The organism is Saprospiraceae bacterium (assembly GCA_016715965.1).
In the GTDB taxonomy this organism is placed as follows: domain Bacteria; phylum Bacteroidota; class Bacteroidia; order Chitinophagales; family Saprospiraceae; genus Vicinibacter.
Map to the genome: position 1 here is coordinate 858,528 of JADJXG010000001.1, position 57,671 is coordinate 916,198.

Below are 57,671 nucleotides of genomic sequence, written 5' to 3' on the forward strand. Positions count from 1 at the left end.
TGCAACAGCCGGGCAGAAGCGGTAGTTTGGATGCGATGGATCCAATTCAACCCCATTTCCGGTAAATACACCACCGGTATTTCCGGTGATTCTGGTATCCAAATCAATGCAGATATCATCCACACAGAATGGACCCGCTGAATTCCAGGTTGGAATGACTTCGATGTTGGTTTGATTGACCACAAGGATTTCACAATGCTCATTGATACAGGAAGTGGGTACGATGTCTTCACAATCCTCATATTCCAAGGTCTCGGTCAAGCAAATGCTAAATGTACCCGCACCTTGAATGATCACCTCGGGTTCCGGAGAAGCAGGATCGCTGAAAGTCGGTACGGGGCCCGCTCCTGAAATCAGATTTGCCGTCCACAAATAAGTTATATTGGAAGTATTAATTCCAAAAGTGGCACCTGTATATAAGGTAGGCAAGCTAGCGGATCCAGCAATTCCATCCCAGCAAACTTGTTCTGCAAGATCAAAATCGGTCTGCGGCTCTTCCGTCACCATCAAGAAGACGGTGGTGGTCATTTCGGCGCAAGCTCCGGTAGCTCCAGGAAATGCTGCTGGAACAGTATAGGTCAGCTCATGACAGCCCGGAGAGGCTTCAAAAGTTTCATTCAAAATTCTGCAACCGTGGTTGGTGACTACATTCCAGATACCACCTCTGGTGGTGCCCGGTAGATAAAAATCCGCCAGATTAATGTCTGTGACATAAATACCACAGGCAGATGAAAGCCTTAAATCATAACAACCTTTTTCCAAATTGCCTACCAAAGTAGCGTTATTGGCAGGTCGCACTTCAATGAGTGTACAATGGGTTTGCAAGCAGGAAGGATCTCCTGTGGTCACACAAATAAGATGTGAGCCAGGTCCTGCCGCACCCGGATTAAAACTAGCCTGGGTGCTATCTGCACCAACGGTCAAACATCCACCACAAGAAGAAGTCCAGAAAATTTCCTGGGTACCGTCACTATTGAGAGGATTGCCATCCTGAACGGTTGGATCAGGATTTACCAAACTCAATACCACAGGTCCTCCGTCCACACATTGGGTAGAAGGTGTCGCAAAGAAAGGATCGCTTGATGCGCTCACTGTGATAATGGTTCTATCGGAATCAGAACAGCTTGCTCCGGTTCGCAAAGTATAAACGATTTCAAAATTTCCTTCTCCTGAAACAGTTGGGTCAAACATGGCAGTGCCATCCGTCATTCCCATCAGAGCCGTTGTGGCCGGATAAGAAACCCAAAATCCGGTTGAATCGCATAAAGGCAACCTGCCCACCATATTGCTGGTAATCGTAGCTTTATTGTCTCTCGAACAAAGTTGTGCCGGACCATTGATCTCTACATCTGGCTTTTCACAGATGGTGACAACCACATTGTTATTGATGTTATCCGGATTGCAATCATTTGGAATGGTATAGCTGACCAATAAGTTGCCGCAGCCCCCGGTATAGAAAAATCCATTCGGCAATAGAATTCCACCAAAAGGAGGAATACTTGCTCCATCCGTCATTCCGGTAAAGATTCCTCCGGGTGCAAAACCATTTGCAAGAAGTACACTGTAAGGGAAGAAGGTATTGGGAACAAGACAGACTTTAAAGTCATCCACTAGGTCATTTTGATTGTCAGGAACGTCGTCATTGATCAGTATGTCAATGCAATAATTTTCAAGGCAACGAGGATTGCCGACGGCTACACAAACTGTAAATAAGCCGGGACCCGGCCATCCGTCTCCATCTAAATCCGCTGGTTGGAAAAGACCTGTTACTCCATTGTCTGTAACACCGGATCCTGTCCATCGGATGTCTTCATCGACCATTGGAAAACCAGCTTCATCCAGAATGCTCTGCAGATTTAATACCACAGGCCAAGCTGTGGTCCCTTCGCAAAGTGGACCTACCGGAACGATTCCATTCGGACTCGCTCCGTCTTTGTAAATATTGACCACTTGGTTGTAAACAAAATCAGGACAGCCAAACAAGGATCCGGTAGGATCAACGATGGTCATACGGATGGTATAGCTACCTGCCATGACAGCATCGGGATATACCAACACGGGTCCCAGAGTACTGATGGTCCCGGTCACGGGGCTACCTCCAATCAGCAGGTTGCCCGAAGGACCCTGGGTTACATCAAAAGTAACTTCATAATCAAAACAACCATAAAAAACGCGGTTGGTGTCAGTGATCGCATAAGGACCTTCATCCTGGCAAAGGTCATCCGGAAGATCAAAGGACCCTCTGGGGCATTCATTGATGGTCACAGCAATATCATCGGAAGATACATTGCCCTGACAATCGGTGATGGTATATCTAAGGTTAAGAATCAAACATCCGCCATCATATTTGGCGACATGTGAAAATCCAACTCCTGTTGGAGGAAGAATATTGACGCCTGGTGTGACAGGTCCTCCCAGATTGGGCACCTGAGAAAGGATCTCCCATTCTCCACCCTGAGGAGCTGTCTGTAACAAAAATGACTCAAGATCAATCAAGGCATCCGGGCAGAAGCAAATGCCAAAATCATTGACCAAATAAGGAGGATTGACATCTTGTTCGACGAGGATTGTTCTGGTCAGTTCAACATGACAATTTGCATCCCCAACTGTATAGGTAACGCTGTAAACACCCGGGCCCGGAGGATTAAACATGGCCGGCGTGCCGCCGTTGCAGCGGTTATCCGGAGCAGCGGGTTCTACGTGGTCACCTGACCAGTATCCGCAATCTCTTGCGGTTCCTTCCAACAAAGCACATAAATCCAAAGGAACCTGTGACATACAGACAATACCCGGATTGGACCATGCTGCATCCAGAGGATTCACTTGAATCAGCACCTGGCAATTTCCTAAAATTCCGCTAACGTTGCCGGAACAATCTTCACCCCAGATCGGGATATTTTGGAAGCCCAAGGCACCACAGCCAAAGCTGGCTTCGTCGTTGTGCTCGATGGGATCCTGATCACAATTGTCATTGACAAAAGCGATGCCATTAAAAAAATCCTGCGGCACTGTCGCAGCAGTATAAATACATGTCAGTGGATCGATGTCAAGATTAAAGATGGGTGCCGGATCCGGACAAAGCGCAATAAAGTCGGGGGCGGTCACATCCAGAAGTACGATCAAATCATCGCAATCAAAGACCACCGGTCCTCCGATGGGATTGCCATTGCAATCGATGTAGGTAAATCGAATGTCCACAGCGCCTCCCGGAAACAAAGGATTACAAATGATGTCTCCTGCAGCTACCGGAAAAAATCCTCCCGGAATAACCGGAGTGCCGGGAGCGAAAAGTTCTGTTTCATGAATTCCGTCTCCATCCAGGTCAGCATACATTCCGATGTTGTCGGGATCCACCACCTGACAGTTGTCGAGGAAAATGGAAGAATTTCTTAAATCCGGGACATTGGCCGTACAACCAGCATCCACGTTTACATCGGTTTGAGGGGGACAAATTCCAGGTATTGGATCTGTCTGATCTGAAACTGTTATTTCAAAAGTGCAACAATTGCCTGGCAATGGACCAGCAGGTGCCGGATCCAATACGCCGTTCCCAAAACAATCCTGAGCACATATTCGAATGGTAATAACCCTTGGTCCGTCACATCCTCCTGTGATGGTGGGGAAAGTATTGTTGGGAAATGGTCCAGCAGCCGGATTGGTCACGCTGAGAACCCTTTGGGATAAAGTATATGGAGCCCCACATGCATCATCCGGTGTGGCAAGCGCCGTAAAATCTTCTACGGTATAAGCACAAACAGCATCGAAAGCCCTGGTGTCATTTGGAGGACAAGTGATGGTTGGTTCGGTGACATCTCTCAATTGTACCAATACAACATCCGTGTTGGATAGATTTCCGCAGGCATCCATGGTTTGGAAGGTCACCGGAGTCCCGGCGTTGGGTGAGGTTGGACAGGCCAAATCAGGAACAGGAAATCCAGCCGTAACAAACATGTTGGCTAACAGTGTTGCATCATCCGTACAATTGTCTGCGACCGTACCTCCACCCATCCATCCAACCAGATTGGCCAGACTGACGGTACAAAGGCTGTCCACATCCAGAATAACCGAACCCGGTAAAGCCAGAATCGGATTAAACTGATCCTCCACAAAAAAGGAGTCCACATTGGTGATGGTACAAAACTGCAAAGCAGGAGGAGGAGCTGGATTGGCTCTGACGTACAATGCAATCAAATTCACCTGAATATAGGAATCAGGGCAAAATCCGGAACTTGGCAGGGTAAAAGGTGTCAAGGCCGGTGGCACCTGAATGGGACGCAATAATCCTACCCTGGTCCAACCCAGACATGAAGCAGCCACCTGCCAATCGTGCTGAATGGTAACCGATGGGGTTAAAAAACCACACAGAATACCCAGATTGACATTGATTGGGTTGTTGTTTCCTTGCGTTACACAAGCATTCATTGCCGGATCGCAGGCTGGCTGTGCAAAGGCCGAGACATTCATAAAAAAGCTCATCAATGCAAGCATCAATGCTTTGCGCACGGGAGTTAAATTTTGTTTCATAAATAAACTTGAAAGGGATTGTACGAATGGGATCATAGATCTTAGGATTGTAAAGGGTTTTGAATAAGAAATACTTGGATGCGCTCGTGTGATGGGATCTTCTCAATTATTTTGACCGATTTGTTGTTGTAAATGACTGTATTGTTGTCAATTTTGAGGGGTTTTTCGATAAAATTAACACCCTCTAAAAATGGTAAGCCTTTGCTCACCATGGAGACATGACTGGCAAAAAATTCAAACTTGGTATCGTTGTATCCACTCGCTCTAACAGAATCCAAAGTCTGACGAGATATTTCATCGAGTGTTTGGTCCGGAAAAGCAAAGAATACAAAATCAAATTGGGGATGACTCTGCAAGAAAAAATTAAGCGCAGGATCGTTAAGCATGCGGTTGAATTCACTCATATCCTTTCTGGATTGAAGGGACTGTTGAGCAAAAGAAGCTACATTTTGACCATCGGGAATTCCCGGATTAACTTGTGTAAGTTGTTGATTATCAATTGACTTTTCTGCCGTCGCAGAAGGTTTATTGTTTGTTTTGCAGGAAGTTGTCAGAAGAAATAGAACGCACGAAATGCTGACCAGAGAACAAGTGTTTGTTCTTCCAATACAGGAGACTAGAGCTTTGGTTTCCAAAAGCACATAGTCAATTAAGTGAGGTATGTGTTTCAATGAGAACACAGGCTTAATTGATTTACAACAACAAAAAATCGAAGGAAACTTAACTCGGGCGTCTGCTTGGCTTCGTCAGTTCACACCGGGATTAATTACCTTCTGTTTTTACACAAGTTTTGAGGTATGGTCAGTACCGCAGCACAAAGTAAAGAAAAAACAATGGTTCAAGGTGTATTAAATTTTTGTGCAGGACAAATTTTTTTTCACATCTGTTTATTTATTTCTCATTAAACACATTACAAATAATGTAATTATTTAATGTATGCTATTTTAATTCAAAATGGGACCCTATTACCTCGGACAACGGTCGATGATATAGGCTCTTGAGCGGGCACTGAGCATAACAGTTTCTAAGACTTTTGCTTCCGTTGATCCAATGACGACCGTCGCACCAGCCTCTCCAAATTTGACACTGACCCCTCCCAATGAAGTGGCCCCGGCCCAGCTAAAATCGGTCGTCTTAACAATCAGCTGATTGAGCAATTTTAATTCCGCATCATCCGGCATATTGTCATTCAATTTGCCCGCGAGCTCTCCACCAATTGCTTTAAAAGCTACGTCTGTCGGAACAAAGTAGTTTACCTTAAGTCTTTTGTCTTCATACAACAATGGTATGATCGTCGACGACTGATTCATCAACTGGTTGAAATGGACAAGGTCGCTTCTGTTTTTGAGCCAACCCAACAATTGACTTCTCTCTTCCTCCACCTGACCTTTGGTCATTTTATGGTCCTCTGCCTGGGTAGATTCCTTATTGCCGGTAGCAGCAGATCCTCCAGATTTGTCTTGTTTGCATTGGATGAAAAACAAACTGAGCAACAATATTCCTAGGATGGGTTGAAATTTCATAACTTTTAATTTGGCACAAAATTAATGGAAACTTGAACGCTTAAGTTTAAAACTTAAACCTTCAAATGGCTTAGGTCTGATGGCGGTCTGATGGCTGTCTGATGGCTTAAGTTTGAAACTTAAGCCATCAGACAGCCATCAGACTTAAGCCATCAGACGGCCAAGTTATATTTCGATCCGATCGATGTCAATGCAGCCATCCTGCTGCCCCTTGTATTGAGCTGCACTGCTCCACGCATATTCTTCTGCATAAGCAACCATACCTGCCTTGACAGGATTGTGATGGATATAATTCAATTTCTGTTTTATCCATACTGGATTGAACAATTCAATTGGTCGGTTTCGCTGGTACCAAACCTGAAATCTTTTATTGTTGCTATTCGAAAATCCAAAAATTTCAAATATTTCCAGGATATCATCTCTTTGATGAAAACTGGTATCTTCAAGAATTAATTTCAAAATGGCTTTGGCACAAAACTTTTTAAAATCTCTGATCGTATCCGACAATTTAAAGGGAGGGATGGTGCGGCAAATGAGATGGATGTGATTGCTCATGATCACATAAGCATGAATCCTCAACCCCTTGTGTTGCTGACAATATTTCAAACTATCTGTGATAATTTTTTTGCATCGATGATCATCAAAAATTTTCACCCAACCCACCACAGTAATGGTTAAAAAATGCAATGCATTTTGCTTAGATATTTTATGCCCTCCCATCTGTTATTCACTCAGGAATAAAATTAGTGAAATAATTCCGAAACGGCTGAATGATCGCTACAAAGCTAGATCGCTCTGGCTTGATCGCTTAAGTTTAAAACTTAAGCGATCAAGCTGCGATCTAGCCAAAAAAAAAGCCCGGTGAAAATCACCGGGCCTTCAAATTATTTTAAAAAACTTATCCCAATTCTCTTATTTATTGGTCTTGATGATGCGCACAGTTTTGCTCCAATCTCCTTGTTTGACTTGCAACATGAACACACCCGCAGGATAATCTGATCCGAAGTGTGTGGACTCCGTCTTAGGATTGATGAATCTGCGCTCTATCATCTTACCATACATATCGAAGACCATCATATCGACCGGTTCGAATGATTTGGTAAAGATGAGCAGATCAAAGTGCTGACTGGTCGGATTCGGGAATACCCTCACCGATCTGCCGTCAGCCGAATTCTCCTCGAGCGTGATCACCTGATTGGATCCATCCGTTTCGTTTCCTCCTGTCCACAACTCTTCAGCAGGTTTGCCAAATGGTGGTGGTGTGCACTGGTCGTCGCATTTACCCATGGTAGCTCCAGGTGTACCCGGTACGTAATCCGGAACATCTGCAACATCCACTTCGATGGTATTGCCATTGTCGCAGACGTAAACTTTGCCCGGCATTCCAGGTACCCTCACGTCTTTGACACAGAAGGTAACAGAGCAGGTCGAAGAACAACCCTGGCTGTTGGTCACTGTCACCGTATAAGTGAAGTTACCAGCCACCGTAGGTGCAAAGGTCGGGCTTTGACAATTGGTGCAATTGATCAGGTGCGTCGTCGGGCTCCATGAATAAGTAAATCCGGTACCTCCGCTAGGCACAGCCGTCATCAACACGGTCTGTGGTCCATATCCGAGATACACATTGCTTGGAATACCACCTGTATTGGCTCCTGTAGCAGGAGTCAGGGTAATGCTACAAGTGATTGGTCCGCGAATGGTAACCACCGCCGTACAGGTAGAAGAATTGCCCGATCCATCGGTAGCAGTAAGAATCACGTTGTTGGTGATCGGATCACTGCAGGTGAAGGTCGTTTTATTAATGCTCAATCCAGGAGCACCGCAGTTGTCTGTAGAAGCATTGTTGACCTGTGCAGGAGTAATCGTTCTTGTGCCTGCAATGAGATCAATGGTGATGTTTTTACATTTCGCCACTGGTCTCGTAGTATCCATGACTGTCACCAACGCTGTATTTGATCCGACATTACCCGCTGCATCGGTTGCTGTCAGGGTAACAACGTTGACACCTTTGTTGCTGCAGTTGAACACTGTTTTGGACAAACTGTAACTCACAATACCGCAATTGTCAAAACTTCCATTGTTGACATGAGATACCAACAAGGCTGCCTGACCAACAGCATTCAAATAAAGCGTCTTAGGCTTGGTGATTACGGTTGGTTTGGTGGTATCATTCACCGTAACCGTAAAGTTACAGTATGATGGGTTGCCACAGGCATCTGTCGCGGTTACATACACGGTTGTGGTACCTACTACGAAATAAGATCCCGGTGCTTTGCTGTAATTGATGGTTGGCACACTGCATTCATCATCGGCAGTCGCTGCGAAGTTGACATTGTTACCGCACACACCCGTGTTGTTGGAAACAACAATGTTAGCAGGACAATCCAGATCCGGTGATTCTGTATCATCGACATAGATGGTTTGCTCACAAGTGGTCTCATTGCCACAAGCATCTTCGAGATACCAAGTTCTGGTCACTACGATGGGGCAAGTTCCGGTTGATTCGTCGATGTATTTTACAGAGACGATTTCACAATTATCGGATGCCTCACCAAAGTTTGGCATGTCCTCAAATTCGATCAGATCAGAATTTGCCAAAGTCTCACTGTAATCCGGTCCTGTCACATCATCCGTGTCGCAGCCTTCAATGTCTCTGGTCACAGGGCAAACTGAAATAACTGGCTCTTCAGTATCGTCCACGGTAATGATCTGTACGCAGGTCGTTTCGTTGTTGCAAGCGTCTTTCAAGGTCCAGGTTCTGGTGACCGTAATTGGACAGGTACCGCTTGCCTCATCGATATAGGTAACCGAGATAATTCCGCATTCATCACTGGCTTCTCCGTTGTTTGGAGCAGAAGAGAATTCTGCATAGCTTGAACTCGCCTCTGTCTCTGAATATGCAGGAGAAGTGATGTCGCCTGTACCACAGCCCTCAATCACGCGATCTTCTGCACAAACTTCGATTTCCGGATCAGTGGTATCATCTACTTCAAGGGTCTGAACACAAGTTTCGGTATTGCCACAAGCATCTTTCAAGGTCCAGGTTCTGGTAATAACTATTGGACATTCACCGGATGCAGCATCCTGATAACCCACTTCTACGATTCCACATTCATCGTCAGCCTCTCCGTTGTTTGGTGCAGCAGAGAATACGCTGTAATCAGAAAGTGCGTAGCTCATGGAGAATGGAGGATCGGTCACATCATCGGTGCCACAGCCTTCGATGATGCGGGTTTCCGGACATTCTGTGATGTCAGGAGCATCCGTATCGTCCACGTAGATGGTCTGGACACAAGTAGATTCATTACCACAGGCATCTCTGATAAACCAGGTTCTGGTCACCACAATGGGGCAGGATCCGGTAGATTCATCGATATAACCCACGGATTCGATTCCACAAGCATCTGAAGCATCGCCCTGGTTGGTCGCATTTTCGAATTCCTCTTCTGAAGATTCGTTTTCTACTTCGCTGTAGTCAGGACCGGTGATGGCGTCGGTATCGCAACCTTCGATGTTGCGTGTGACGGCACATTCGTCGATGGTCGGTGCCTGGGTATCATCCACTGTGATGGTTTGGTTGCACTGGTCGGTATTGCCGGCTGCGTCTCTCAGGTACCAGGTTCTGGTCACGATGGTCGGGCAGCTGCCATTGGCCACGTCGATGTATTCGACTGTGGTCACACCACAATTATCGATGGCATCTCCATCGTTTGGCGCTCCATTAAAGATGGCATAAGTGGTTGCGGCCAGGGTGGTGCTGAAGGCAGGTAAATCGATGGCGGTTGGGTCACATCCTTCGATCACCCTTGCCACAGGACAATTCAGAATGATAGGTGCTTCTGTATCTACCACCGTCACGGTAAAGCTGCACTCTGCGGTATTGCCGCTGGCATCCGTCACCAGATAGGTCTGGGTGGTTACACCTACAGGGAAATAAGTATATGGTGGCTGACCAGAAGTCCTTTCAGTCTCAGCTCCCGGACAGTTGTCAGTGCCTTCAGGCTCTGTAAAGCCGATTAACTTCGAACACAAGCCAGGATCATTGGACAAAGGTCCAATGTTGGAAGGACAGGTAATTTCAGGATCCTGAGCATCGGTCACCGTTACGGTGAAGCTGCAAGTGGTGATATTTCCGCTGGCGTCTTCCACTTCAAAAGTATTGGTGGTCACTCCCACTGGGAAGAAACTGCCACTTGGCAATCCGGATGTCTGGGTCGTTATTTCTCCCGGACAGTTGTCGGTGCCCACCGGAGTCGTATAAGTCACATCTGCTCCACATTCATCCAGATCATTGTCCACTGCGATGTCTGAAGGACAGCTGATCTCAGGATCTTGTGTATCGTTGACCGTCACGGTGAAGCTGCACTCTGCGGTATTGCCGCTGGCGTCTTCTACTTCAAATGTATTGGTGGTCACTCCCACAGGGAAGAAGCTTCCGCTTGCCAATCCTGCCGTCTGGGTCCAATCTTCACCCGGACAATTGTCATCCGTGGTTGGATCCGCATACGTCACCTCTGCTCCACACTCATCCGGATCGTTGCTGACCACGATGTTGGCAGGACAGTCGATGCTTGGATCTTCTGTATCGTTGACCGTCACGGTGAAACTGCAGCTCGAAATATTGCCTGATGCATCTTCTGCCTCAAACGTATTGGTGGTCACACCTACAGGGAATGCACTGCCACTCGGCATGCCGGCAGTTTGCGAAGTCATCACACCCGGACAGTTGTCGGTGCCATTTGGTGTGCCATAGTTGACCACTGCACTGCACAGGCCGGCATCATTGCTCACCACGATGTCATTCGGACAGCTGATCTGTGGATCTTCTGTATCGTTGACTGTCACGGTAAAGCTGCACTCTGCGGTATTGCCGCTGGCATCCGTCACCAGATAAGTCTGAGTGGTTACTCCGACTGCAAAGTAAGAATTCGGCGCCTGGCCAGAAGTCCTATCGGTCTCCGCTCCCGGACAGTTGTCGGTGCCTTCAGGCTCTGTAAAGCCTACCAAAGCAGCGCACAAGCCCGGATCGTTGTCCACTTCGATGTCATCAGGACAATCGATCTCAGGATCTTCCTCGTCAGTAATTGTTATGGTGAAGCTACATGTGCTTGTATTGCCATGAATATCGGTGGCTTCAAATGTGATTTCACTCACACCAACCGGGAATATAGAACCAGAAGGCAGCCCACCGGTCTGGTTGACTTCATCAATGCCACAATTGTCATCGGCCATCGGGTCATCGAAACCAATTTCTGCTCCACACTCTCCCGGATCAGTTTCATCCACGATGTCATCCGGACAATCGATGGTAGGATCTTCGTCATCCACCACGGTGATGGTAAAGCTACAAGTGGCCATCAGACCTTCTGCATCTGTCACTTTATAAACTACTACATGCACGCCAACCGGTAAAATTTCTCCGGACATTGGACCTGACTCATGGGTGGTGATGGCCCCGGGGCAATTGTCGGTGCCTATTGGAGCGTCATAGCCGATTTCGTTTTCACATTCTCCAGGTGCACTGTTGACGACTTCATCATCCGGACAGTCAATCTGAGGAGCTTCCGTATCGCTTACGGTCACGGTAAACTGACAAGTTGTGGTTAATCCACTTGCATCCGTGGCGGTGTAAGTTACGATGGTTGTTCCCACCGGAAAGAAACTGCCGTTGGCATTCGGAGGATCGACTTCCAAAGTCACTCCCGGACAATTGTCCGAAGCGGTTGGAGCAGTCCAGCTCACTTCGCGGCCGCATTGACCAGGATCGTTGGAGAGAGGACCTATATTGGAAGGACATCCTGTGATGATTGGGTCCTGATTGTCCACCACCTCAACGGTAAAGCTGCAGGAGTTGGTCAGGTTGTTGTTATCTGTGACGGTCCATGTGATGACATTGGCTCCTGCAGGAATGACGGCACCATCGAGTGAAGAGGTTTGGTTAAAATCATTTTCCACTCCAGCAATTCCACAATTGTCATCCAACATGCTGGGATCGTATATGGTGCCTGCAATGGTATATTCACAGGATCCGGGATTCGGATTTACAGAACCAGAACTTGGGCATGTGAGAGAAGGTGCATCGTCGTCGGTAACTACCACATCTTGTGTGCAGGTTTTTACATTACTCGCAGCATCTGTAAATGTCCAGGTGATCGTCGTAGTGCCCAATGGCCATGGATCATTCATCGATACCATGTCACTGCGCGTGCCCACTCCGTTGATGTTGCCATCACAATTGTCCATCGCTACCGGTACACTTACATCGGTATCGTTGTCGCAGTCTGGTGCTTCTGTGGTTAAATTTACGGTCGTCAGGGTCATGCAATCCAATACCGGTGCATCATCGTCAGTCACGCTTACATCTTGTGTGCAGGTTTTTACATTACTCGCTGCATCTGTAAATGTCCATGTGATGGTCGTAGTACCCAAGGGCCAAGGTGCATTCAGAGAGGCCATGTCACTGCGCGTACCCACTCCGTTGATGTTTCCATCACAATTGTCCACTGCAATTGGTACTGTAGCATCTGTATCGTTGGTACAATCGGGTGCTGTTGTATTTAAATGAATTGTAGTAAGTGTATTGCAATCCAATACAGGCGCATCGTCGTCGGTAACTACCACATCCTGTGTGCAGGTTTTTACATTACTCGCTGCATCTGTAAATGTCCATGTGATGGTTGTAGTACCCAAGGGCCAAGGTGCATTCATCGATACCATGTCACTGCGGGTGCCTGCACCATTGATGTTTCCATCACAATTGTCCACGGCAATTGGTACTGTAGCATCTGTATCGTTGGTACAATCGGGCGCTGTTGTATTTAAATGGATTGTAGTAAGTGTATTGCAATCCAATACAGGCGCATCGTTGTCGGTAACTACCACATCTTGTGTGCAGGTTTTTACATTACTCGCAGCATCCGTAAATGTCCATGTGATCGTCGTAGTGCCCAATGGCCATGGATCATTCAGGGATGCCATGTCGCTGCGGGTGCCTGCACCATTGATGTTTCCATCACAATTGTCCACGGCAATTGGTACTGTAGCATCTGTATCGTTGGTACAATCGGGTGCTGTTGTATTTAAATGAATTGTAGTAAGTGTATTGCAATCCAATACAGGCGCATCGTCGTCGGTAACTACCACATCTTGTGTGCAGCTTTTTCCATTACTCGCAGCATCTGTAAATGTCCATGTGATCGTCGTAGTGCCCAAGGGCCATGGATCATTCAGGGATGCCATGTCACTGCGTGTGCCCACTCCGTTGATGTTGCCATCACAATTGTCCATCGCTACCGGTACACTTACATCGGTATCGTTGTCGCAGTCTGGTGCTTCTGTGGTTAAATTTACGGTCGTCAGAGTCATGCAATCCAATACAGGCGCATCGTCGTCGGTAACTACCACATCTTGTGTGCAGCTTTTTCCATTACTCGCAGCATCTGTAAATGTCCATGTGATCGTCGTAGTGCCCAATGGCCATGGATCATTCATCGATACCATGTCACTGCGGGTGCCTGCACCATTGATGCTGCCATCGCAGTTGTCCACTGCAATTGGTACTGTAGCATCTGTATCGTTGGTACAATCGGGTGCTGTTGTATTTAAATGAATTGTAGTAAGTGTATTGCAATCCAATACAGGCGCATCGTCGTCGGTAACTACCACATCTTGTGTGCAGGTTTTTACATTACTCGCAGCATCTGTAAATGTCCAGGTGATCGTCGTAGTGCCCAATGGCCATGGATCATTCATCGATACCATGTCACTGCGCGTACCCACTCCGTTGATGTTTCCATCACAATTGTCCACTGCAATTGGTACTGTAGCATCTGTATCGTTGGTACAATCGGGTGCTGTTGTATTTAAATGAATTGTAGTAAGTGTATTGCAATCCAATACAGGCGCATCGTCGTCGGTAACTACCACATCAAAAACACAGGTCGCTGTGCCGCATGAATTGGTGGCGGTCACCGTGACGGTTGTGATACCCTTGTTGAAGCTTTCTCCCGATCCCGTGCCAGATCCGGAATCTGTGGTCGCTCCGGAAAATTCGTAATCCAGTGTAGGGGCGGGAGTTCCGGTCGCCTGAACGTTATAATTAACGGCCTCAGAACATAGTGAGGGGTCGGTATCCTCCATGACAGGAGCATTGGGACATTGAGTGAAGCTGGGTAGGCCACAACTTAGTTCGCCCTGTATGGCAAAATCATATAAGACAATCGTACAATTGTCGGTGGTGATCTCAACAGTGGCGTTATGAACACCCTGGGCTGATGGATCATAAGTGACATCGAAGGTCAGGGTACCTGAAGGACCAGGAATGGTGGCCGGGAGGCTGATATTATCTACTATAAAAAAGGATGCATTGGGACCCGTCACAAGGATGGATCCTACTTCCAGATTCAGATCAGCAGCACCCGTATTTCGTATGGTGAAGGTACGTGTGATGGGCATTCCCGAGACCTGTCCAAAATCCGTATGGTCAGTCGAGGAAGGCGTAATATCTCCATCTGCAATGGTGGTGTTGTTGCCCCGTACATCGATCACCGATGCCTGCACGGTGATGGCTATACTACAGGTTTTTGTGTTGGGAGGTGAAGCGGCATCCGTGGCAGTATAGGATAGGTTTACGATCTGGCCATTGCCACTTACCGCAAAGTTACCAGCAGGAATGCTTTGATCTTCCAAAATGCTTCCTGCATCGGTGCAATTGTCTGTTGGATTGAGTTGAGCAACATAATCCGGAATCGCAATCGTACAGGGCGATCCTGGGTGGACAGGGAGGGAAATGCTGGCCGGAGGACAACTCACCAACGGAGCGGCATTGTCGAGTACAGTGACGGTCGAAGTGCAGGTCTTGGTATTCCCGCTAGAATCCGTGACAGTCAGCAAGACAGTATTTTGTCCTATATCGCCACAATCAAAATTAGTCACATCCAGTTCCAGCATTTCGATGCCGCAATCGTCGCTGGAATTGTTGTTGACTTCCGCAGGGGTTAAAGTATATTCACCATTTTGGTCCAGAGAAACGCTGATGTTTTTACAGGCTGCCACCGGAAGGGTCTGGTCTGTAATGCTAACTGCGGCTGTGAAGGTATCAACGCAACCATTGGCATCCAGAACAAAGTATTTGTAGTCACCCGGACAAAGGCTCGTCAAAATCGGAGTTACCGGACTAACAACCCAGTCATCGGTGATGGCGATGCCCGTGTGTGTACACATACCCAGACGCAGGCTAGTTTCATTGGAATAGGTACTGTTATAGAGTAGGACATAATTTCCTCCAGTGAGTTTGCGCAAGTAGTATTCTGCCCCGGTTGCTTTTAATACAATCCGGACCTCATACCAGGTATTGATGGTATAACCGCCGGGAACGGAGGCTGTGACATTACTCCTGTTGTTATTATCTTCATATATAAATAGACTGGTGGCTTCAAATGAAAATGCATAAATCAAATCTGCCCGTGTATTGGTAGTTGAAGTGGTACCGTTGCCGTGCCAGCCTATGCTGGTCAGCCCACCGGCGGGATGGAAAAATTTAAAACTAAATTCCTTTCCGGCCGCTCGGGCAAAAGTGGCAGGGGTGTAGATCCTTTTATTCCAATTGCCGTTTCCGGTGACGCTGAGCTGGTTGTTTTGGACGTAGGCTCCTGTATTGTTATCCTTCGTAAACAAGGTTGGAGATAGGGTCGGTCCATAGAAGGCATGGGCAAACTCAGGACCTGTGTATGTAAAAGGTGCAACTCCACCGGATGGGTTTAAAATCACCTGACCATTGCAGGTATTCGGCGTGCAGGTATTGACATGGGTAATGTTGGCAGACAAGTCGAGTACGGGCGCAATGGTCAGTGCCACACCCGCGCTGTCTTTGCATCCATTGGATGCTGTTACCGTCACGTAGGCAGTAAAACTTCCTGCCGTATCGTAAGTGTTGCTTACCATTTGGCCGGATCCTATATTGCCATCTCCAAATGCCCAATTGTAGCTGAGGCCTGTACCAGTGCCGGATGCGGAAAAACCAACCGGAATGTTGATACACTTGCTGGTGGTGATGCTGTTGCCTGCATTGATATCGGCATGGCTGATGACCGTGGCCGAATTGAACGCCCTGCAATTGGCCGCGTCGATGACGGTCACTGCATAAGTTCCGGCGCTCAGACCACTGACAGCCTGAGTGGTCGCTCCATTTGACCAGCTGTATGTCAAGGGAGCCAAACCTCCCGGGGCATCCACGGAAACATCTCCATTCATTGCACCAAAACAGATGGTCTCTCCCTGGGTCGTTGAACCAAAATTATACGATGCAGGCTGATTCAGGGTAGCTATGGCGGTGCCTGTGCAGCCAGAGGCATCCGTCACCGTAACGCTGTAAGTTCCCTGAGACAGATTGGTTAAAGTGGCCAATGTGGATAAGGTATTCCACTTATATGAAAAAGGTCCTACACCCCCATTGACCACGGCAGTAGCGGAACCGTTGTTGGGTGTAGGACAGGTGGGGTTGGTTTTATTGATGGATACATCAAGCACATTGAAGGGTGGGAAATTCCATCCTGTATTACCTCCCAAATCAGCAGCCTGGTTGGCGTTGAAGGTAGCTCCACCTGTGGCTGAATTGTCTTTAATATCTACAAAATTGGAATTCACGGTGCCGGATGCCTGACTAAAACTGGCTGGAGATCCGGGTGTATCGGATTGAATGCTGAGATCTTTCTGGCAATTGCCGGAGGCGATGAGTTGCACGGTTGTCTGGGTTGAGCCCGATGACAGGGTGAGGATATTACCCGGGTCGGCTAAGAGCTTGTTAAATGAATTGGAGCCAGACAAATTACTAACCATGACGCTGTCTGTTTGAAACCGAAGATCATAGTATGGCAGATCTCCCCCGATAAATGTAACCGTGTCGCCATGACTTTTCAAGATGATCTCACTGGTGCCTGCTGAAAGAGTCAGGTTGCTTGGATCCTCCACATTCCAAACTCCTTCATTTAAGAGGATCTCCGAGCTGCCAAGCGTCAAAGTTCTGCTGGCATTTCCGATCAGGTTGAAACTTTTTCCAAGAATGTTTTTTCCATTGGTATTCAAATGACCGGATGCCAGGGTCAGGCTATCCGAATAATTGAAATTTGCTTCCAGCTTTAGGATGCTGTTGTTTTCTGCTTCAATATGCACATCTGTCAAAGTTTTTCCAAACAAATTGATTTGATGGATAAGTCCATCATCGGCCAGTAAATTCCATCTGCCAGTCCAGTTTTGGTTCATCGATGGAGACAGAAAGAGATTGCCATGAATATTCAGATTCTGTGCAGATCCTGCCAGGCTTGGGTTAAAGAGTACTGAAAGCCAGGTCATATTGTAGCAATTGCCTACGACATCCAGTGTGACCGTCTGTCCGGTCGTGGTAAAGGAATTGGCATCAAAGACCACATGGTCCGTTGCAGATGGCAACTGATTATAAAAAACATTTCCTCCTGATCTGGTCGCCCAGTGATTGGCATAATCTGACCAGTTGCCCGAGTCGCCCACCCAATAATAAGCCACACAGCTCTGACCAAAGGTGATCCCGTTATTGTTACCCAGGTCTTGACTGTTATGGCCTCCATTATAAGTAGCTCCTCCTGTCCCATTTATGTCCTCGATCCAAACGTAGTCAAAACAAAGTTGACCGGAAGCTTTGGATAACGTGGCTTGAGTTCCACCTGTCGTCGAATTGACGAGAATGGGCGTGCTACCGGTACCAAGAATCTGCACATCATCTATAAAAGTTTGCGTGCGATTGGCGCCAAAATTCAAACGGGTATTGCGACCGACTGAAGTAAAATTAACAAAGTTATTATTCTGATAGAAATAAACATAAGGGCCCTGGATGTTTTTGGATAAAATCAGAAAATTCCCAAAAGAATTGGTGCCATTGATTAAGATCTGAGGAGCTGAGGCTGTATTGGAATGATCCATGTTTATCGTAAATCCTGCCATAGTGTTGTTACCATCCAAAGTGATATTCTTCCGGTTTGTAACATTAAAGATCAAAGATCCATAAGTATTATTTCCAGATAGATTGATGGTATAATCACTTGTATTTTGGTGTAGAAAGATCAAATCCCCATAGACGATATTTCCGCCGGCAAAGCTTTGATTTTCCGGCTGGTTGGTTTGCATCAACAAGACTGCTCCACCCATATTTAGATTTAGATTGCTTGCTCCGATCAACCATTGCCTTCGTACTCTGACGGTATCTGTTCCCGAAAGATCCAATAATCTTGAATTAGAATAATTGGAGTTAAAATCCAGACCAAAATCAACCCGGTATCCATTGGAAAAAAACTTGCCTTGTACAAAGGTAGTGGTCACTCCGGTTGCCGCTTTATAGTCATTGAGCAGGGTCCAGATCGCATTGGCGTTTCCATTAAAGTTCATGGCTCCATTCAGTGTTTTTCCGGCAAAATCAAGGGTGTAATTTCCTGCGACCGGACTTAAAGTGGTGGAGGCTGTTCTGTTCCAGTTCATGCTGGTTGCAAAAGTGACCGAACCATTCAGGTTGAGGGTACCTGATTGGTTCCAGCCCATGGCACTGTTGATAAATAAATTTCCATTAACGGTGAGTGGATTTCCACCTGTAAAATTTGGGGTAAAAGCCACATTGTTCCAGATCATGTTGACCACGGTTGCTGATTGATTCAAGGTGACGGTCTGATTGATCGCAGTAAAGGAAGCATTGTCAAAGACCACATGGTCGGTGCTCTTTGGAATGATGCATCCGTTGCCGGGTCCTCCGCTTGTGAATGCCCATTTGTTGGGATCTGACCAGCTACCTGTACCTCCCACCCAATACATGGTGATTGGTTGAACGGTCTGGTAATTCCAACCAAACACAGAGCCGGAGATCGTTGCGTCCGTAGCGTTAAACGCAGCGCCACCAAGGACTGTGTGGTTTTGCAGAGTGATCCACTCTGTACTGATGGTTCCCGAGCTTTGAGAAATTCTGGAAGTTGTACTGTTGTTACCTCTGATCGTAGATCTCTTAAGACAGGAGCTACGCGGTATAAAATTGCTGGTGGTTTGGGTGGTGGAAGAAGCCAACAGCATATCGAAACCATTTGGAAGGTCAAGTGTGCTAAAAGTATTGTTGCTGCTCATCTCAACATATGCTAAACCAGAACCAAATGTCTCCAGGACAAAATTGCTGAAGGTATGTGGCCCATTTTGGATAGCAATCAGCACTTGATTGCTTCCAAAGTGATCGATGTCTACATGCCTGAATACGGAAGAATTGTTAAAATAGATTCTCCTCCAACCAGTTGATGCCAAAGTTTGGATCTTGACATCCCGGATGTTGTTGTTGCCTGAAAAGCTAATATCAAAAGTGGAACTTGAGTTGGAGCCTTGAAGAATGGTCACATCATAATAGCTCCGGTTGCCTCCTTCGAATGCCAAAGACTCTCCCAAATTTGAACTCAATAAAATGGTGGCGTTACCATGGGTAAAGCTTGTATTTGCATTGTTGGTTATTCGGAATGCCCTTCGCATTCTCAGTGTATCTGTACCTGACAGGTTGATGATTCTTTGATCTGTGCCACTATTTGCCAAAAATTCCAATCCTGCATTGATTTCGTATCCGTCTGAAATAAATTGTCCTTCTACCACATTCAATGTATAAGATGAACTGACGATCAGATCAGAACCCAGGGTCCATTTGGGGCCGGAAGCCGTGGTCCTGGCATCAAAGGAAATAGACTGCAGCATGGTCTTGCCGGCCGTGTTCAGGATGTTGTTGGTGGAGTCGGAGTAAAATTGGGTTTGGTTATTGTGGTTCCAGGTAGTGCTGTTGCTAAGAATGAAGTCTCCTCTGCTGATCAGGTTTCCACTTTGGTTCCAGGTCATCGTTCCTAACACTTGCAGATCGCCCTGGACCTCCAACTGAAAATTGCCATTTAGACCGGGGTTTAAAGTAACACCACTGGTCCATGTCATATTTCGACATAAAGTGGTCGTTACTAAATTGACAGACTGCCCTGTTGCATTAAATGAATTGATATCAAATACCACGTTGTCCAGTGTGGTCGGCAGACATCCTGCTGAAGGGCCTCCGCTACTCAACGACCATTTGGTAAGATCATTCCAATTTCCGGTTCCGCCCACCCAGTAATAGGTTATCGCTGGTGGAGGGACGATGGTCCACCCTAAGTTGTTGGTATTGGTATTTACGTTTGATGCTTCCCAGGTAGCACCACCCTGAGCTCTGATATCCCTGAAATTGATAAAATTCAGACTGTTGGTTCCATTTGCATCTGTTAAGATGGCTTGGGTTCCGGTTGATGTAGAGAATATATCGATGAGACGGGTACATAAACTAATTCCTGACAATGATTTCAAAGTCTGGGTTTGGCTGGCACCAAAATATACATCCATGCCATGATGTAGCTGAAGGGTGTCAATGGTGTTGAAATTGTAGAGATATAGTCTTGGTTGCACCGAGGGGGAGGTAAACTTCAAGCCCGACATCGTGTTGTTAGCATATACCCAGAAGTTTGGAGCGTAGCCGGTATTGGTATTTAAGTATTGAACGTACACATTTCTGGAAGTATAGTTATCTTGCCAATAGACATTTTGTTGACCTGATATCCTGAAATAGATATCGCGACAACCGGTTAATGAGTTGAACAGATAAATATAATAGCTAGAGCTGGCATGCTGTGCATCGATCACCACGTCGGAATAGATCTTTCCTCCTCCATTAAAATAAATTTCATTGCTCAAACCAGATGGCTGCCGGATCAGCAATACCGCTTGTGTCATGATGAGGTTGGCATTGGCTCCGTTTAGCATGTTCCAAAACCTTTGGACCCTTACGGTATCCGTGCCGGTAAAATTGAGGACTTTGGGAACATTCGAAGATGCTTCCAAGTAATCTCCAAAATTTACGGCATAACCATTGGAAATGAATCCTGCATCCTGGAAGTTTGTATAGTAGCTATTGGAAACTGTAAAATTGGATGCGAGGGTCCAGGAACCAGACGCTGAATTTCCAGGATTGTCAAATAAAACAGTATTGGAAAATGTCTTTCCCGCCATGTTAATTACATTACCGGAAGTGGTACCGCTAAAGGTAACTAAGTTGGCATGACTCCAATTCACTCCACTGCTAAGGATTATGGACTTGCGCAAGGTGAGTCCGCCATTCAGAATCCAGTCCATTGCGCCTGAAATCGTCAGATTTCCATTAAGGATCAAGTTGTTGCTGCCTGAAAAATTGGGACTTGCATTCACGCCGGAAGTCCAGGTCATGTTGCTGATTTCCGCATGGATATTTAAGGTTACGGTCTGATTACTGCCCGGGAAAGAATTGTTGTCAAAAACCACATGGTCCTGACGTGAAGGCAAACAATTTGCCGGAGTACCCCCACTGCTGAAAGACCACTTGGTCGAATCACTCCAGTTGCCTGTACCACCAATCCAATAATAACTTTGTACCGGTTGGGGATTCAGTGTCCAACCCGTATTATTGCCTTCATTTACCAAACCATCTGCATTCCATACCGCTCCGCCCTGGGCTCTGATATCCCGCATGTACAGCTGATCCACATTGTTGGTATCTGTCAGATCGCTTAAGGTGGCCTGGGTACCGGAGCTTGTCGAATATAGGGAGATCCTTCTCGAGCAAATGCCATCTGCAGTCAGTGATTTTAAAGTCTGTGTCTGGTTGGCACCAAAATAAGTCGTCATACCATGATGGAGTTGCAGGGTATCGATGGTGTTACTGTTGTAGAGGTACAGAACCGGCATCACCGATGGCGATATAAACTTAAGGCTGGTCATGCTGTGATTACCGCTTAAACTAAAGCTGGGAGCATAGCTTGTACTGCTGTTGAAATATTGTACTGAAACATGCCTGGAAGAAAAAGCATGTTGCCAGTTCACTAATTGTGGGCCTGAAATTCTAAGAAAAAGATCGCGAAAGATGGTCGAAGCATTGGAAAGCAAGATGGAATATGCCGTATTGGTATTCAAAGCATCAATGACCACATCGTGGTAGGTTTTTGCTCCTCCATAAAACTCCATCGAATTCGCAAAGCCAGAAGGTTGTCGCAGCAATAGCACTGCTTGGCCCATGGTCAGGCTTGTATTCACACTGTTGGGCAAATTCCAATACCTTTGCAACCTCACAGTATCCGTGCCTGTAAAATCAAGAACCTTGGGTGCATCCACGGAACCATTGAAATAATCGCCAAAATGAATTGAATATCCGTTGGAAATCAATCCAGCGTCATTGAAGTTTGTATAGTAAGTAGGGGATACTGTGAATGCCGAAGCCAGGGTCCAGGAACCAGCCGCAGAATTGCCCGGATTATCAAATACCACAACATACGGAAAAGTCTTGCCTGCCATGTCAATGGTATGGCCTGAACTCGTACCACTGAATGTCACGGTGTTGGTTTGGCTCCAATTGACTCCGCTGTTGAGGACGATGGATTCCCGCAAGGTAAGTGGTCCGCTCAATTGCCAATCCATTACTCCGGAGACCGCCAGATCTCCATTGATGATCAGTCCTTGACTTCCTACAAAATTGGGACTGGCATTCACTCCCGATGTCCAGCTCATGTTGATTACTTCTGCCGCCACATTCAAAGTGATGGTCTGATTGCTGCCCGGAAAAGAATTGTTGTCAAACACCACGTGATCCACGCGAACAGGCACGCAACCAGCCGCTGGTCCACCGCTGCTGAGAGACCACTTGGTGGGATCGTTCCAGTTACCTGTGCCTCCGATCCAGTAATAAGTCTGGGTAGGGGGCAGATTAACCGTGATCCCGGTTGTATTGATGGATTCTAAAGTATTATTGGCGGTCCAGCTTGCTCCGGAGAAATTGATGCGGTTGAAACGCATAAACTCCAGGGTATTACTCCCGCCATCTGTATCCACTATGTTAGCCGATACACTTGAATTACTGCTGTAAATGTAGATGAGTTTTTGACAATCTCCTACAGCCGTCAGTCCCTTCATTGATTGGTTGGTGGATTGTTGGATGCGCCAGTTGGAACCGGCAGGCAGGCTCACTTGACCAAAGCTGTTGTTGCTGCCGCAGTACAATTGTGGCAGAAGCCCATTGGTGGTGATGGTAAAATTGCCAAAAGTGTGAGAATTATAAATTTGGGATTCGGTTACTGAGGTAACAGTGGATTGATTATAATGTATGGAAAAATTGCCAAAAGTATTGTTGCTCCCTTCAATATACAAAAAGGAACGATTGTGAATTTCTATGGTGACATTGCCGTAAATCGTATTGTTGTCACGAATCCGGACAACATAGGCACTGATTGAATTATTCAGATTTTTAAGAACGACTCCTCCCAAAGTCTTTCCTCCCCCCTCTAAAATAAAATCAGTGGCGACATTGGACTGCATCAATAAAACAGAAGATCCGGCCGTAAACACTGTAGATCCGCTGGTATTGAGCCGATAGCTGTATCCTACCCGAACGGTATCCGTGCCCGTATAATCCAGGGTGCGCACCGTTCCGTTGTCGTCGGCATTAAATGCCAAACCATAATCGACCGACTTGCCATTGGATCGAAAAATACCTGTATAATGTTCTGTAGAATTGGTTACTTTAAGCGCATCCTGCAGGATCCATTCGCCTCCGGATCCATTGAAACGCAAGAATGTAAATGTTTTTCCGGCACTGGTGATGGTTTTTCCTGTGGTTGTTGCAGTGAATATGACATAAGAACTTTGATTGAACGTACAACTGCTGTTGAGTGTAAAATTACCCTTTACAGACAAGGTACCGGAATGTGTAAAACTGGTTGCTCCGTTTAGGATGGAAAAATCTCCATTGGATGTGAATGAATAATTGGTGGAAAAATTGATGACAATCGGACTTTGATCCACCAAAAAGCTGCCGACCGTACAATTACTAGTAAAAGTAAGGGTCCAACCTGAAGAGTTAAGGACGTTAAAACTACCATTGGTGAGGTTCAAAATCAAACTCGTATTTCCGGATGTTTTATTGTCAATACTGACATTTCCGTTGGTGCTGGAAATGGTCCCACAACTCAGGGTACCAGAAGTCCAATTGTTGAAACTCAGGTTGCCGGTCATGGATATGCTGCCGGTGCTGAAATTGCCTCCGGACCAGGCCGGGACGGTCATTCCTCCATTGCTCAAAGAAATGTTTCCTCCGGAAAAAGTTCCCGTTGTTTTGGAACTGGTAAACGAGATATTTCCATTTGCTATAAAAATACTGCTGTAAGAAAAACTTGCCATGGTGGCATTTGTAAAAGACAAACCACCCCTATTAGAAGCTGAGTTAAGCTGGATGGTTCCCATGGTAATACTACCGACCGTCCAATTTGAAATACTGATGTTTCCCGCACTACTGGTGATGCTTCCTGTATTCAAATTACCACTCGTCCAATTGTTAATGGTAAGGCTATCCGTCATGGTTATGGAAGTGGTGGTAAAATTGCCACCAGACCATTCCGGGATGGTTAACCCCCCATTGCCTAAATTAATCGTGCCTCCATTAAAATTGCCTGTTGTTTTAGAATTATTAAATTTAATGGTACCATTGGTAATGGATATACCGCTCGCTGAAAAACTTGCCATGGTGGCGTTTGTAAATGACAAACCTCCCTTATTCGTTGCAGAGCTAAGCTGGATGCTTCCCATGGTAATATTTCCGACCGTCCAATTTGAAATACTGATGTTTCCCGCACTACTGGTGATGCTCCCAGTACTCAGATTACCACTCGTCCAATTGTTAATGATAAGGCTATCCGTCATGGATATTGTGCCTGTCGCAAAATTGCCACCTGACCATCCTGGTATGGAGATGCCACCATTGCTCAGAGTGATCGATCCACCGGAGAATGTACCCGTTGTCTTTGAATTGGTAAAAACCATACTACCGGTGGTGATGTTGATCGCAGTGGTTGTAAAGGATGTAAGGGTTGCATCGGTAAAATTCATGGCTCCGCCACTGATCTGAAGGGTACCGGATCTGCTGAAAGACATCGTGCTCACATTCTTGATGTCAAACTTACCACTCACCGTCATGGTTCCACTGTTCTTGGTGAAAGCCATATTGGAGCCATCCACCAAAAAATCTCCACCGATGATGAGATTCCCATTCGCGTGATTAAAATTGAATGGTGTCCCGAGCGCTAAAAATTTTCCAGCAACATTCAGTGTATATCCTGCTCCTGTAAAGGTTGGATTATTTGCAACTCCATCCCATTTAAAATCCTTGCAATAAGCTTCCTGATTCAAGGTAACACTCTGTCCCGATGCAGAGAAAGAATTAATATCAAAAATGACATTGTCCAGAACACTGGGCACGATGGTATGTTTGGTCGAACCTCCTGATGTTGTTGCCCAATGGATAAGCTCGTTCCATTGGCCTGTACCACCCACCCAATAATAATCAGCAGAAAATACTGAATTTGTTTGTAGCAAGAAAAAGATCATCAAATTGAATCCAAAACTTTTACACTTCCTCCAATGGATGATAGAATAGATCCACCTTGCATATTCAGTTTTACCTGAGAAAAATAAATGTGTGCATCGAACAATACAATGAGTATTACTATTAGATGATTTTGAAGTAGCGTGCATAAAAAGGAATTGGTTATTTTCTGAAAACAAATTTGCCAGTATGATAATGAATGATCTTTTTCGATTCACTTCCCCCATTTGGATCCAACCCAGATCCTGAGTATTGAAGTATGGATGGAAATCTAAATTAAGTGAGTAATTCTGTCTTGGAAATATTTGAACAGTACCTTAACTTTTAAAATACCTGATAAGAATCAAAAGGATCTAAATTAAAATGGAAAATAAATCATTGTCATGGTTTATAATAAAAAAAATTATCTTTAACCACACTTATTATGGAGTCAAATAAATCTCCTTCCAATAAAGTAGGTATTGAGGGACAAAATAAATTATTCGCTTAGATACAGATGATGCACTGAGATTGAAATGTTCTGAATGGTAGATATTAAGTTCTGAATGGCTGATTTTTTCAAAGGATTCATTCACAGATAGAAATAAAGCGCAACCATAAATTGGTTTTGGGTCATTTTATGCATAAACTCCTAGAGCATGATTCAACAACATTCAAATAGATATTTTGACTTGTCCGGATCATACCACGATCGTAAAATCGATCCGTTACAAATAAATCTTTTTTTCGAAACAATCCATCGAAAAAATTTTTTCACTTTAAATTAAACCAAAGACATTACCTTCGAGACTTCATCGTAGGCAAATAAGATAAACTGCATCACAAAATCCAACCATGAAATTTGATTGCTTGAACCGCCAATTTAAACTCTTATGATCAAATCAGCTGTTCAAAGTAACCAATAAAATAAATTCCAATTAAGTGAATCCATCTATACTCAAATTCCATTTGAAATATCTGATCTGCATTTTTTGCATTGGATGGACCAACATTATCCAAACCAGGGATTGTCAAAATCCAGAATTTGACAGTTACTACAAAAAATTGAGGGGATACATTAAAAGTCATCAACCAATAGCAGCTATTTCTTATGCAGATTCTGTTTTACAAATTCTTGAAAAGAATGGTCTTAATAGTTGTCCCAAAACATACTGGATCATCTTTGAGCGCGCAGAAGCATTTGAACACAATAAAAAGTTTGAGGATGCCATCCTGATCTATCACGGCATCATGCGAAAATCAGAGAAGGAGAATTGGTGGGATCTACTCGCACAAGCCAATATATCCATAGCAAGATGCTATGAAACCATCAACAGACCCACAGAATGTTTACATCATCTCAGCCTTGCCAGAACATTGATTGCAAAGGAAAATCTGGATACCATTTATGCCCATTTCTGTGCACGGTACTCCTCATATCACCGGCTATATGACAACAAGGATTCTGCGATAATGTATGCCAATCTGTCCATTCAATTGGGACATCAATTCAAAGTAGCCCGGTCAGTTTATGACGGTCATTTGCTGATGGGAATTCTTTCGACGAAATTGGATTCCGCAATCTTTCATTTTAGTCAGGCAGTTAAGATTTTTGAAGAGAACGAAGATTATTATGGCGCAGCCTACCAGAGCCTGAATATTTCTCTGCGATTGTTAAAGGTAGGAAATCTTACTGAAGCTGACAAAGAACTCGAACACGCGTATTTAAATATCAATAAAACCGAAAAGGAAAACAGAAGTCATTTTCAATTATTGTCAAAATTCTATGATATCAAAAGAACCGTCTTTGAAAAACAAGGAAACATAGATTCCGCCTACTCTTACCTCCAGAAAGCACAACATTACAACCAGAAAGCAGAATGGTATGTCAATCAGGAAAACATCACCGCCAATGCCATTGAATTTGCCATCGAAAAAGAAAAAGAAAAAACGCGATACCTTGAGAAAATATCCAGTCTTATGAAATGGGGTCTTTCCATTATGGGCATGTTTTTGCTTGTTTTTATCATTTTGTTATTCAACAACCATAAAAACAAACTCGAAATCAAGAAACAAAGCGAATTGATCCAATCGCGCAATCAATTATTGGAACAATCTCTTCACAAACAATCCCTCCTTCTCTCAGAAGTTCATCACCGTGTCAAAAACAATCTTCAACTGGTGATCAGTTTATTGACATTGAAGGTAAACCAATCCAAATCAAGCGAGCTAAAACAGTTTTCAGAAGAAGTGTCTTCAAAAGTCAGAGGCATTTCTTTGATCCATGAACAACTATACAGCACAGGTGATTTTGAGCAAATTGATCTCAAAGAATATTTAAACAATCTGATCAAGCAATTCAGAGAATTCTACCCTTCAGAAAATACCTTTGGATATCAATTAGAAATGGATTCAGTTTATCTTAACCTCGAAACAGTGATGCCCATCGGAATAATATGCTCAGAATTGATTGGAAACTCCTTAAAATATGCCAGGATACCGGGTAAAAAATTGTGGATCAACATTGAGTTGAAGTTGATTGAAGATAAATTTGCCTTTAAATATGCAGACAATGGACCTGGCATACCAGATAACATTGTTCAAAAAGACAAAGCCAATATGGGATTGGTGCTTATCAAAAGTATGGTCAGGCAACTGCAGGCTGAAAGCAGTATATTTAATCAAGAGGGTGCTATTTTTAGAATGAACTTTGTAGAGAAAAAAATATCCAAAGTGTGAGAAAGCTAAGTATTATAATAGTGGAAGATGAAATATTAATTGCCGAACTGGTCAGCGAATATCTAAAGGAATTTGGACATGAAGTGTTGGGAATTGCAGTATCTTATGAAGAAGCGATGGAATTATTTAAGCTTTCAAAACCCGACATTATATTACTGGACATCAGACTTTACGGAGATAAATCAGGTATAGATTTTGCCAAATTTCTATCTGAACAGAAAAAACCTGTTCCCTTCATTTACTTGTCATCTCAATATGATCAAAGAACTGTCAAAATTGCATTGGAGACCAACCCATACGGTTATCTTACAAAACCCATTCGCAAAGAAACGCTATGGACTACCGTGGAAGCGGCTTACCAACTGTATTTGACAAAAAACCCTTCTCATTCCTTGCTCGAAATTTTTGATGGTAAAAATCACCATCATATAAATATTCATGAGATCTTATACATCGAGGCAGATCACATCTACATAAATATAATCATGGTAGAGGGAAAACAACTTTACATTCGGAAAACCCTTAAACAACTCATTGAAATTCTGGATGAAAAGATCATGATTCAATGTCACCGCAGTTTTCTGGTCAACAGAAATCATATTAAATCCTGGAATTCGGATAGTTTAAAATTAACGAATAACCGTGTCATTCCAATTAGTAGAAGTAAGAGAAATATTTTGGATCAGAAGAAATGAATTAAGATTTTGCATTCAATCGTTCCAGACTTAAACAGCTTGTTTAATTACTTATCCTTCAAAATGTTTTGCGGTCAGTTGGCGAATGAATCTTTTTGATAGTTAAATTATAATAAAGAGTTTTAAACCAATATGGCATTCAAAATAAATGGAAATTATACTTATCCCAATTTATGCATTGGCGATTAAAGACTATCAAAAATGGCTTCAAAATGAAAGTATTTCACTCCATGAGATACCTAAGCTTGGCAATTCTAAACATCCTCACCAAAAGCTTTAATTTTAATCACATTTTCACTATATTTACGAACTACAATGCAAAATTTGGATTAATCAAATATCTAGTATTTTAGATGTCTAATTCAGTAATCTTCTACATCTACATTTAATGTTAAACTTCCCAATCGTTTTGCAGATCCGTGTTTGAAAATGCTTCTAAGATTGTTCTGCAAATCCACTTAGCATAAATTGGACCTGTCTTTGGAATGATGGACGATTTCACTCATTGACTAAAATTCAAGGCAATGCCTAATCAAAACTTTGAAAAGAGCTGAAAAAAATCGTCTCTCTTGTTTCTGCTTATCGTAATTTCTGTTTTATCCGGCATTAGGATATAGCCTCCGTCCCCCTTGACAAATTTGCTGATGTGATTGATGTTGACCAGATATGAATGATGCACTCGATGAAAATCTTTGCCCGATAAAGTTTCGTCCAGATCTTTGAGGGTCCTCGCCACCAATACGGTCCGGCCATCCACCAAAGCCACCTGGGTATAATTGCTTTCCGCTTTGCAATACATGATGTCTTTTGTTTGTACGAAAATCAAACCGTCGCCTGAAGAAAGAGCGATGCGATCTATTTGCTTTTCTTTGTTGAGCAGATTTTGAAACAACAATTCCATTTGTTCCTTGTCGGGTACAGTCTTCTTTTCTTTCAACCGGCCTATGGTCTTTGCCAAATCTTCCGGATCAACCGGTTTAAGCATATAATTAAAAGCTGCATACCGGAAGGCTTTCACCGCAAACTGATCATACGCTGTGATAAATACCACTTCAAAATCAGGTGTACCTATCGCTTCCAATACATCAAACCCATTCATCTTGGGCATTTCGATGTCCAGGAACACCAAATCAGGTTTTAGTCTTTTGATGGCCTGAATTCCTTCTTCTCCGGATTCACAGGAAGAAAGTACCCTGACATCTGGACAATAAGTACTTAATAACCACTCCAGCATTTCAATGCTGTTGCGTTCGTCGTCAATAATAATGGCATTGATCATTTTAGTTAAATTGGTATGGTTAATACAACAGAGGTACCAATCGCCTGGCCTCCGTCATCAAATAAATCAATAATCTCCTGGCTACCTTTGGAGGCAATCAGACCACCCGAAAATTTTAATCTTTCTTCGGTGAGCTTCATTCCAATCGATTTGCGGGTGATCGTGGTTTCTGCTTTGTATTCCTCCGCTTTTTTTCTCCCTATTCCGTTGTCGCGTATTTCACATCTCAGGTTTTCCCCTTTCATGCTTACCATCACCTGAAGTATTCCGCCGGATTCCTTGTGGTGCAGCCCATGCCAAATTGCATTCTCGACGTAAGGCTGGATGATCAATGGAGGAATTTCGATGTGATCAGTTTCTACGTTTGGATCTACTTTTATTTCGTAACTAAACTTATTGTCAAATCGAAGTGCTTCCATTTCTATATACAACTTCAACGCATCAAGTTCGTTGGTTAAAATGACCAGTTTGTTTCTCGAATTGTCCATGATCAAACGGATGAGTTTTGCAAACTTGGTCAAATATAAAGAAGATGTTTTAATATCGCTTTTAATGATGTATCGGTTGATGGAATTGAGACAATTAAAAATAAAATGTGGATTCATCTGTGCTCGCAATGCTTCCATTCTGCTCTCCACCAATTGGCGGTTGAATTCTGTGCGGATCGATTCGGTATGTTCGATTTGTCTGATCCTGAATATATAAATACCATAAATCACCAGGGACAAAACGAGCGCCATCAATATGGTAAACCAGGTCTTTTGATAAAACGGGGTTTCAATAAATACGGGCTGTGACACCGCATCACCCCATATACCTTCTCTGTTGGCCGCCTTCACAAAAAAAGTGTAATGACCTCCTTTTAGATTGGTATAGCTGGCATATCTCCTGCTTCCGCAATAATTCCAATCCTTATCCCACCCTTCAAGTCGGTACGCAAATTGGTTCTGACTCTGATCGGACAAATCAATACAACCAAAATCAAAGGCAAACAAATTCTCATTGGCTGCGATTCTCAGGGCATTTCCAGAATTAAAATCTGCATCGCGATCTTCATTTAAAACATTAAACTGGTCAATATACACTTTGGGCATTGGAATCTGATTTTGGAGTTTTGCAAAATCAATTTTGCAATATCTGCCATAAGCCGTCATGTAAAAAGCATCATTTTGGCTGTTGATGAATCTAAATTGGATGGTGTTCTTTTCGATGCCACTGGTATGACTAAATGTTCTTGCTGTATAATGATACGAATTGAAATAAATGACTCCTCCCACATTGGCAATCCATAGATTGCCATTATGATCAGAACCCATCGAGAAAGACCGATCTGCAGGAAGACCTTGTTCTGTACCAAAATATCTAAAGACAGGGTCCTGATCATTTTTAAAATCTATACATAAAAGTCCTTTGTACTTGGTGACCATCCAGAATCTACCAAGACTGTCACAGGCTGTTCCCCTTAATCCATCTTCAAGCCATTTGTTTTCCTTTTCACTCAAAATGATTTTATGAATTTTACCATGCATGTCCATGACAAACAGTTCGCCATGACCGAATAACCAAATTCTGCCAAGCCTGTCAGCCAATAAATGTTGAAATCCTTTCCCGCTTAATTTGAATCGATCATTAAACTTCTTTGACAATTTTTTCTGATCTGGATAGAACTGATGCAATCCACCTTCTTCGGTAAGGACCCAAAGTTCTCCGGTTAGATTCTCTACCATTTTGCTGAAATGTGCAGGCAGATTGTACTCGCCTGCAGACATTGGATCTTTCAGCATTGATATCTTCCGGCGTTTCCGGTCAAACTCATACAAATAATCCCTGGTGGTAACCCACATCCTTTCTTTTTGATCAATATCAATGTCCAACACGTAAGTAAATTTTTCGATGTTGTCAGATCTGATATCGATGTCAAAATGACTCAACTTTCCTGTCTTGGTATCCATCAAATTTAATCCATTTCCGAGACTGGTTCCAAAATAAATGGCATTGTAATTTGGATCTTCCAGTATGGCTTCAATGCCAAAAAATTCTTTATTCTGGCTGGATGCTACCGTTAAATTCTGAAAATAAAACAACTGATTCAATGGGTTGTATCGCAACAAACCCTGATCGATTCCTAGAAACATGGTTTTGTCTTTGGTCACCAAAACATCCCAAACGTTGTTGGACAATTTTAATTCCGGATCTATACTCGGATGGTTGTAGTAAGAGAACTGTTCTGTTCGGATGTCAAATGCTGCTAGACTCCTGTCACCGGTGGCAAGCCAAAGTTCGTGGTCATTTTTTACAGCAATGGAATAAACGATATTTTCCAAAGACTCTCTGATATTTTTACGACTATAACGGTAATTTTTAAATTCTCCAGTTTTGATATCATATTTCGACAATCCGGATCCCCAGGAAGGAAACCAAAGCGTTTCATTCGGACCTGATACGATGCTGCTAAAAAAATCATACCTCCTTGTTTCTCCCTTCAACATTGGGGCAGGTTTGTGTATAAATTCTTTCGTGGCTACATCAAAATAATATAAACCCATTGTAGTAGAAACCCAGAATTTTCCTTTCGAAATTTCAATCATTCCAGAGACATGCACCGGATCCAAATAAAACTCCTTGTTTAGTTGTGCACTCAGTTCGGGTATCGGAAATTCATCGAGCTTTTTGGTCTTTGGATTAAATCTGATCATTGCCTTTCCGTTAAACCATAGGTTCCCATCCTGGTCATCCAACAAAATATAGGTGGAAATTACTTTATTTCTTTCGCTGAGTGAATCAAACGGATCATAATGCTCGAAACATTGACAATAAGGGATATATTTACTCAAACCTCCTTCTGCATAGCCCACCCAAATTTGTCCATTCCTGTCCACATACGGGTACTGACAATAATTGTGCAAAAGAGAAGTGGAATCCATTGGATCGTGCTTAAAAATCCTGAATTGATTGCCATCAAATCGATTCAGTCCTGCCCTGGATCCGATCCATAAAAAACCACTTGAATCCGGGGTGATGCTGACCAGATAATGGCTGGACAAGCCATTGCGCTGATCCAACAATTCAAATTTAAGTTCACTAATATCTTGTGTTCTCCCTGGTTCTGGAAAAATCAAAAAGATTAAAAAGAAAGGTCGAATTAATTTTCTCCAATTTCCAAAGCTTAATTCCACCAGTTAAATATTGCGATCTGTCGACCTTGAATTAATTATTCCTTTTATCGTCCCAAAAGTAATTCATCAGAAAGATGTAATCCAAATTTTCTTCCTACGATTCGGATCGGAGAACGAATTGTCAGACGGATTAAAAATAGTCATTGCTAATTCATTTGAGCTTTCAATTGCAATTGCTGTCTGGTCTTTAAAGCAATGCTTTGTTTGACCTGGCTTATGGTCGTTGTACCCTGTCGGTTGAATACTGGAACTCTTTTTTCAAAAAAGGCAGTGACTCCTTCAAGATAATCTTCAGATTGACCTGCCATGCATTTTAGCTCGTCTTCCAGATCAATCTGAGCACAAAGATCATTGGTTTGGGATTGTTGAAGTGCAAATTTGGTAAACGCCTGGCTCATTGCCGGCATCATACAAAGCTGATGACATACTTTCGCCAGTTCATTTTCATACTCTTCATCTTGAATGGCTCTATAAATCATACCTAGTCTTTCTGCTTCTTCTGCGCTTATTTTTGTTCCCAATAAAAGATGGGCAGTTGCCTTTTGCATTCCAATTAATCGCGGCAGAAAATAAGTGCTTCCACTTCCAGGTGTTAGCCCAATCTTGGTAAAAGCTTGAATAAAGCTTGCTGAATTTTTAGCAATGATAAGATCGCAAGCCAATGCAAATACCGCGCCTGCACCCGCTGCAACCCCATTCACAGCTGCAATAACAGGCTTTGAAGATGACTTAATTTTATGAACAATGGGGTTGTGATTCAATGTCAATACGTCCCTTATACTAGGCGCATTATCCCTTTGCATTTCATCGAGATCCTGACCGGCACAGAAAGATTTTCCAGAACCCGTAAGAATAATCACCCTGATCTCTTCATCGGAAACTGCCAAATCCAACAAGTCCTGAATTCTCAAAGCCATTTCTGTGTTTAAACTATTGTGATTTTCAGGTCTATTTAATTGGATGGTGGCAATACCATTCAACTTTTTATATAGGACCAAATTTTGCATCTGCTGATTGGATGGTTGGTTTGAAATTTGATTTATCATATTATTTCTTAATTTTTTGATCTAAATGCAAGGCAAAATTCAAATGAAAAGAAATAAATGAATCAATGAATTAAGCCATTGTACCAAATCTTGATTCATTGACCGATTTTCTGAGTATTCAGCAAAAAAAAGGCTCCCTGTTTCGCAGAGAGCCTTTGAGAAAAGTTTTTAATATCCTGACTTGATTACATCATTCCGTCCATTCCTCCCGGATGTGGGTGGGAATGACCTTTGTCTTCTTTGGGTTTGTCGTTAATGACGCATTCGGTCATCAACAACATTCCAGCGATGGAAGCTGCGTTTTCAAGCGCAATGCGGGTTACTTTGGTAGGATCAATCACTCCGGCTTTTTTAAGGTCTTCGTATTGTCCTGTACGGGCATTGTAACCATAAGCTCCTTTCTTGGCTTTCACATGCATCGCAACCACTGAAGGCTCATCACCCGCATTCTCTGCGATGACACGAAGCGGCGACTCCAATGCTTTGCGGACGATGTCCACTCCAAATTTTTCATCTTCGTTGGCGATGTTTTTAATTTTGTCGAGGCTGTCAATGGTACGCATCAAAGCCACACCTCCTCCTGCAACAATTCCTTCTTCCACTGCAGCGCGGGTGGCGTGCAAGGCATCGTCCACTCGGTCTTTCTTTTCCTTCATTTCTACTTCAGTGGCAGCTCCAACATATAATACTGCTACACCTCCGGCCAATTTGGCCAATCTTTCCTGAAGTTTTTCTTTGTCATAATCTGAAGTGGTCACTTCGATCTGCTGTTTGATCTGGTTGATCCTCGCATCGATCATTTTCTTGGTGCCCTTGCCATTGACAATGGTGGTATTGTCTTTGTCCACTTCAACTTTCTCAGCTTGTCCAAGCATGTCCAATTCTGTGTTTTCCAACTTATATCCTTTTTCATCAGATATTACGGTTCCGTTGGTCAATACAGCAATGTCTTCCAACATGGCTTTTCTCCTGTCTCCAAATCCCGGAGCTTTAACAGCCACCACTTTCAAATTGGCGCGGAGTCTGTTGACCACCAATACTCCCAATGCCTGACTATCGACATCTTCTGCAATAATCAAGAGGGGTCTTCCACTGGATACAACCTTTTCAAGAATCGGCACGATCTCCTGCATATTGGAAATCTTCTTGTCTGTAATTAAGATATAGGGACTGTCGTATTCAGCAATCATCTTTTCTGCATTCGTGATAAAATATGGAGACAGATATCCTCTATCAAATTGCATACCGATCACTTCATCTACATAGGTATTGGTTCCTTTGGCTTCTTCTACGGTGATTACCCCGTCTTTGGACACGCGCTTCATTGCATCTGCGATCAATGCTCCGATTTCATCATCGTTGTTTGCAGAAATAGATCCTACCTGCTTGATTTTGTTGAAGTCATTTCCGATTTGTTCAGATTGCTTTTTCAGATCTGCGGTCACTGCGAGTACCGCTTTGTCAATGCCTCTTTTGAGGTCCATTGGGTTGGATCCACCGGTCACATATTTTAATCCCGCAGTAACCATGGATTGCGCCAAAACTGTGGCAGTGGTTGTTCCGTCTCCTGCGATATCCGCGGTCTTGGAAGCCACCTCTTTGATCATTTGGGCACCCATGTTTTCTACTGGATTTTCCAGTTCAACTTCTTTTGCCACGGTTACACCGTCTTTGGTGATCTGTGGCGCACCAAAGGACTTCTGGATGACCACGTTTCTTCCTTTTGGTCCGAGGGTGACTTTTACCGCATTGGCCAATTTGTCAATTCCGTTTTTCAAATGTTCTCTAGCATCGCTATTAAAACTAATGTCTTTTGCCATGATATGATATTTTTATAATTTTTTGTTGATGAAATTTTAAATCTTAATTTGTTCTTTGCTGGGATTAGTCGATGATTACCAAAATATCATCTTCCCGCATGATCAGATAGTCATTTCCCTTGAATTGGAATTCCTGACCAGCATATTTTCCATAAAGGACTACGTCTCCTTTCTTTACCGTCATTTTGTTGCCATCCTTACCGGGTCCTACTGCGACGATTTCTCCTCTTTGTGGTTTTTCTTTTGCGGTATCCGGAATAATAATTCCTCCTTTTGTTTTTTCATCGGCTGAAGCCGGCTTCACGATTACTCGATCATTAATTGGTTTCATAAGATCTTAATTGATTTTTTATTGAAAAAATTGAATTTTAAAAAATGATAATTTCAACTCTTGTCTATCAAAATTGTGCCAATTGGAATTTTGCTTCATTCTGTCAGGTTTTTTGTTAATTTTTAGTAAACACAAAGATTTTCACCATTTTTTGGTCTGACAAACCTGAAAAAGAGTCAGATTCCTGTCAAATCTGTCTGGATTTATCCAAAAATCTTCTGATTTTTTATAAAATCCATCAAAAATCATCTGCCGGCATTTTCCAGCTAAACAATGCTCGTCCAGAACTATCTTTGCGCAAATTTTAATATGCCAAAAGATGCATCCATCAAGTCTGTTCTCATCATTGGGAGCGGCCCAATTGTCATTGGACAGGCTTGTGAATTTGATTATTCAGGTACCCAGGCAGCCAGATCCCTCCGCGAGGAAGGGATCGAAGTCAGTTTAATCAATTCCAATCCGGCCACCATTATGACAGATCCGGTCATTGCAGACCATATTTATTTGTGGCCTCTGACGGTGGAAAGCCTGATTCGGATCCTTGAAGAGCGAAAAATTGATGCAGTTCTCCCGACCATGGGAGGTCAGACTGCCCTCAACTTGGCCATAGAAGCCGACAAGCAAAATATCTGGAACAAATATGGGGTCCGGATGATCGGTGTTGACGTTGAGGCCATCGAGTTGGCGGAAGACCGGGAAAAATTCAGGGAACACATGATTTCGATTGGTGTGGATGTAGCACCTTCCAAAATAGCCAATTCATTTCTGGAAGGCAAAGAAGCCGCCCAGGAAATTGGTTTTCCTTTGGTCATCAGGCCTTCCTTTACCCTTGGTGGAACCGGGGGAAGCATCATCCATAAAGCAGAATTTTATGATGAAGCCCTCCGGAGGGGTTTGGACGCTTCTCCGGTGCACGAAGTCCTCATTGACAAAGCAGTACTCGGCTGGAAAGAATTTGAACTGGAACTGTTGCGCGATAAAAATGACAATGTAGCCATCATCTGCACGGTTGAAAATTTTGATCCCATGGGCATCCACACCGGAGATTCCATTACAGTCGCTCCTGCAATGACCCTTTCAGATACTGGTTTTCAATCCATGAGGGATCAGGCCATTCTGATGATGAGGTCGATGGGCAATTTTGCCGGTGGGTGCAATGTCCAGTTTGCACAAGACCCCGTTACCGAAAAAATCATCGCCATTGAGATCAACCCAAGGGTGAGTCGATCTTCTGCATTGGCGAGCAAAGCCACGGGCTATCCCATTGCCAAAGTGGCAGCCAAATTGGCCATCGGATATACCCTCGACGAACTACCCAATCAAATTACAGGCAATACAAGTGCCTTGTTTGAACCTTCGCTGGATTATGTGATCGTAAAAATGCCCAGATGGAATTTCGAAAAATTCTGGGGTGCAGACCACAAACTGGGCTTCCAGATGAAATCGGTGGGAGAAGTTATGGCCATTGGAAGAAGTTTTACGGAAGCCTTACAGAAAGCCTGCCAAAGTCAGGAAAATGACCGCCATGGTTTGGGTGCAGACAAAAAAGAATGGTACAATACACAGGATATTCTGGAAAGACTGGAACAGGCCAGCGATGACCGCGTGTACCGCCTGAAAGATGCATTGCGATTGGGCGTTCCGGAGAAAACAGTCACCAAACTCACAGGGGTTGATCCCTGGTTTGTCCGGGAAATCAAGAAATTGGTACTGATGGAAGAAAGGCTGCTCAAATTCAATTTACCCGAAGACATACCTGCTGATTTTTTGCTGGAGCTAAAGAAAAATGGATATTCCGACACTCAAATTGCCTGGATCCTCAGAGTCGATGAAAAAGAGGTCAAAAGATACCGGGACCAATTGGGAATCAGAAGGGTTTATAAAACAGTGGATACCTGCGCGGCAGAATTTCCTGCCAAAACTCCTTACTACTATTCTACCTTTGAGGATGAAAATGAAAGTGTCTCTCAAACCGGCAAAAAGAAAATTCTGGTCTTAGGATCAGGTCCTAACAGAATTGGTCAGGGAATCGAGTTTGACTACTGCTGCGTCCATGGAATTTTAGCCATCCGCGAATTGGGTATGGAAGCCATCATGGTCAACTGCAATCCTGAAACGGTATCGACCGATTTTGACATTGCGGACAAATTGTATTTTGATCCCATTTATTGGGAACACATCGAAGAGTTGATCGACTTTGAAAAACCGGATGGTATCATTGTGCAGCTAGGAGGACAAACTGCACTTAAACTATCTCAGAAAATTCACGAAAAAGGAATTAAAATTGTCGGTACTTCCTACGATGACATGGACATTGCGGAAGATCGCGGACGGTTCTCCGATCTGCTCAAAGAGATGAACATTCCTTATCCCAAATACGGTGTAGCTACCAATGCAGATGAAGCACTGGAAGTAGCCCATCAAATAAGCTATCCTGTTTTGGTCAGACCTTCTTATGTACTTGGCGGACAAAGAATGCGGATTGTCATCAATGACCATGAACTGGAAAATCACGTGCTTTCCATTTTTAAACACATGCCGGACAACAAGGTACTTATTGATCAGTTTTTGGAACGCGCCAAAGAAGCTGAAATCGATGCCATCTGCGATGGCGATGAGGTCCACATCATGGGCATCATGGAGCATATCGAACCCGCAGGAATTCATTCCGGTGACAGTTCCGCGGTTTTACCTACCTACAGTTTACCAGAGAGCTCCATTCAGACCATGATTGAATACGCAAAAAGGATTGCATTCAGATTAAACATCAGAGGTCTCATCAACATCCAATTTGCCATCAAAGGAGATCAGGTGTATGTGATTGAAGCAAATCCAAGGGCCTCGCGCACGACTCCATTTATTGCAAAAGCCTATCAGGTCCCTTATCTCAACATCGCTACCAAAGTGATGTTGGGAGAAAAAAAGATCAAAGATTTTGTGTTTGATAAAAAGCTGGAAGGTTACGCCATCAAAGTACCGGTGTTTTCATTTAATAAATTTCAGGGAGTGGACATCAGCCTCGGACCTGAAATGAAATCCACCGGAGAAGCCATATACTACATTAAAGATTTGCACGATCCGTATTTCAGAGAATTGGATGCCAAGCGCTACATGTACCTTACCAGATAAATTGTAAGCTATGTTGCAAACCCATTCGCTGAGAAAAAATTATTCTGCAAACAAAAAAATTTTATTTCCGGACATACGATTGGCCAATGCAGAACAATTGCTTATCCACGGACCATCCGGATGTGGGAAGACTACCCTTTTGCATTTGCTTTGTGGTATTCTAAAACCTACTTCAGGATCCATCCGATTTGGTGAGCAGGATTACTCCGATTTGAAAGGCTCTCAAATGGATGCATTTCGCGGACAATACTTCGGTGTTTGTTTGCAAAGACCCGTCTTTATCCAATCGCTGACCAGTCTTGAAAATCTTTTGTTTACCCTGCAACTCGCAGGTAAAAAACCAGACAGAGAATATTGTATTGCACAAATGCAAACACTCGGCATCAGCCATACAGCCCATCAGATGTGCGGGACATTATCACCTGGAGAACAACAAAGATTGATGTTTTTAAAAGCTTTGATCCATCGTCCAAAATGCATTATTGCAGACGAACCAAGTTCTTCACTGGACGATGTCAATGCACAATCCGTGATCGATCTGTTAATTTCTCAATGCAAATCTTCCGGAGCAATGTTAATCGTCGTCAGCCATGACAGTCGTATTAAATCCGTTTTTCCAAATCAAATCTCATTGTCTTGAATCTGCTTACCCTTGCCTGGAAAAATCTGATCACGAAACCTTCCAGGTTTCTTTTTGTGGTATTGATGATGGCCATAGCTTTTTGCCTGATCAATATGATCATCTTGGTCAATAAACAATTCAGTCAGCATTTTGGAAAATCCAGTGAAGGTGCGGACCTGATTCTGACAGCGAAAGGAAGTCCATTGCAAAGTGTGCTGTGCAATCTCCTCCACATCGATGCTCCTACGGGAAATATAGCAGTCTCCGATGCCAAATCTTTTTTAAATCCGAATCATCCGCTGATTCAGACTGCCATTCCTACTTCTTTGGGTGATTCCTACCAATCGCATCGATTGTTGGGCACGGCAATAGAATATTTTAACCATTATCAATTGGAGCTCAACGAAGGTCGTTTGTTTGAGAACAATTTCGAAGCGGTCGTCGGCGCAGAAGCTGCTCTCAAAGCAGATCTTCAATTGGGAGATGAGTTTTTCTCCGATCATGGACTGGTCTCAGAATCTGGGGCACACGTACATGACAAGAAATTGGTGGTGGTTGGTATTTTAAAATCAAGTGGTAAAGTGCAGGACAGACTGATCTATACCAATCTATCCAGCTACTGGCTGATGCACGCTGGGGAAGAAAACGATCACGATCATCATCATGAACATGAGGCAGATAACCACTCACACGAGGAGCCTGTGGTGAACCATACGGTTCAGCTACCTGCCTTTGAAGACCGCGAAATCACTTCTGTGATCCTTAAAATGAAAGGTAAAAACATCCAATCGCTTAATTTTGGACGTCAAATAAATGAAAACACAAATTTACTCGCTGTTAATCCTGCCATCGAAATTAACAGATTGTATGAATTGACGGGATCTGCTTCAGATGTACTTTACATCATTGGATTGGTATTGGCTGTTCTCACTTTGGTGGCACTCTTTATCAATCTCCTCCAAGTGATGGATGAACGAAAAAAAGAAATTGCAGTCATCAGATTAAGTGGTGGAAGTAAAATTACATCGGTTCAACTTTTAGTTTTGGAAGTCTTATTCATCATGATCATTGGATTGTTGATTGGATTTATCATGACCCATGTTTTTCTTGAGTTTGGTTCACGGTATTTGGGCTTGGGTGAAAAATATCAAATCACAGGTTTTTACTTTTGTAAAGAAGAAATTCAAATCGCGGCTCTTGCATTGTTTGCTGCCCTGATTGCTTCCATGTATCCTATTTGGAAAGCTTATCGACAAGATGTTTCCAAAACTTTGAGTGAATAGAATTTTGGTTAGAAAAGTCTATAACATTCTTCATACTTACATTTTTCTGTAGAGATAATAAAGTCTCTCTATAAAGATGGTCCAACCGAATTCACAGAGACCATCGTATAACGAGGGTGCTTGGACTTACCATTATTAGCATTTTTAAGCCATTGTATTTAATTTAAAAGTGTAAACTTGACTTTATTTTCCATTGATCCTTTTTATCGAACACATACCATTTAATCGTTCTTCACCAAGATCACAATTTCCCTAAAATCAGCTTACAAATCGAAAACCCAAACCAAAGAGATATTGAAACATCTTTCTAATCGAGGAATGACTTACAGTTCTAGGCAATCCAGTAATTTGTCTATTTAATATCCTGGTATATCTGTTAATTTTTTGGATTGGTAGAAAAAACGAGGAAAACTTACAGGGATGTGCTATTTTTGTACCCTAAAAATTAAAAAACCATTATGAAATTTAAGATTTTTCTTTCTTTAGTCTTTCTATCATTTTTTGGTCTCCATTCGATGTTTGCCCAAAATGTGGATGAAATCATTAGCAAACACATCACAGCCATCGGAGGGGCAGAAAAAATTGCAGCCCTCAATTCAGTGGTGGTGGAAGCCAAAGTAAACGCCCAGGGGATGGAGATTCCCATCACCATGACCACTGTCCACAACAAAGGCTGGAGAATGGACATCAGTCTGATGGGTATGAACGGTTGGATGATTATGAGACCGGATTCCGGATGGATGTTTATGCCCTTTCAGGGTCAGACCAAACCGGAAGCTTTGCCCCAGGATGCTTTAAAGGAAGGTATGTCCCAGATGGACATACAAAGTGTACTTTTCAATTACAAGGAAAAAGGACATGATGTGAGCTATTTGGGAATGGACGATGTTGAAGGTACAGAATGCTACAAGCTGAAAGCCACCACCAAAGAAGGAACCGTTTCTTACTTTCTGATCGATCCGGCATCTAATTACATTGTTAAAACTGTCAACAAACGGAAAGCGGGCGGTCAGGAAATGGAGATTGAAAGCTTTTTCAGCAATTACAAACCGGTGGACGGTGGATATATTATGGCACACACCATCACTAGCCAGATGGGGCCACTTGATATTGTAAAAATCAGGGTCAACGAAGATGTTCCGGACAGCAAATTCACGATGACTCCATAAATCTAGTTCTTAAAGAACCAGGATTTTATTTGTTAATTAATTCCCCTTATTGATACGAAGCTTGTTTAGTTTCGACCAATGTTGTATTTCAAAAAAATCATTCAAAATGAATTCTCGCTTCTTGTTTTTTCTTCCGCTTCTTCTGTTTGGTTTAAAGTCGGATGCCCAAACCAAAATTAACTCTTCTACTTTTGGATCCATCGAACCCAGAGCCATGGGCCCTGGAACGATGAGCGGCAGAATTACGGCCATCGAAGGGGTAGAATCTGATGGAAAGACCTTGTACATCGGCACAGCCGGCGGGGGTATCTGGAAATCGACCAACGCGGGAGCGTCTTTCTCTCCCATCTTTGACAAGCATTGTCAATCCATTGGTGCCCTTGCCATCGACCAAAAAAATCCAAAAACAATTTATGCCGGTGCCGGCGAAAGCAATATGAGAAATTCGGTTTCGATTGGTGATGGAATGTATAAATCCAGTGACGAAGGTTCCAATTGGATCAAAATAGGTCTGGATTCTACAGAACATATCAGCAAAATTCTATTGGATCCTTCGAATGCAAATATTCTTTACGTCGCTGCTCCCGGGCCCCTTTGGTCGGACAGCCCTCACCGGGGACTCTACAAATCAACGGACGCGGGCAAAACCTGGGAGAAAATTCTCTATATCAACCCACGTACCGGTGTAGCCGATATTGCCATCGATCCAAGAAATCCAAATATTGTATTTGCCACCAGCTGGGAATTTAGAAGGACTCCATACTCCTTTGAATCAGGTGGTAAAGGAAGTGCGCTTTATAAATCAACGGACGCTGGCAAAACCTGGAATAAAATCAGCAAGGGTCTGCCGACCGGGGATTTTGGAAGGATTGCGCTGACTTTAGCACCAAGCGCACCGGACAAAATGCTGGCCATCGTGGAAGCCAAAAAGACCGGCTTGTATATTTCCGAAGATGCAGGAGAAAACTGGAAAGAACAATCAGCCACCTTCAACGTGGTTTCCAGACCCTTCTATTTTTCTACCCTTGTGATTGACCCCAAAGATCCCAAAAGGGTGTATCGTCCGGCTCTTAGTTTTTCCTATTCGGATGATGGAGGATACTCCTTTACCGATGCCTCCAATGCAGGTGGCTGGGTGCATTCGGACCACCATGCCCTTTGGATCAATCCCAACAACACCAATTTTTTGGTACTGGGTACAGATGGTGGCGTGTATATCAGCAATGACCGAGGGGCCACCTTTATGTTTTGCCACAATCTGCCAGTTGGTCAGTTTTATCACGTCGCGGTGGACACAAAATCACCTTACAATATCTATGGAGGTCTGCAGGACAATGGCAGCTGGGTGGGGCCTTCGGCCAGACCGGGTGGTGTTTCTAACGGTGATTGGAAATTACTCTACTTTGGTGATGGTTTCTGGACAGTGCCTGATCCATCTGATCCGGACATCGTTTATGCAGAATACCAGGGCGGCAACATGGCCAGAATTGATCTCCAAACATTTAAAAATTTTCCCATCCAACCCTTCCAAACCAATCAGGAAGATAAGTTGAGATGGAATTGGAATACTCCGATCATCGTTGGACAAAAAAACAAAAAAAATCTCTATGTTGGTGCGCAATACCTCTTTAAATCCAAAGACCAGGGAAGAAACTGGGAGCGGATTTCCCCAGACCTCACCACCAACAACAAAAAGAAACAGAACCAGGAAGATTCAGGTGGTCTTTCAGTCGACAATACCTCAGCAGAAAATCATTGCACCATTTTTACAGCAGCAGAATCTCCCTTGGATGAAAATACCATTTGGGTGGGCACCGACGATGGAAATGTGCAGATCACCCGCGATGGAGGAAAAACCTGGAACAATACCAGCGCAGCATATAGCCAAGCTGGAATCCCTGCACAAACCTGGATCAGCAGCATCGAACCTTCAAAATTTGATGTAAACACGGCCTACATCACCCTGGACAATCACGCTTATGGAGATCACCAAACCTATCTAATCAAAACCACCGATGGAGGCAAATCGTATTCGAGAATTCAAAGTCCTGAGTTTACCGGATTTGCCCATAAAGTGGTCGAAGACAGAATAAATAAAAATCTTCTTTTTTTGGGAACAGAAACAGGCTTGTTTGCGAGCATCGACGGAGCTGCATCCTGGTTTAGAATGAAATCCGGATTTCCGGAATATTCTTTGGTGAGAGACATTCAAATTCACCCGACAGAGAATGCACTAATCATCGGTACACACGGGCGAGGCATTTATGTTTATGATGACATTTCGGCCCTGCGCAACATGACTCCAGAACTGGCCAATCAATCCGTGTATTTTTTTCCGGTCAGCGAAAGAATCATCAGCGATGGAAAATACGGTGGAGGTGGACCTTATTCCGGAGGTTGGAATGCTCCCAATCCGGAATCGATCCTGCCCTTTCAATATTATCTGAAAGATCGGATGTTGAGCGGTGAAGCCAAATTGGATATTTTTGATGAAGATGGAAAACTGGTGCAGACCATTCCGGCTGGCAAACGCAAAGGCATCAACAAAGTCTATTGGAATTTTAGAATGAAACCACCGAAAGTAGCCGAGAGCAGCACCAAGCTTGATTTTGGAGCCTTCTTTGCTCCTGAAGTTTTACCAGGTCAGTACAAATTAGTTCTTACTGCCGGCACACAAGTTCTGGAACAAAAAATTACATTGAAACATGTGGATGAAAAAAATTACACCCTTGAAGATCGCAAATTACAACACGAGATCTCAATGAAATATTATCGCATGCACGAAGACCTTGCACGCACAGTTGAGGAGTTAAATCAAGAATTGAAAACCTACGTGGATGCTGCGTCAAAAGTCAAAAACAAAAAGAACAAAGAACAAATCAACCAATACATCGGACAACTTGAAAAATTGCGTGGGACATTGGTCGCATCGAAACATGCATCTGTGTTTGCAGATGAAACAAAACTGAGAGAAGAAATTACCGAAGCTTACAGCAAAGTGGCTCAGGGCCATCAAAGACCTTCTAACTTAATGATCGAAAGAGAAATGTTTTTAAGAAATAAGGTCGATACTTCTGCCAAGGATTTGAAAAATCTGAAAACCACACAAGGGGTAAAATGTGCTTCTATTTTAAAATCTGAAAAAATTCCAATGGACTTTAAGAGTTAAATTTCTGTCTTGGTTTACCCGTATTTTCGAAAGGATCACAAGAGGATAATATCTAATTTGATCCTTTCTTTTTTAGGTCCATTCCCCAATAAAAAGATTCAAAATATCCCTTTCAAATGGCCCGCCATAAAATTTTATTTTTTTGATATATACTTTTTATCAACTATTAAACTTCATCTTTGAATATTTTAAACATGGCATAAAAAAAAATGAATGCAATGTGGCTTTAAAAGAGTGCTCCCTATGGTCAAAGCCATTACTTTTACAGCTCCAAAGCTCAGGCTCAGAGTATCTTGACAAATTCTGGGCGGATAACTAAGAGCAAATACACCTCTCTTATTTTTCTCCGGATTTCCTTTTTGTCACGTACCTGATGCGCTGATTGATGAAGTGTATTCATTTAGGTATTGAAATTAGGATCCTGTTGAATTCAGTCAGGCTACAAACGGTTTGGCTTTATAAAAACTATAAATATGAATTCAGGATCTACCTCCAACCCAATGTCTTGTCTGCTGCCTAAGGGTGCCAATCAGATATCGGAGTCTATTAAGTTCCGGACAATTTCCTTCTGGTCTTTTATTTTGTACTTCTTTTTATGGACTTTCTCAAGCCAGCAAATAAAAGCACAGGGCAACAGCTGCGCCAATGCTTCCGTCCTGACCGCTGGAAATTGCAGTGGCTCCTTTGCATTGGACAATACATTTACGGATTCACGTTGTACCGGAAATAGGGCAGCGTGGTTCTCATTTACACCGGCAACAACCGGTATCTATACTTTAACTGCCACTGGTCCTGCTGGTAGAAACCCCAGTATTTTTGTAGCTACTGCTTGCAATGCACCGGGAACCTGTCACAACAATACGGCTGGAACCGTGGAATCTTCCTCTGTAAGTCTTCAAGCGGGTATTACCTATTTTATCAATGCTGAAATCACCGGCAACGGAACCATGGTAGACTTTTGTATTTCCAATGTTTGCATCCCTTCGGGAATTAGCATTAGCTGTCCTGGGGATCTGACTGTAGAATGTGAAATTGATGTTCCTCCAGCCAATCCAAATGGAGTATCATTTACCAGCAATTGTGGAGGTTCTGTGATCCTTGAATCAGAACTCATCAGAGATTCCTCCTGCCGGGATCGATTTACGATTGAAAGAACCTACGCCCTTAGAATTGGGGGTGTAATTTATGACAGATGCATTCAGGAAATTGAGGTCAACGACAGCATTGGTCCCAGTATCATTTGTCCTGGACCAGTCACCGTCGTTTGCGCTGGAGATATTCCACAACCCAATATAAACATGGTCATATCCGCGGATCATTGCGGAAATACAGGAATTACCAACTCCGTCGAAGGTGACTCCATTATCAATTACATTTGTCCCAACAATTATACCATCATCCGTGAATATCAGGCCACCGATCTCTGTGGCAATACCCAATCCTGTACACAGACCATTACCATCCATGATCCAATCTTGCCTGTTGCCATTTGTACTTCAAATTTGATTGTCTATCTCGGTTCCGATGGTCTGGGGCATAGTTTCATTGGTGACTATGATGCCGGTAGCTATGACAATTGCGGAGGTACACTGGAATTTCTGGCCGATGTAGATTTTACCTGCCATGACATTGGGGTAAACTTCATTACGCTGACAGTACTGGATGAATGTCACAATTCTTCACAATGTACAACATCAGTAGAGGTCATTGATACTTTTTCAGCGGTCCTTGTGTGCAGGGATTTTGATGTGAATCTGGCTCCCGGTGAATGTGAAACCATACTGAGTTACAGACCCGACTTGACTGCTGCTTTTTGTGATCAGAATCCTTATTTGACCACCTTAGATTCCAATACCTATGTCCTCGATGAACCCCTTGGGATTGGTGATCATACTGTATGTTACATCGTCACCGATGAAAACGGAAATACAAGCACCTGCTGTTCACAAATCAGGGTCATCGAATTTCAAAATCCAATCCGCGAGTTAGCGTGCAAAGGACAAATACAAATCAGTCTGGATGACAGCTGCCAAGCTACGGTAACCGCTGAATGGATCCTTGCAGGAGGTCCTTATGGTTGTTACAACAGTTATATTGTTCAGATTCAACTTTGGAATGGTGGTCCTTTCATCGATCGCGATCCCAATAAACCAGGCGTGCAACTGGACCGCAGAGACATCGGGAAAGAACTAAAAATAACCATCACAGATCCCCGCACCGGCAATAGTTGTTGGGGTAAGGCGACTGTTGAAGACAAACTTCCGCCCATTCTCATCTGCCCGGCAGATGCCATGTTTAGTTGTGAGACTTTGCCAATTCCTGCCAATACGGGAATACCGGTTGTAGAGGAAGGGTGTGGTAACTATACCTTAAATTATCATGACATAGTCACAAGAGGTTCCTGCTTGCAAATGTATCAATCCATCATCACAAGAATTTGGACTGTTGAAGATGATTATGGCAATAAAGATACTTGCATACAAACCATCACCATTTTAAATGGAGATCTCGGTATGGTCAGTCTTCCTCCTGATTTTGATGACAACGATAAACCCACCCTTTCTTGTGATGAAAGAATAGATCGAAATAAAAATATACAAACTCACTTAAGTGCATGGCCACAATGCGTTGATGGATATTTACTGGATTCTGCTTACTGGCTTGCCAATCCAGGTCTTGCTGACGTCTATGGCCAACGCCGATTGCCCAGGGTACTCGGCTGGAACGATATTTCAAATCCTTCTGATCCCCATTTCGGCCACCCCAATCCGGATCCTGTGTATTACCCATCTCATCCAGTTTGGACTTCTGCCAACAACGCCTGCTGGGGACCCAATACGCATGTGATGTGGTTGGGCACCGGACGGCCTGCTGCCGGCAATTGTCAAAACATCGCTACATCCTATCAAGACCTTATTTTTGACATCACAGGTGGACATTGCGAACCCGGAAGTTCAGGATGTTATAAAATATTGAGAAGGTGGACCCTGATCGATTGGTGTTCCGGAGAAATCAGAACGCACGATCAAACAATTAAAATATTGGATCTCGAAGGACCTGAAGTCGTTTATCCAAATCAACTGGATGTATCCATGGATCCTTGGGTTTGTACTGGAAGATGGGACGTGGCTGTGCCTTGGCTAATTGATAACTGCAGTCCTCAAATTGAGTACACGGTCGAAGTAGAAGATGGTACGGTCCTGGGCAATAGTCAGACCGGAATCGTTGTCGTCAATCTACCGGAGGGATGGCAGAAAGCATGGATCATCGCCCTGGACTGCTGCGGAAACGAAACCAGACATGAGATTGATCTGCATGTCTACGACTTTACTCCACCTCAGGCCATCTGCCAAACCAAAACAGTGGTTACCTTGCTTCCAAGTGCCGACAAAGGTGGTTCTATCACCAAAATTTTTGCAAAATCTTTTGATGACCGATCTTTTGACAATTGTGCAGAAGAGGTGTATTTCAAAGTCATCCGAATGGATGATTTACTGGGAACTTTGCATGGATCTCTTAATGACAATACCAATCATTGTGGTGGTGCCAATGGAGATGATGATCCTAACATCGTTGGAAATCAAATTTTCTTTGACGATGAAGTCAAATTCTGTTGCAATGATCTGGGCATCGATGTGATGGTTGTATTTAGGGTCTTTGATGTTTTTCCTGGGGAAGGTCCTGTTTACCCGGACAGATTAAAACCTGGCGGTGACTTGTATGGCAGATACAGTGATTGCATGGTACAGGTGGTTGTTCAGGACAAAGCCACACCGGTTATTGTCCCGCCTTCAGATGTGGTGGTCAGCTGTGATTTTTGGTTTGACATCGATGATTTGGACGACATCAACAATACCGTATTCGGTACCATCTCGCCTGATGCAGCCTGGAGAAATCCGGTGGTCACAACGGACAAAGTTTGCGAAGCTTATTGTACTTACAATCCCACAACCAAATATCCGGGCGCTCAAGCCGGCACAGTGGGGAGACTTGCTTGCGATCATTATATCAATCGCTTTGATGCTGCACATCCCTATCGTACCTATGAATTGAAATGGGGATTTGATGGATATATTCTAAGTGCCTGCGGCAGCACTCCAACTGTATCAGTGATTGATCAGCGAGAGTGCGGACAAGGAAGAATACAAAGAATATTTTCGGTACCAGGACCCAATGGCACCGTGGTATCTGCCACTCAAAATATTTGGGTAGTCAATTGCAGACCCTTCCGCGTGGACTATGAATATTGCAATGATACAACCAAATCAGACATTGTATGGCCAACAGGTATCTGTGATCACAAGGTCATAGAACTCACTGGTTGTAATGCAGACATCAGTCCTGACAATCCTCTTCTTGGCAGACCAAGAGTTGTTAATCGCGGCAAAGACCATTGCTCATTGGTGGCGATCATTTACAAGGATGAAATTTATTATACCGAAGAGAGCTCATGTTTCAAAGTGTTCAGAAAATGGTCTGTCATCGACTGGTGTCAATACGATCCAAACAACAATCCCAATGTCGGTAGATGGGAAAAAGTCCAGGTCATTAAAGTACATGATTTGACAGCCCCTGATGTAACATGCAACATGGGTCCTTGCGAACCCGCTTCAAAAGACAGCATCACCGGAATCTGCGAAGGCCACATTAGCCTTACAGCCAATGCAACCGATTTTTGCACGCCTTCAGATTGGCTAATCTGGGAATACAAAATTGACTTGTACAATGATGGTGTAGGAATCCATGGCGGTTATGATTACAGAGTGGGGTCATTAAAGAAAACTGAATTTGATGCAGGCATACAAGCCCGATACAAATACAATCCAAATGCAGATTTTCCAGGCAATCCGTTTGATGCAAGTGGAGTCTATCCCATCGGAGTACATAAGATCAGCTGGTTTGTCGAAGACGGTTGTGGAAACATTGGAGTTTGCACCAAATTATTTGAGATCGAAGATTGCAAAGCCCCTACTCCGGTATGTCTCACGGGTATCGTGACTGTTCCGATGCCTTCCACAGGTTGTATCGATGTGTGGGCATCTGATCTGAATGCATATAGTTATGACAACTGTACACCGTCTGATAAACTGAAATTCTATTTTGATGGGGATACCAGTAAAAGAGCATTCACAATATGTTGCGAAGACTTCGTCCGAGAAAAAATCAACGATGAAATGGTCATAGACGTCATCGTTTGGGTAGAAGACGAAGAAGGCAACAGGGATTATTGCAAAACTCTGGTGATCATTCAAGACAATCTGAATACCTGTCCCAATGTTGGAACGGCCAAAGGCAGGGTATCTGGCTTGATCAAAACAGCTGGAGGGGAAGAAGCCTCACCGGTTGAAATGAGCTTGTACAACAAGGGACAGCTGATCCGCCAGATGAAAGGAAGTCCTTATGCATTCTCTGATTTGGATCTGGATGAGATGTATCAAATCATTCCTGCACGAAATGATGAAAACATCAATGGTGTCTCCACACAAGACATTGTTAGAATACAAAAGCATATTCTTGGACAATCTTACCTCGAAGATCCATACAAACTGATCGCTGCTGACGTCAACAAGACCAGTACCATCACAGCTTCGGATATATCAGAAATCCGCAAACTGATTCTGGGTGTGACCGAAGGATTTTCCAAAACCAACAGTTGGACTTTTGTTCCTGGCAATTACTCCTTTGCCAATCCAAAACATCCTTTTGATGCACCTGATTTTCACGAATTCATGCTGAATGATTCCAAATCTGATCTTGATTTTGTAGCCATCAAGATGGGAGACGTCACCGGTGATGCCTTGGCGAGAACTTTGACAAAATCAGAAAGCAGAAATCGTTCTGAATTAAAACTGACAGCTCATAAAATAAACACACACAAAGATCAGCAGGATAAATTGCAGTTTGGCTTGCGCGCGATGGAATTCAATCAAATAACAGGAATGCAATTTACCTTAAGATTTGATCCAACTGAATTACAATTTGAAGGAATTCAATCGGGTTCCCTTGAAATTTCGGAATCAAATTACAACGCTTATAATCTAAAACGAGGTTTAATCACTTTCAGTTGGAATAGCCCGAATGTGCAGCATGGTACAACGGCAAATAAAACGGATGATCTTTTTGTGGTCACATTTGGTAAATTGAGGGACAAAGTTCAGATTCCATTCCAATTGAACAATGATAAAACAATTGCGGAGGCCTACAATGTCAATCAGCAAATTTTCAAAATTGGTTTAGAATTTGTCGATCCTTCGATGGTCAGCGAGTTTGAATTTAAATTGTTCCAGAACGAACCAAATCCTTTCAACGAGTCCACCGAAATCAGGTTCATCCTCCCAGATGCCGGAACTGTGAAACTCAGTTTCTATGATGTTCTTGGTAAAGTCATTCGAGTGTATGATTTAGATGGTCAAAAAGGATTTAACTCAAAAATCATCCACCGGAGTGAAATCAATGCTACAGGAATTATTTACTATCAGCTGGATGCTGAGTCTCCGGGAGCTGCCCACACAGCTACCGGTAAAATGATGCTCCTTCAGGAATAATCCCACCCAATCTATCATCCCATTTTAACATATATCCGTTGGTGAAGAAATTCACCAGCGGATTTTTTTATTGATCCCACGAGCCTGATCCAAGTTTGAATCATCTTTTAAAGGTTTTTTGAACCCTTTGTCATTTAGTTGGATCTTTATGTTGTAAGTGAGCGTCACCAAGACACTCTACCTAGATAAATATGGGCAAAAGTCTGGCAAAGCAGTTTGCAAATTGGAAAGAAATAAATTCAAATGTTTAACGCCAGGTTGAAAAAACCCAATTTAGCATTAATTCTTGTCTGACCTTCTATTTGCTTATTTTGAGTAGGTATCTTCGAAGTATTATTTTTTCGTCAATGAGAAAAAATTGAGTATCAACTTTCCATAAAATTTCACTTCCACTCCCACTGCAATTCTACAAAATGATGTTTACTAAATACTCCTTCTTTCTCCAGCACCAACATTCCATTTTCATCCACACACTTTATCATCGCCTCCCAAATTTCCTGATTCTCTTTTTTAAATCTTCCTATTTCATTTCGCATGAACAATTGTTGGTTGTACAAAAACAACAATTCCTCCTGCTTTCCATTTTTAATCAAATCCAAATATTTTTGTAAAATAGTTCTGAGTTGAATGGCTATTTCCAGAATGGGAAATTCTCGATTGCTCTGATTAAAAATGGAGGTCGCACAAAACTCAGAAGGAAAATTCCTTTGATTGATATTCAAACCAATTCCAAATACAGAAAACTGAAGTTGTTGTCCTTTGAGCACATTTTGAATCAAAATACCCGCAATCTTTTTGTTGTCCACCAACAAATCGTTTGGCCATTTTATCCGGACTTCCTTCATTGACAATGCGTGGAGCAAATCTACGATGGCCAGAGAGACCGCCAAATGCAATCCAAATAGGCGCTCCAGCCTCAAAAAGCGACTGTCAAATACATAACTGACAAGAAGGTTTTTTCCAGGCGCACTTTCCCATTTTCTGCCATATTGTCCTTTACCACCTGTCTGTAAGTCAGCAAAAACAAAAAAACCGTCTTCAGGTATGGTTTTTGACAGATATTCCAATGCAAAATCATTGGTGGACTCCAATGTTAAGAAATGAAGATAATTGTTGTCGATATTTGGATATTTCAATGACATATTATAACTTTGCCTAATGTATTAAATGACCTATTAAATTCTAAATTCTGGTACAGACACAAACTAAATCCAAACCCCAAACAATCACTGAAAAAGCTTTCCTGGACCTCATCGTTGACGCCATACAGGATATCAAAGGTAAAGAAATCGTAATCATCGACCTGACCCGCATCCCGGATGCACCGGCAAAGTATTTTATCATTTGCGAAGGAGAAAGCAGTACCCAAATTAAAGCCATCGCCCATAATGTACAACGAAGGGTCAAAGAAGAAACTGATTACAGGGCAAGTCATGTAGAGGGCGAGATTGGTGCCAAATGGGTGTTGGTGGACTTTTTTGATGTGCTGGTTCATGTCTTTGACAAATCCACAAGGCAGTATTACGATCTCGAAGAGCTTTGGAGTGACGGAAAATTCAAAGAAATAAAAAATATTTAAGAATTTATTTTATGCCATCGATCATCAGAAAGTAACCTTTTTGGGCGATTTGGCGTTTTATTCATTCACAAAGAGGAACCATCCCTAAAAATAAAATAGTTTCTACATGGAATCACAAGAAAATCAACCACCCAAAAAACCAGCTTCCGGAGGATTTAATTCTTATTGGATTTATGGCATTTTGTTTCTGGCATTAATTGGAATCAATTTCTTTTATTTGGCCAATCCCAACAAGGAACCCATACCTTTTAGCCGTTTTGAACAAATGGTGGTAGAAGGAGATGTGGAAAAACTGGAAGTGACCAACAACAAGCTGGCCTATGTCTATTTGAAAGAAAAATCATTGGGCAAAGAAAACTACAAGGATGCCGCCAAATCTACCATTGGACTAAAACCTCACTATCATTTTAATGTAGGCCCCATTGAGAATTTTGCAAATAAAATGGACAAACTCAATGAAAAACTGACAAGTCCAATGGATGTCACCTATGTCGAAAAACAAAATTGGCTTGGACCGATCCTTTCATTTGTTTTACCCTTTTTAATCATATTAGGCATCTGGATTTTGTTCATGCGCAGGATGGGTGGAGGCTCAGGCGGTCCTGGAGGTCAGATTTTTAATATTGGCAAATCGAAAGCCATGCTTTTTGAAAAAGACAGCCACACCAACATCACTTTTGAAGACGTGGCTGGTCTGGAAGAAGCAAAAGAAGAAGTCATGGAAGTGGTGGATTTTCTAAAAAATCCCAAAAAATACACCGCTCTGGGAGGCAAAATCCCGAAAGGTGTACTCCTCGTTGGCCCTCCCGGAACCGGTAAAACTTTGCTGGCAAAGGCCGTCGCGGGTGAAGCCGCCGTTCCGTTTTTTACCATATCAGGCTCTGATTTCGTAGAAATGTTTGTAGGAGTTGGTGCTTCAAGGGTTAGGGATCTGTTCAGACAGGCCAGAGAAAAAGCACCCTGCATCGTCTTTATCGACGAAATCGATGCGGTGGGTCGTGCCCGTGGTAAAACCCAATGGCAGGGAGGCAACGATGAACGTGAAAACACGCTCAATCAGTTGCTTGTAGAGATGGATGGTTTTTCCACTGACAAAGGTGTCATTCTAATGGCCGCTACCAACAGACCTGATATCTTGGATACTGCATTGCTGCGACCCGGAAGGTTTGACAGACAGATTTCCATTGATCCTCCGGATCTTAAAGGCCGTGCTCAAATTTTCAAAGTACATCTTAAGAAACTTAAATTATCCGATGAAGTAACTCCTGAAGTATTGTCGGAGATGACACCCGGATTTGCAGGTGCAGACATCGCCAATATCTGCAATGAAGCGGCACTCGTGGCTGCCAGAAGAAATAAACAGTCCATCGAACTTGAAGATTTTAATTATGCACTGGATCGGGTGATTGGTGGCCTTGAAAAAAAGAATAAAATAATTTCACCCGAAGAAAAAGAAGTGATCGCTTATCATGAGGCAGGCCACGCCATCTGTGGTTGGTATCTCAAATATGCATCCCCTTTGGTCAAAGTGACCATCGTCCCAAGAGGAATAGGCACCTTAGGATATGCTCAATATTTGCCCAAAGAGGAATACATCACAAGAACTGAAGCCATGCTGGACAGAATCTGCATGACCATGGGCGGAAGAGCTGCCGAAAAAATCGTATTTGATAAAATATCCACAGGGGCCCAATCCGATTTAGACCAAGTCACCAAAATGGCTTATTCTATGATTTCCATTTTTGGAATGAATGACAAGGTTGGAAATGTCTCCTTCTATGGAATGTCCCAGGATGGTTTCCAAAGACCGTATAGTGAGGAAACTGCAAAGCTGATGGATGAGGAGGTCAGAAAATTGGTGGACCTTGAATATGAAAGGGCCCAAAGACTTTTAAGTGAAAAACGCAATGAGCTTGAAGTTTTGGCAAAGGAACTGCTAAAAAAAGAAGTACTTCTGAAATCTGATGTGGAGAGATTGATCGGACCCAGCCCTTACCACAAAGACAAACATCCTGAACCCAGTCCGCTGGATGGTCAGCATGTGTCCGATGAAAAACCGGGCGAGGAGGTAAAATCTGAGGGTGCTGAACTATAGTCCAAAAGACTCCATCAAATCAAACCACCCATTTTAAGCTGTTTTCCAACTATTACCGGGTCAAACCGCGATTCGCCGCTTAGAGCTGCACATTTGTTTTATTTTTGCGGATGATGGCAGATGATCTTTTGTCCTTGATCGATTCATCCAAACTTCCTCACCATATTGCAGTCATTATGGATGGAAATGGGCGTTGGGCCAAACAAAATGGCCAGCCTAGGATTTTTGGTCACCGCAATGGAGTCAAAGCGGTCAGGGAAGTAACTGAAGCCTGCGCAGAAATCGGTGTTCCCTTTTTAACCTTGTACGCCTTTTCTACGGAAAACTGGAACAGACCCGAAGGAGAAGTAAGTGGCCTCATGGGTCTGCTTGTTGACACCGTCAAGAACGAATTGATGACCCTCCTGAAAAATGACATTCGGCTGAACACCATTGGGGATATTTCCAAGCTTCCGAAATCTACCTACAATGCCTTGCAGGATGCCATCCAAAAAACACAGCACAACCAAAGGATGACCCTGACACTGGCCCTGAATTACAGCGCAAGATGGGAAATCCTTGATGCCGTCAATAAATTGGTCAGCACACACGCCCATCAACCGGTCTCGGAAACAGAATTTGTACATGCAATGTCTAGCTTCGGAATTCCTGATCCGGAATTGCTTATCAGAACGAGTGGAGAAAAAAGAATGTCTAATTTTTTGCTTTGGCAATGCGCCTATACGGAGTTGTATTTTACCGAAACACTTTGGCCGGATTTTCGCAAAAAACATCTCTATGAAGCCATCCTCGATTTTCAACAGAGAGAAAGAAGGTTTGGAAAGATCTCCGAACAACTCGTATAATTCCAATTCATGCAATAGAGTTCGTTGTGATCGCCGAATGGCAATAAAATGAAGGCTTTTGGTGAGGAGCCAAGCTGCTACCAGGCTGAAGAATCAAATAGAATGACAAGCCTTCATTTTGAAGTCATTTTAGATGGTAATACAATCTCTGCTTTTCTTAAATTTCATTTTTTTGTTGTACCACAAACTGAACCTATGTGATCAAAGATTTCCTTGGTTTTAAAACGGCATTGCATGGAAATAATCCGTATTCAAGGGTTACAAACATAACAATTTGTATAGGCAACAACTGCTCAAAATAAATTACGCGGTTGGGCAGAGCAATTAAAGTAGGAGGCAAAGATATCATCAAAATATAGCTTTGCCGTCCTCTCACACCACCGTATGTACTTACGTGTACGGCGGTTTCCTTAGAGTAACTCCCGATGAAGCTTTTCATGGTTAGCGGCTAGGCTATAGTAGCCCAGTTCGGTAAACCATTTGTTGTTCATTCCAATACTGAGGGCTGGACTATTGCTCAACCGCCACCAGCTTTTGCCACTTAGGGCAGTACGCCAGCATAAGGTTTCTTCAACACCTAAGCTCCTTAACCAGCGCACGATACCAATACTGCGTTTGCATTGTTTCAATCGAAAACATTTCAGGCGTCTCCGCAACCATC

Annotated in this window: 23 protein-coding genes (2 of these 23 cut by a window edge); 11 read left to right on the forward strand and 12 right to left on the reverse strand. The window is 43.3% G+C overall.

Going from position 1 to position 57,671, the window contains the following annotated elements:
* From IPM48_03120 to IPM48_03140, 5 genes are all read right to left on the reverse strand, one after another.
* Positions 1 to 4,524, reverse strand: the start of a protein-coding gene (locus IPM48_03120; protein ID MBK9270565.1) for an HYR domain-containing protein. Its footprint begins 14,526 nt before the window's first position; 4,524 of the gene's 19,050 nt are visible here — the first part of the coding sequence; the start codon lies at positions 4,522 to 4,524; its stop codon lies beyond the left edge, outside the window.
* 41 nt (positions 4,525 to 4,565) lie between these two features.
* Positions 4,566 to 5,159, reverse strand: a complete 594-nt coding sequence (locus tag IPM48_03125) for a hypothetical protein (protein ID MBK9270566.1) — start codon at positions 5,157 to 5,159, stop codon at positions 4,566 to 4,568.
* 330 nt (positions 5,160 to 5,489) lie between these two features.
* Positions 5,490 to 6,047, reverse strand: coding sequence for a hypothetical protein (locus IPM48_03130; GenBank protein MBK9270567.1), 558 nt, complete (start codon positions 6,045 to 6,047; stop codon positions 5,490 to 5,492).
* Positions 6,048 to 6,212: 165 nt separating this feature from the next.
* Positions 6,213 to 6,734, reverse strand: coding sequence for a transposase (locus tag IPM48_03135; protein MBK9270568.1), 522 nt, complete (start codon positions 6,732 to 6,734; stop codon positions 6,213 to 6,215).
* Positions 6,735 to 6,959: 225 nt separating this feature from the next.
* Entirely contained in the window at positions 6,960 to 25,499 is an 18,540-nt protein-coding gene (locus IPM48_03140) for an HYR domain-containing protein (protein ID MBK9270569.1), read from the reverse strand.
* Between the two features lie 931 nt (positions 25,500 to 26,430).
* Between IPM48_03140 and IPM48_03145 the strand changes: the two genes are divergently transcribed.
* On the forward strand, positions 26,431 to 28,227 hold the full coding sequence (locus IPM48_03145; protein ID MBK9270570.1) for a sensor histidine kinase: 1,797 nt from the start codon (positions 26,431 to 26,433) through the stop codon (positions 28,225 to 28,227).
* Positions 28,224 to 28,922, forward strand: a complete 699-nt coding sequence (locus IPM48_03150; protein ID MBK9270571.1) for a response regulator — start codon at positions 28,224 to 28,226, stop codon at positions 28,920 to 28,922. The genes IPM48_03145 and IPM48_03150 overlap by 4 nt, the downstream gene beginning before the upstream one ends.
* 532 nt (positions 28,923 to 29,454) lie before the next feature.
* On the opposite strand, the gene IPM48_03155 is transcribed toward IPM48_03150, so the two are convergent.
* The 5 genes from IPM48_03155 to IPM48_03175 form a co-directional block, all read right to left on the reverse strand.
* Positions 29,455 to 30,201, reverse strand: coding sequence for a response regulator transcription factor (locus tag IPM48_03155; protein ID MBK9270572.1), 747 nt, complete (start codon positions 30,199 to 30,201; stop codon positions 29,455 to 29,457).
* 5 nt (positions 30,202 to 30,206) lie between these two features.
* Positions 30,207 to 33,263: a histidine kinase gene (locus IPM48_03160; GenBank protein MBK9270573.1), complete on the reverse strand. Its 3,057-nt coding sequence runs from the start codon at positions 33,261 to 33,263 to the stop codon at positions 30,207 to 30,209.
* Positions 33,264 to 33,523: 260 nt separating this feature from the next.
* Positions 33,524 to 34,384, reverse strand: a complete 861-nt coding sequence (locus IPM48_03165; GenBank protein MBK9270574.1) for an enoyl-CoA hydratase/isomerase family protein — start codon at positions 34,382 to 34,384, stop codon at positions 33,524 to 33,526.
* Positions 34,385 to 34,608: 224 nt separating this feature from the next.
* Positions 34,609 to 36,243 (reverse strand): chaperonin GroEL, encoded by a 1,635-nt coding sequence (groL, locus tag IPM48_03170; protein MBK9270575.1) that lies wholly within the window; start codon positions 36,241 to 36,243, stop codon positions 34,609 to 34,611.
* A 64-nt stretch (positions 36,244 to 36,307) separates the two neighbouring features.
* A complete protein-coding gene (locus IPM48_03175) occupies positions 36,308 to 36,574 on the reverse strand; it encodes a co-chaperone GroES (GenBank protein MBK9270576.1) in 267 nt (88 codons plus the stop codon).
* A gap of 309 nt (positions 36,575 to 36,883) precedes the next feature.
* Between IPM48_03175 and carB the strand changes: the two genes are divergently transcribed.
* The 6 genes from carB (at position 36,884) to IPM48_03205 (ending at position 52,491) form a co-directional block, all read left to right on the forward strand.
* Positions 36,884 to 39,703 (forward strand): carbamoyl-phosphate synthase large subunit, encoded by a 2,820-nt coding sequence (gene carB, locus IPM48_03180; GenBank protein MBK9270577.1) that lies wholly within the window; start codon positions 36,884 to 36,886, stop codon positions 39,701 to 39,703.
* A 10-nt stretch (positions 39,704 to 39,713) separates the two neighbouring features.
* Positions 39,714 to 40,343, forward strand: a complete 630-nt coding sequence (locus IPM48_03185; protein MBK9270578.1) for an ATP-binding cassette domain-containing protein — start codon at positions 39,714 to 39,716, stop codon at positions 40,341 to 40,343.
* On the forward strand, positions 40,340 to 41,608 hold the full coding sequence (locus tag IPM48_03190) for an ABC transporter permease (protein MBK9270579.1): 1,269 nt from the start codon (positions 40,340 to 40,342) through the stop codon (positions 41,606 to 41,608). Before IPM48_03185 ends, IPM48_03190 begins: the two co-directional genes overlap by 4 nt.
* Before the next feature lie 458 nt (positions 41,609 to 42,066).
* Positions 42,067 to 42,777 (forward strand): hypothetical protein, encoded by a 711-nt coding sequence (locus IPM48_03195; protein ID MBK9270580.1) that lies wholly within the window; start codon positions 42,067 to 42,069, stop codon positions 42,775 to 42,777.
* A gap of 106 nt (positions 42,778 to 42,883) precedes the next feature.
* Positions 42,884 to 45,946 (forward strand): glycosyl hydrolase, encoded by a 3,063-nt coding sequence (locus tag IPM48_03200; protein MBK9270581.1) that lies wholly within the window; start codon positions 42,884 to 42,886, stop codon positions 45,944 to 45,946.
* Between the two features lie 473 nt (positions 45,947 to 46,419).
* Positions 46,420 to 52,491, forward strand: a complete 6,072-nt coding sequence (locus IPM48_03205) for a hypothetical protein (protein ID MBK9270582.1) — start codon at positions 46,420 to 46,422, stop codon at positions 52,489 to 52,491.
* Positions 52,492 to 52,874: 383 nt separating this feature from the next.
* On the opposite strand, the gene IPM48_03210 is transcribed toward IPM48_03205, so the two are convergent.
* Positions 52,875 to 53,633, reverse strand: coding sequence for a biotin--[acetyl-CoA-carboxylase] ligase (locus tag IPM48_03210; protein ID MBK9270583.1), 759 nt, complete (start codon positions 53,631 to 53,633; stop codon positions 52,875 to 52,877).
* Between the two features lie 83 nt (positions 53,634 to 53,716).
* Between IPM48_03210 and rsfS the strand changes: the two genes are divergently transcribed.
* The 3 genes from rsfS (at position 53,717) to IPM48_03225 (ending at position 57,010) form a co-directional block, all read left to right on the forward strand.
* Entirely contained in the window at positions 53,717 to 54,070 is a 354-nt protein-coding gene (gene rsfS, locus IPM48_03215; GenBank protein ID MBK9270584.1) for a ribosome silencing factor, read from the forward strand.
* Positions 54,071 to 54,176: 106 nt separating this feature from the next.
* The gene (gene ftsH, locus IPM48_03220) at positions 54,177 to 56,165 is read left to right on the forward strand and encodes an ATP-dependent zinc metalloprotease FtsH (protein ID MBK9270585.1); all 1,989 of its coding nucleotides are present in this window, start codon (positions 54,177 to 54,179) and stop codon (positions 56,163 to 56,165) included.
* Positions 56,166 to 56,278: 113 nt separating this feature from the next.
* Entirely contained in the window at positions 56,279 to 57,010 is a 732-nt protein-coding gene (locus tag IPM48_03225; GenBank protein ID MBK9270586.1) for an isoprenyl transferase, read from the forward strand.
* 410 nt (positions 57,011 to 57,420) lie between these two features.
* Here the strand turns inward: IPM48_03225 and ltrA are convergent, their stop codons facing one another.
* Positions 57,421 to 57,671 carry the 3' end of a group II intron reverse transcriptase/maturase gene (gene ltrA / locus IPM48_03230; protein ID MBK9270587.1) on the reverse strand. Its footprint extends 1,147 nt past the window's final position, so 251 of the gene's 1,398 nt are visible here — the last part of the coding sequence; the start codon falls outside the window, past its right edge; it ends in the stop codon at positions 57,421 to 57,423.

Coding starts and splice junctions, on each gene's coding strand:
- IPM48_03210 (MBK9270583.1), bottom strand. CDS start 53,633: ATGTCATTGAAATATCCAAATATCGACAACAATTATCTTCATTTCTTA.
- IPM48_03225 (MBK9270586.1), top strand. CDS start 56,279: ATGGCAGATGATCTTTTGTCCTTGATCGATTCATCCAAACTTCCTCAC.
- IPM48_03205 (MBK9270582.1), top strand. CDS start 46,420: ATGAATTCAGGATCTACCTCCAACCCAATGTCTTGTCTGCTGCCTAAG.
- IPM48_03185 (MBK9270578.1), top strand. CDS start 39,714: ATGTTGCAAACCCATTCGCTGAGAAAAAATTATTCTGCAAACAAAAAA.
- ftsH (MBK9270585.1), top strand. CDS start 54,177: ATGGAATCACAAGAAAATCAACCACCCAAAAAACCAGCTTCCGGAGGA.
- IPM48_03165 (MBK9270574.1), bottom strand. CDS start 34,384: ATGCAAAATTTGGTCCTATATAAAAAGTTGAATGGTATTGCCACCATC.
- carB (MBK9270577.1), top strand. CDS start 36,884: ATGCCAAAAGATGCATCCATCAAGTCTGTTCTCATCATTGGGAGCGGC.
- IPM48_03155 (MBK9270572.1), bottom strand. CDS start 30,201: ATGATCAATGCCATTATTATTGACGACGAACGCAACAGCATTGAAATG.
- IPM48_03130 (MBK9270567.1), bottom strand. CDS start 6,047: ATGAAATTTCAACCCATCCTAGGAATATTGTTGCTCAGTTTGTTTTTC.
- IPM48_03200 (MBK9270581.1), top strand. CDS start 42,884: ATGAATTCTCGCTTCTTGTTTTTTCTTCCGCTTCTTCTGTTTGGTTTA.
- groL (MBK9270575.1), bottom strand. CDS start 36,243: ATGGCAAAAGACATTAGTTTTAATAGCGATGCTAGAGAACATTTGAAA.
- IPM48_03195 (MBK9270580.1), top strand. CDS start 42,067: ATGAAATTTAAGATTTTTCTTTCTTTAGTCTTTCTATCATTTTTTGGT.
- IPM48_03175 (MBK9270576.1), bottom strand. CDS start 36,574: ATGAAACCAATTAATGATCGAGTAATCGTGAAGCCGGCTTCAGCCGAT.